This is a genomic window from Anaerohalosphaeraceae bacterium (genome assembly GCA_035378985.1).
GTDB lineage: Bacteria > Planctomycetota > Phycisphaerae > Sedimentisphaerales > Anaerohalosphaeraceae > JAHDQI01.
In genome coordinates, this window is record DAOSUR010000008.1 from 57,672 (window position 1) to 115,193 (window position 57,522).

Here is a 57,522-nt window from a genome sequence, read left to right on the forward strand (position 1 = left end):
ATTAAACCCTGGCCGATTCGCAAATTCGAAACCCTCCCGGCCGGCTGGGGCATCCTGACCGATGACCTGGCCGCAGGCCTGTATGCCGCCGCTCTTGCCTTCCTTGCCATCCGCCTCCTTCCCGCCCTCTTCGGATAAGAAATAAAACACACCCTTCCGGTTGTATTCCTGTATTCTTTTATTGCACCCCCAAAAAGTCGAAAATTCGGGCAATTTATGCCCCTTTTAAAGAAAAAAAAATGACTTGGCAAAAATTTCCGTTTCCTTTTGTAATTTGCCGATATATTTAGTCGATAGTTTGTAGATTGAGAGAGGACTTATTCCAAGAAAGTACTAAATTCGGATATGGAAAGTGCACATTCTTTGGAAATAATACAACGGCTTCAGGAGGCCTTTCGTCAACTGGGGCTGCACCGCCCGATGAAGGTCAGCCGGTATGAGCCGGGCACACAGCTGCAATACACAATCACCCCTTTGCCGGCGCGCGGCACGGTCCAGGTGCGGGTTCAGATTGAGCGGTTTGTCGGCGGCGGCTTCGCCGGACAGGTCTATCAGATCCGTCTGCTGGAAATTGTCGAGAACGGACAGCCCGTCCAGGAGTTTGCGGGTCTGAATACAAACAATCTTTACGCAATGAAAATCTTAATTCCCCCTTCCGGGGCGGGCCGACTCTTTCGCGACCTTTTGTATGCGGTCGGGTTTCAGGGACCGTTTCAGCCGCAGGTCAATCCGGCGGCGGCCCGGGCCGGGGCCCTCTGGCAGACATTCATCCGTCAGGCGGCCGCCGAACGATTTGGGGATACCGAATGCGTCAACGAGATTTACGCCACGTTCACGGACCCCGTGCTGGGCAGCTGCGGCGAAATCAGCCGCTGGATTGACGGACGGACCTGGCGTCTGGAGGTGGACGACCGGCTGGACCTGCTGCGGCTGTGGCGCAAAGGACGACTGCTTTCCAGCGAACAGCTCGGCTCGCCGGAGTATCGGGCCAAGTATGTTTTTATGCACGAATTTGTCCGGCTGCTTTATGAGATGGGCGCATACGAATTCGCCCGTCAATATGAGTGGAGCACCTGCAAAAGCCAGCCGAACTGCCTGAAGCGTCTGGAAACCAACAACGACCCGCAGGCCGGTCTGGTCGCAGTGGATTTCCGGGCGGGCTTGACCCTTTTGCCCTTCCTGCCGATGAGCCCGGGAGATTTCAAACTCATCGCCAAAGGCATTGCCCGCGGCTCGCTGGTTCAATTTGACCGGGGAGATTTGGCCAAACTGGAACGGTATATCCGCGAACATCCGCAAGCGTTTGCCTCCATGCCCTATAAAGACCAGATGCTGCGGGAACTGAAGGAATGCGAGGAGATTTACCGCAATTCGATTCCGGATCTTACACACAATCATATCCGGCTTCTGACGGACGGGCGGCTGTGGAGCACCATTTTATCCAGCGCCGTGACGGGCTGGCGGGTTCGCGGCCAGATGGATGCGCAGCACGAAACGGTCCTGCGGGGCTGTGCGGGCAAGACGCTTTTGTTCTGGATGCTCGGCCTTCTGCCGCTGCTGGGACGCGTCTTGCGGAAGGCCTGGGGACGGCCTGACTGGCGCTCGCATTATCTTGCAATCCTGAGCAGTCCGGCGTATCTGGGCCGAGCCGTCATCGGCAAAATCTACGAGATGCTGATCGGCTGGCACCGCAAAGGACGCCTGAGCGAAAAACAAGTCGAGGCGATTCTGAGAAGCCCCTGGCGGTTTTGGCTGCATCTGCCGCCGGCGATTCTTCCGGCCGGGCTCCACCGCTTTTTAACGGACAAACAAGTCTTTCTCGCCCGGCTTCATTCTCTGTTTGTCCGGCCGTTCCAATTGTACTTTAAGCGCGAGCTGCGGGAACAGTGGCTGCGGGATATGATACAGGAAGGGCAGAAAAAACAAATCCTCAGCGATGAAGATGCCGCCCTCATCCTTTCCCAGCTCAAAGAGCCGTTTATTCAGCGGTATCTGATATGCCTGGTCCTGCATCTGCTGACTCTGCCGCTGACACAACTGGTATCATTGACCGTAGGGGCCGTTTATTATTTTACCCATCCGGAAGTCCCCGCTGAGCAGCGGGCGGTCGTGGTGGGAGGAATTCTGTTATTCTTTCAGGTATTCCCGATTTCACCGGGTTCATTCGCCCGGGGGCTGATTACAACCATTATGGCCATTCACGACCGAAGCTTCAAAGATTACAATATCGCCCTGTTCCTGAGTTATTTTAAGTATGTAGGATATCTGGCCTTCCCGATTCAGATGACATATCGCTATCCGGCCCTGGCACGCTTTATGGCGGCCCACTGGGCGACGGATGCCGTACATATTGTACCGGTGTTCGGGGAGCGCGGGGCCCTGCTGGAACACGGCATCTTTCGGCTTTTTTACAACTGGCCGCTGACGATTCGGCGCCGAATGTCCCAAATCGCTCAGATGCGTCTCGGACTTCGACCCCGCCTTTGGCCCGCCGCAGCCGTTTTTCTCGTCGCCGCCGCGGCCATGACGGTTTGCCACATCCTGTACTACAAATCGACGCAGACTCTCCCCGCCAAAGAAAACATTTGGTACCTGAAACCCCTGCTGTGTCTGGCTGTTCTGATACCGGCGGCCGCCGGATGGATTGCCTCCCGTTTTGCCGGCGGTCTGGTCCGAAGCAAACGAATCGCCGCCGCCGCATTCGGCGGGCTGGCCGCCGCGGCACTCTATTCGCTCGGAACCTTTGTGCTTGAACAGAGCTGGGAACTGCCGGAAAAATCGGCTCTGCTGATTCCGCTGCTGTGGCGGGAATTTGTCTTTACGCTCACGGCTGTATTGGGAGCCGCCGCCGCGGAAATTACCGAGCCGTCTCCCGATATAACATCTTTTGTAAAAAAAGATTAAACCCCACCCAGGAAAACCGCTCGGTTTTATCGGCTTTGCATCTATTTTTCATCTGGATTTATTGGACAAGCACTTGTAAAATACCTGCGTTTGTGTGAAAATCTCTTTGGTTTGAAATGCCAAATTGCGATTTTGGAGTTGAAAAAGAATGAAGAATCCTTTTGGGTCGTTTTGCGACGGCCTGTTTTTGGACATGTGCGTTACCACGCAGATGAAGCTGCCGCGCCAGCGGGAAACCGTGCTGGCGTTTTTTGAGCGGATTCAGAAGCGATTTCCCACCCTGCATCAGTTTTCCCGCCGGGAGCAGGGAGAATTGATTCTCGAAGAAGAAATTGAAGGACGACGATTCCGCTGGGTAGCGATGGAAACTCAGCGTCTGTCCGCCGGCTGCGCAGACCCGGACGATTTCGAGCAGGCCTACGAACTCCAGCGGGAAGTCATCGAGATTATGCCCTATATGCTGGGCATCAGCCCGCTGGACATCGAGTCCCTCGATGTGACCTTTACAATGGATTTCGACTATCAGGGCAACCACGATGAGGTGATTGCGGAGGCCCTGCTGGGCAATTCGAGTTTGAGCAGTTTCTTTGAAATCCCGGGGGCCAAGGTTGTCAGCTGCTGTCCAAATCTGATTGCAGCCCTGACACCGGACGGCTCTCTGCAGGCACGGATTGCAATGGAATCCCGCAGCGGACTCTTTGAACGCAATGACAAAGGGAAACTGGAAGAGCCGATCAGTCTCTACTTTACCGTTCGCCGCTATCCTTCTGGACAGGCGGAATGGACGACTGCGGAAGCGTTTACGCAGCAATGCCGCATCGCCGAACACCTGATGTTTGAGCGGATTATTCCCCATTTTGCCCGGCCGCTGAGCAATGCCATATCCCAGAGACGATAACAGTTCCTTCATCTGAAAGCGAGGTGTCATCGATGGCGGTGATTGAGGCCCCCTTCAGCCGGTATAAAGTGAAAAATTACCTGATTGTGATGTGGATTCTGCTCGGGGCGGCGGCCATGTTCGCCTACGACGGCTATCTGAGCCGCTATGAATGGTCGGGCCGCTATTCCTTTTACAAAAAACACGTCGTGGACAACGGCGGCGTGCCGGATTCGGATATGAAGTTCAATATGTACAGCCCGCCGTTTCTTCTGGCGGGCGCCGCTGCGGCTGCCTTTTTCTATGTCCGCTCCAAAAACAGAAAACTGACGGCGGACGAAACCGCCCTCCGGACAGAAACGGCCTCCATCCCCTATGAAGCCATTGAAAGCATCGACAAAACCCATTTCGACAAGAAGGGGTTTTTCACAATCATCTATCAGGAAAACGGTCAGAAGCGGCAGTTGACGCTCTCGGACCGCAATTATGACAATCTGGGGGCCCTGCTGGACCTTCTGGTCAGCAAACTCATGTAAAGGAAATCTGGAAAGGAAGACTGGGCGGATGAATTGCTGTATTGCAGGTTTGCAGTGGGGCGATGAGGGCAAAGGAAAGGTTGTCGATATTCTTGCTGAACAGAGCGACTTGGTGGTCCGCTACAACGGGGGAGCCAATGCAGGCCACACGGTGATTATCGGCGACCAGCGGTTCGCCCTGCATTTGCTGCCCAGTGGTGCGGTTCGCCCGGGCTGCCGCTGTGTGATCGCTAACGGCGTCGTCGTGGACCCGGCGGTGCTGATGGAGGAAATCCGCGGTCTGCAGGAACGGGGAATTTCTCTGCAGGGGCGGCTGTTTATCAGCGAAAACGCCCACGTTGTTTTGGACTATCACAAACTCGAAGACCGGCTCCGGGAGGAGGCTCTCGGCAAAAACAAAATCGGCACGACCGCCCGCGGCATCGGCCCCTGCTATGCCGACAAAGTCGGACGCAGTTATGCCGTCCGGATGGCGGATTTTCGCAGACCGGAGGAACTGAAGGAAAAACTGCGGAAAATCATCTCCTACAAAAATAAACTGTTCAGCACACTCTACAATGCCCCGCCGCTGGATGCAGACGCCGTCTTTGAAAAATGCATGAGCTGGCGGACCGCCGTTCTGCCCTGCATTACCAACACCACCCAGCTGCTCTTTGAAGCCATCGACAAACGGCAATCCATCCTGTTCGAAGGGGCGCAGGGCTCTCTGCTGGATTTGGACCACGGGACCTTTCCCTACGTCACCAGTTCCAATGCCAGTCCGCTGGGACTGGGACCGGGCTGCGGGATACCGGCCCGCTATGTGGACCGATTCATCGGAGTCGCCAAGGCCTACTCCACCCGCGTAGGAGGCGGGCCGTTTCCGACCGAACAGAATAATGAAATCGGCCAGTATATTCGGGAAAAAGGGCACGAATACGGCACAACGACCGGTCGTCCCCGCCGGTGCGGCTGGTTTGATGCCGTGGCGGTCTCCTACACAGTCCGACTGGGAGGCATTACCGAAGCGGCAATGATGCATCTGGACACACTGGCGGGTCTGGAAGAGGTCAAAATCTGCCGTGCTTATCGAATCGGCGGTCAGGAAACCACATTCTTCCCCGGCGACAGTCGGGACCTGGAGGCCGCCGAATGCGTTTACGAAACCCTCGAGGGCTGGAAGGAGGATTTATCCGGAATTGAACACTATTCAGACCTGCCGGCCTCGGCACGACGATACGTGGAAACGGTCGAAAAACGAATTGGGATTCCGATTACGATGCTCGGTGTCGGGCCCCAGCGAAGCCAGGTCATTTACCGCAAACCTTTATGACGACGGATTTTGAAAACAAACGCCGTCAAACGGCCCTTCGGCTGGGTCTGAAGCCGGAGGCCTTGCCGCGACATATCGCCATCATTATGGACGGAAACGGTCGATGGGCCACGCAGCGGGGTCTGCCTCGTTTCCGCGGACATGAACAAGGCGGCAAGACCGTCGAAACCATCGCCAAATACTGCGTCGATATCGGTCTGGAGGTTCTGACGATTTACTCCTTCAGCATGCAGAACTGGAAGCGGCCGAAAGAGGAAATCGACTTCCTGATGTATCTCTATGCGGCGTATCTGGAGGGAATCCGGCCGATGCTGATGGAAAACAACGTACGGCTGGTTCATCTGGGCACCACACGCCAGCTGCCGCAGAAAGTCGTGGAGGCTCTGGAAGAAACCAAGCGGCTGACCGCCGGCAATACAGGGATGGTCTTGTGCCTGGCCCTCAATTACGGCGGTCGGGAGGAAATCGTTCAGGCCGTTCAGCGGATTGCCGAAAAATGCCGCCAAAATCTTTTGGAACCCGAAACAATAGACGAAGCGTGCATCTCCAACCACCTTTACACAGCGGGCTGCCCGGACCCGGACTTAGTCATCCGAACCTCCGGGGAACTTCGCATCAGCAATTTTCTGCTCTGGCAGATTTCATACGCGGAATTTTACGTCACGGAGACCTTCTGGCCGGATTTCACACCGGCGGATTTGGACAAAGCCCTGACGGCCTTTGCAGGACGTTCCAGGCGATTTGGAGATATTCGCCCCTCAGGAGCATGATTTGAGGCACGAAGGATGCTCAAGCAACGATTGATTTTTGGAACGCTGATGACGGCGGCTTTCGTCGGGCTGATTCTGCTGGACGGCCGGCTGGATGGGTCCTTATCGGGCACTCCTGTTCAGGAAAAACCCCAAGGCACCCTTTTTCTGATTCTGCTGTGTATTCTTGCCGTCCCCGCCCAAATGGAACTGGCTGCTCTGGCCCGCAGCGGCGGTCAAAAGATTTTCCTGCCGGAAGCCGTTATCGGCTCTATCCTCGTCGCAGTCGGTTTTTACTGGGCAAACTTATCTGAAATTCCAGAGCGTTTTTTGCTCTATTATTTCCTTTTTTCCCTGTTTTTCATCTTTGCTGGTCTCTTTTTGGCTCAGCTTCTGCGGGAAGGTGTTATCGGAACCCTGAAAAACTGCTCTGCCACGCTCTTTTCGATACTTTATCTGGGCTTTTTGTCGAGTTTTGTGGTCGGGATACGGGTCAGCAGCGGCCCTTGGGCCCTTCTGGCCTTTATTTTTACGATAAAATCTTCTGATACAGGAGCTTACGCCATTGGGAAGCTGTTCGGCACCCACAAATTAGCCCCGATGGTCAGCCCGAAGAAAACCTGGGAGGGACTGGCGGGTGCTGTTTTCGGCGGGGTGTTATGCGCCTATCTTTTTTCCATGTTTTCGGGTATAATGTCCCCGCTTCAGTCGGTGTTCTTTGGAGCTGTATCGGCTGTACTTGGACAAATGAGCGATTTGTGTGAATCGATGCTCAAGCGGGATGCCAGTCAAAAAGATGCCTCCGCGTCCATTCCGGGGTTCGGGGGAATTCTGGATGTGATTGATTCGCTGCTGCTGCCGGCCCCGCTTGCCTATTTGTTCTTTTTGTGGGTATAGACAATTCTGACGAAGGAAAAAACGTTGGAACTGAAATTAATCATTCAATCCGACCAGCAGCGTCTGGAATTATTCGGCCCGACCGACGGGCATCTGCGGATGCTCCAGAATGAACTGCACGTGCGAATCACGGCCCGCGGAGAGATGGTTATCATCAGCGGCGGAGAACCGGAGGTGCGCCGCACGGCAGATGTGCTGGACCGGATGCAGAAACGGCTGCTCAAACGGGGAACACTCAACCCCAAAGATGTGCTGGAAATTCTCGATCAGTCCAAAAATCAGGTGCGCCCGGAACGGGATGAAGTCATTGAAGTCTTCTCCAGCAAAGGCATTATCGAACCCTTCACTAAAGGACAGCTGGAGTACATCAAGACGATGCACCGCAACGACCTGACTTTCTGCACCGGGCCGGCGGGCACGGGCAAAACCTATCTGGCTGTGGCCGTGGCCGTCTCGATGCTGCGGAAAAAACAAATCCGCAAAATCGTCCTGGCTCGACCGGCTGTCGAGGCAGGCGAACGGCTCGGCTTCCTCCCCGGAGACCTTCAGGCCAAGGTCAATCCGTATCTGCGTCCCCTGCTGGACAGTCTGGAAGACATGATGGAATTCGGCCAGATGCGGAAACTGATGGAGATGGACGTGATTGAGATTATTCCGCTGGCCTTTATGCGGGGCCGGACCCTCAATGAAGCCGTGATTATCTGCGATGAGGCCCAGAATACCTCCCCCTCGCAGATGCTGATGTTTCTGACGCGGCTGGGACGCGGCTCCAAAATGATTATCACCGGCGACATCACCCAGATTGACCTCGAACGCGGACAAACCAGCGGGATGGTAGATGCCATCCGCACCCTCTCCAACATCGAAAACATCGGGTTTGTGGAACTGACCGAAGCGGATATCGTCCGCCACAGTCTGGTCCAGCGAATCGTCCAGGCCTACGATCAGAAACGCCAGGGAATTCGGCCGAATCGAGACGGAACAAATGGGATGGTTTCGTAAAAAAATCAGCGGACGCCGCCAACCGGCATGGGCCAATCTTCCGGCGGATCGAAGCCGCCGCTGGCCGGAACCGATGAACGGTTCCCGGCTGCTGCTGATCGGCTTGTTTTTCGTCTATCTGGCCGCCCTGGTGTTTCTGCTCTCGCTGGATACGGAACACCCGGAGTTTCTGACCAGCGGGATGCGGCACTTTAAGCCCTGGCCTCAAATCGCCGCCCTGACCGTCGTGACCGTGCTGGTGCTGCTGGGGACCGTCTTTTATATTCATCATTGTCGGCCCCAGTTTTTCAACCGGGCCAATCGGGCCTTCACGATGGCAGTTTTGTTCTGGCTGCTGCTGGCTGTCAATCGATTTTTCTCGATTTGGCAGGGAGGCGTGATTTATCTGGCAACCGGAACAACCATCACCGCCGCTGTTATCCTTACCATGGTGTTCGACCAGCGCTTTGCCATCGGAATGACCGTGTTTTACTCCGTGCTGGCCTGCTTTTCCGTCAGTCGGCTGGCCACGCTGGAGCTGTTTTTGACCATGATGGCCGGCGGACTGACCTGCTGCGGGTTCCTGAAGGAAATCCGCACCCGAATGAAACTGATTGAAGTGTGCGCCTATGCCTCCGTCGCCGTGTTTCTCATGGCCTACTGTTTCGGAATGCTTCAGGGAAAAACACACGACCAGACGCTCCTGAACGCCGGGTTTGCCGCCGGAGCGGCTTTTTTGGTAGGAGTCTTTCTGCAGGCCTTTCTGCCGTTCATTGAAAAATTGTTCGGAATCGCCACCAGCATGACGCTGATGGACTACAGCGACGCCAACCAGCCCCTGCTGAAACGGCTGGCGATGGAGGCGCCGGGCACATTCAGCCACAGTCTGCTGATTGGTTCGATTGCGGAAACGGCGGCGGATGCCATCGGGGCCAACGGACTACTGTGCCGCGTGGGGGCTTATTACCACGACATCGGAAAAATCAACAAGCCCTCCTACTTCGTGGAAAATCAGATGGGTTCGGCCAGCCGGCACGAGCAGCTGTCGCCGGCCATGAGCAAACTGGTGATTGCCGGCCATGTCAACGACGGAATGGAAATTGCAAAAGAATACGGGCTTCCGGCAGTCCTGCGGCAGTTTATTGAAACCCATCACGGCACAACGCTGATGGAATATTTCTACAACGAGGCCCGCAAGAAAAAAGGAGAACACGAAAACGAAGTCTCTGAAATAGAATTTCGCTATCCGGGCCCCAAACCCCGCACACGGGAGGCGGCCATTGTTATGCTCGCAGACGCGGTCGAAAGTGCCGCCCGCTCCCTGACGGACCCCAGCCCCACCAAAATTGAAACCCTCGTGCATACCATCGCCATGAAGCGTCTTCAGGACGGTCAGTTTGACGACTGCGACCTGACGCTGCGGGAATTGAGTCAGATTGAAGCCAGCATGTCCAAGTTTTTGGCGGCGCATTATCACGGCCGGATTGCCTACCCGAAACTGGGGGACAAGAGTTCCGGGGAAGACAAACCGGAATCCGCCGCAGCGGAAAAACCCCAAAACGGTTCGAATTTATGAGAGCAGCACGCAAACAGCCGCTCCGGAGCGTACGCATCCGGCTTGAAGCTGAACCTTTTCCCATCGAGCAGACGAAAATTCGCTCCCTGGTGAAAGGGGTTCTGACTCGCTTCGGGGTATCGGAAGCAGAGATTGATATTCGAATTGTCAGTGATGCAGCAATGCAGGAAATGCACCGACAGTATTTTCAGGACCGCCGGACAACCGATGTCATCAGTTTTGACCTGACGGAGCCGAATAAACCGCGGCGGTGTTTTCAGATTTTGGTGAATGCGGCTCTGGCCCTTCGGGAGGCAGCCCGGCGAGGCCACAGCCCTCAGGCTGAATTAAGTCTGTACATTGTGCACGGACTGCTGCACAATCTGGGCTTTGACGACGGAACCCCTCGGCAGGCCGAACGGATGCACCGGGCCGAAGCGGACGTGCTGACGTCCTTCGGCTATCCGCCTGTTTACTATTCGTCTCCGCGAAAAAGGACGTTAAGGAGATTCCGCTGTGAGTGACACCGCTATTCTGCTTCTGCTGCTCGGAGGTCTGACCGGGCTGTCTTTGTTTCTTTCTCTGAACGCCCTGGCCCTTCAGAACTTTTCCGTCTTGAAACTTCAGGACCGATTCAAGGCCGCCGGACGGGAAGAGCGGTTTGATGAGTTTCTCAAAATTGCCGACCGGCTTACGCTTACCTGCTCCTTCCTGCGGATGCTCACCAATGCCTCCATCCTGCTGACGCTGGTTCATCTGATGCAGGGGCATCATTACCTGCTGACCTTTCTGGCGGCGCTGGTGATTCTGGAAATTTTCGCAGTCATCATCCCTCATTCGTGGGCCAAACACGCCGGAGAAATGATTCTGCCCAGAACTTTCGTGCTGCTGAAGGCCCTGATGCATTTAATCCGTCCTTTCCTGGCGGTGGCAGACCTGCACGACCGGCTGGTGCGCCGGCTGACAGGCAGTTCACCGGAGCCCACTGAAGAAGCCGAAGAGGAAATCCTCGGAGCCGTGGAGCAGGGCAAAATTGAAGGCGTTGTCGATGAAGAAGAGATGGAAATGATTGAAAACGTCCTCGAGCTGGACGAGACGACGGCGGCAGAGATTATGACGCCTCGAACGGCTTTGGTGGCGGTGCCGGTCAGTGCCGACCTGGAAACTGTACTCAAGGCCCTCGAGCGGGGACATTCGAGAATCCCTGTCTATGACGGCACAATCGACAACATCGTCGGGCTGCTGTATGCCAAAGACCTGCTTTCCCTCGCAGGCAAAGACCCGAAGGATTTCGACTTACGAGCCATAATGCGCCCGCCCTATTTTGTGCCGGAGAGCAAAACCCTGCGGGATTTGCTGCACGAGTTCCAAAGCCAAAAACTGCATATTGCTGTGATTCTGGACGAATACGGCGGAACAGCAGGATTAATTACCATTGAGGATATTCTGGAGGAACTCGTGGGAGAGATCGCAGACGAATATGAGGACACCCCGTCCGAAACCCTCCGGAAGATTGACGAAAACACCTATGAAGTCGATGCACGGATGAATATCGGAGACGTCAACAGCGAATTGGAAATCCGTCTGCCGGAGGAAGAGGACTACGACACCCTGGGCGGGTTTGTCTTTTCGCATCTGGGGTATATTCCCAAAGCGGGAGAGTCTTTTGAATATCAGGATTTAAAAGTGACGATTTTGCAGGCGGAGCCCCGGCGGGTGCGTCGGGTGCGAATTCAAAAACCCGCAAAAACAGCCCGCAGCGGCCAGTAATTATGCAAAAGAAGGACCAAGCCATTTGTCTGCGGACGGCTGCCTATTCAGACAGCTCGCAGATTGCCGTATTTCTCACAGAAACCGGCGGCAAGATTTCAGCAATCGCCAAAGGGGCCCGTCGTCCCAAAAATCCGTTTGACGGTCCCATCGAGGTCTTTTCCTATGGGACCCTTGTGTATGTCCCCGGCCGACAGGAAGAACTGGCGGTCCTGTCGGAATTTGCTCAGCAGCCGCTGTTTCTGGGACTTCGGCGGCGGCTGGAAACGCTGAATGCCGCCCTGCCGGCAGCCGAACTGACCGAAAAACTGACGCAGCCCCAAGACCCGCATCCGCAGCTTTTTGAAGGCCTGCGTCAGTTTCTGCTGGATGTCCAGGAGGCCGCAGATGCCCGGCAGATTCGGATTCGGCTGATTTTATATCAGATGCTGCTGCTGGCGGAAATCGGCTTGGCGCCGGTGCTGGACCGATGCGTAAACGGGCCGCATCCGTTCGGACGGCACTGGAAATGGATTTATTTTTCCAGTCATCAGAACGGCCTGCTTTGTCCGGATTGCGAGGGGGCCTTTGCCGAAAAGAAACGCATCAGTCCGGCCGCCGCCGCTGCACTGGCCGATTTAAAACGGCTGAAAGACGCCGATGAAAAAACCATTCAGGAAATTGAGAACCTTCTGCTTTACCACTTCCGGGAACTGACGGGCCGTCCGCTGAAATCCAAACCGGACTAAACGTCTTCTTCAAACAACTCCTTCTGAGGAAGCGGCCCTTTCGGGGAGGCGATTTTCAGCCCCAAATGCCTGCACGCCTCCGGAGTAATTTCCCGCCCGCGTTTGGTGCGGCGGACAAAACCGATTTGAAGCAGATAGGGCTCCACAACATCCTCGAGCGTATCGCGTTCCTCCCCGAGTGTAGCCGCCAGAGCCTCGATGCCGGCCGGCCCTCCTCCATAGACAGTCGCCAGCGCCCGCAGAAAGGCCCGGTCCAGCTCATCCAGCCCTAATTCGTCGATTTGCTCCATCCGCAGGGCATCCGAAACAATTTTGGCGGTCAGCCGTCCGGCGCCCTTGACCTGGGCATAATCCCGCACGCGTTTGAGAAGCCGGTTGGCGATGCGGGGGGTCCCGCGGCTCCGCTGGGCAATCAATTCGAGGGTGCCGTCATCGGCCTGAAGATTCAAAAGCACCGCCGAACGCCGGAGAATCTGCGTCAGCTCCTGCGGGCTGTAAAATTCGAGATGATGCAGAATCCCGAAACGCCCGCGCAGCGGCGCACTCAAAAGCCCGGCCCGCGTCGTAGCCCCAATCAGCGTAAAGCGTTTGAGGGGAAAATTGATGGTCTTTGCATGCAGACCGCTGTCCACCGTAAAATCGACCTTAAAATCCTCCATAGCCGGATACAGAAACTCCTCCACCGGCGTGCTGAGCCGATGAATTTCATCAATGAAGAGAATGTCGCCGGTGCCGATGTTGGACAGAAGCCCCATCACATCACCCTGCTTGGTCAGAGCCGGGCCGGACGTGACGCGGATCGCCGCCCCCATCTCGTTGGCAATCACATGAGCCAGCGTCGTTTTGCCCAGGCCCGGCGGGCCGTAAAAGAGGATATGCTCGAGAGGTTCCCCCCGCTTTCGGGCGGCCTGTATGGCGATAGCCAGTTTTTGGCGGACGCTGTCCTGACCGACGCATTTCTCCAGCCGCTTGGGGCGCAGGGCATAGTTGAACTGCTCCTCCCCTTCGCCCCGTGAATCCCCGCTTAAGACTCGGTCAATCACCATAAAAAACCTGTCCACAATGGCTGTTTATGCTTCAGCACCCTGCTTGATTTGATACACCAGCGGGACCAGCTCTTCGGCCGTCTGGATTTCCGGATGCTTCCGGCAGGCCAGTTCAATCAGCTCCATCGCCTCGGCGCGTTTCTCCCCCCAGGCAATCAGAATCTCGAGGGCTTCCATCTGGAATACCTTGAAAGACGGCTGCGGTTTCCCTTCACCGCCGGCGGATACGGCAAACCGTCCGAGTTTGCCCTTCAGTTCCGCAATAATCACCTGGGCCATCCGTTTGCCGATACCCGGCAGCGTCGCCAGAAACTTTTCGTCGCCGTTCTCGACGGCGTCGGCAATCCGCCCGACCGGCATAGCCAGCGATTTGAGCCCCTTCTTAATCCCCATTCCCTTGACGCTCGTGTAGCGTTCAAAAAACGCTTTTTCAGCATCTGATAAAAACCCGACCAGACGGGGAATGAGATTGCCGCCGCCCGGAGACCCTTCAAAATACTCGAAGGTGGAAAGCGTTACCGTGCTCCCGATGGAGCCGCTGAGGGCATTGACGGCATAGCCGGCCAGAAGGACTTCATAGCAGACCGCCCCAACCTGCACCAGTCCCTTGTCCTCTTCCAGAGCAACCAGTTTGCCTTCGATTCTGGCTATCATCTTTTCAAGAAAAAAGAGTTTTGTCTATCTTACTTTTTTTTGCTTCCCGTGCACTTTAATTCCGCCTGATGGTTTTCCGAAGCACAGCAAAGGGCCGCCGCAACGGCGTCGGCCACATCCGGCGGCTCCGGAATCTGCGCCAAACCGAGCATCGAACAAACGGCCCGCTGCATCTGGGCTTTGCCCGCCCGGCCGCTTCCGGTCAGCGATTTTTTGATTCGCGTCGCCGAATAACTTTTTACGGCGGCTCCGGCGGCGGCCGCCAGCTGAAGAATCACCCCGCGGGCATGCCCCATCAAAATGGCCGTCCGAGGATGCTGATAATGGGCGTACAGCTCCTCCACCGCAACAAAATCCGGCTCAAAGCGTTCGAGCAAAGACGAAAAATCGGCGGCAATCTGCACCAGCCGTTCCGCCAGGGAGCGCCGGGCCTCCGTGCGTATCACTCCGGCCTCCAGCAGACGCTCCCGGCCCCCCTCCGCCTGAATCACTGCATACCCGCACAGGTTCAATCCCGGGTCGATGCCGAGGATTCTCATTGCCGTCTCCACGTCGTGATGCCGCCCGGCTTGTCTTCCAGAAGAATGCCGAAGCGGGCTAACTGGTCGCGGATGCGGTCGCTCTCGGCGAAATCCTTTCGGGCACGCGCCTGCGCCCGCTGCGCAATCAGCTGACCAATCAGAAAATCGAGCAGCTCCTCATCCGCCCCGCCGCCGGAAACAGACTCCTCAAACCGAAGCCCGAGAATCTGTTCTCCCAGACGCACGAAAGCATCCCCAAGGACCTGCCAGCTTGCCGCGGACACATTCGTCTTATCCGCCAGAGCGTTGACCGTTCTGACCAGCTCGAACAAAACCGACAAGGCAATCGATGTATTCAGGTCATCATCCATCGCCTCAAAAAATTTCTTCTCCAGCCGGCGAATTTGCTCGAGCAGGTCCGCATCAGCAGGTCCCGCCGGCGCCTTGGACGATTGCTTTCGAACCGTCAATACCGCATCGGTAATCTTTTCATACCCGCTCAGGGCCGCCGAAAGTGCCGCATCCGAAAAATCAATCGGGCTGCGGTAGTGGCTTTGGAGAATCAAACAACGAACCGCCATCGGCGGATAGGTCCGGCTCAGACGCGGATGCCCCTCCTTGAAAATCTGCTTGAGCGTAATGAAGTTGTTCAGACTTTTGCCCATCTTCTGGCCGTCCACCGTAACCATATTGTGGTGGAGCCAGTAGCGGACAAACGGCTGACCGTTAGCGGCTTCAGACTGGGCGATTTCGCACTCATGGTGCGGAAACTGGTTTTCGATGCCGCCGCCGTGAATGTCAATCGTCGGCCCCAGATACTTCATACTCATCACGGAACATTCGAGGTGCCAGCCGGGATAGCCGCGGCCCCAGGGACTGTTCCACTGCATAATGTGACCCGGTTCGGCCCTTTTCCAGAGCGCAAAATCCGCCGGATGCCGCTTTTCCGGATTGACTTCGACGCGGGCGCCGGCCAGCATCTCCTCCACATTTCGCCCGGACAGCCGCCCGTAGGACGGCCAGCGGCTCACATCAAAGTACACCGAGCCGTTGACCTCATAGGCATATCCTTTTTCCAGCAGCGTCTGAACCAGCTCAATCTGTTCGGGGATATGTCCGGTGGCTCGCGGACTGATGTCGGGCCGCAGGCAGTTGAGGGCATCCATATCCTCAAAGAAACTGCGGGTATAGAATTCGGCAATCGCCATCGGATGTTTCCGCTCTCGCTGGGCCTGTCTGCCGATTTTGTCCTCACCGGCGTCCGCATCATCCGTCAGATGACCGACATCGGTGATATTCTGGACGTGGGTTACCGCATACCCCAAAAAACGCAGATACCGAATGAGCACATCGAAGCTCACATAACTTTTCGCATGGCCCAGGTGGGCATGTCCATAGACTGTCGGCCCGCAGACATAGATTCCGACCTGTCCTTCGCGCAGGGGTTTGAACTCTTCGATTTTCCGACCGAGTGTATTATACAGTCTCAACGCCATAAAGATTCCTCTGCCGTACGGCTCAAAGACTTCTGATGCGGCGGCGGAGCAGAACAGCGGCCGTGGCGGCAATCGCCTCTCCCCGCCCGATTTCGCCGAACCCCTCGTTGGTTTTGGCCTTGACATTCACACAGCCAAAATCAATATCCAGAAGGCCCGCGATGCACCGTCTCATCTGCCCTTTGAAAGGACCGAGTTTGGGTTCCTCCGCATGGACAATCAAATCAATATTCACCGGCTCCCAGCGGTCTTTTTCAAGCCGCTCCTTAACCCCCAGCAGCAGGGCGCGGCTGTCGGCATCCTTCCACTGCGGGGCGGTATCCGGATACATCATTCCGATATCGCCCAGACCGGCGGCCCCCAAGAGGGCATCCATCAGCGCATGGAGGGCGGCATCGCCGTCGCTGTGCCCCAACAATCCGCGGTCAAACGGAATCTCAATCCCGCCCAGCTTCAGCGGGCGCTCCGGCACGAGTCGATGAATGTCCGTTCCGATTCCCGTTCGATATTCGTACTGCAAATCCATCAAAGAGTCCCTTTGGTGCTGGGGATGCGCTTTCCGGTAATGCGGACGGCCTGGCCGAGGGCCTGACCGACCGCCTTGAATACGGCCTCCGCAATATGGTGGCTGTTGACGCCGTAAGGCACCTCAATATGCAGATTGAGTCGGCCTGCCGCAGAAAACGCCCGCCAGAACTCCTCGACGCACTGGACATCAAACTCGCCGATTTTCTCAGAGGTGTACTGAACCCGATACACCAGATACGCTCGGCCCGACAGGTCTACGCTCACCTCGGCCTTGGCATCCTCCATCGGAACCACCGCGTGGCCGAATCGGGCAATGCCCCGCTTTTCACCGAGGGCTTCTCCGAGGGCCTCTCCCAGACAGATTCCGACATCTTCAACGGTATGGTGAGCGTCCACCTGCAAATCTCCGCGTGCCTGAACCGTCAAATCAATCCCGCTGTGTTTGCTCAAGTGACAGAGCATATGGTCAAAAAAACCGACACCGGTGCTGATTTCATACGCGCCCTGGCCGTCCAGGTTCATCTGAACGGAAATATCCGTTTCATTTGTCTTTCGTTGGACGCAAGCTGTGCGTTTTTTCATACGGGTTTTCCTTTTTTGGAAAGAATCTCTCGCATAGCCGTCACGAGAATCTTATTCTGCTCCGGTGTCCCAACGGTAATCCGCAGCTTGTCATAAAGTCCGGGCAGGGAAAAATATCGCACATAAATGTTTTTTTCAGCCAGGGCCTTGTAAAGACCTTCAGCGGAGCCGTCCGGACAGCGGGCCAGAACAAAATTGGTCTGGCTGTCCGGAACCTCAAACCCCAGCAGACGAAGCGATTCGGTCAGCCGGCTGCGCTCCTGCACAATCCGTTCGACATTCGCCCGAAAATAGGGCTGGTCCGTAATCGCCGCTGCGGCCGCCGCCGCCGCTACCGCATCGACATTGTAGGAATCTTTGACCTTGATCAGTCCCTCAATCATCGCCGGCTGGGCGACGCCGAAACCGAAACGAAGTCCGGCCAGCGAATAGCCCTTGCTGAAGGAACGAAGCACAATCACATTGTCATGTTTGGCAACGAGCCGCAGTGCGTTATCGGGGGCAAAATCCGCATAGGCCTCGTCAATCAGCAGAACACCGGACAAGGCCGAGGCCAGACGGTCCAGCTGTTCGACAGGCACAAAATCACTGGTCGGGGCATTCGGATTGCAGACAATCGTCAGCGGGGCATTGATGCGGGCCAGCTCGCCCAGCCAGTCCCCCTCGCGAGGGATTTCCACAGCCGGGCAGCCCTGAATTCGCGCCAAGACCGGATAAAGTGAATAGGTCGGCTGAGGATACGCCATCGGCCGCCGGGCATCGCAGAAAGCACGGGTGCAGACGGCCAGCAGCTCATCGCCGCCGTTGGTGCAAAATATTTGGTCAGGGGATATGCCAAGGACGGAAGAGGCCGCCGCTCGAAATGTATCGCCCAGCGGTTCCGGATAGCGGCGAAGACGTTCCGGCGGAAACCGACGGAGCACTTCCAAAACCATCGGGGAAGGCGGATACGGATTCTCATTGGTGTTCAGCTTGACCACATCGGCGGCCTTCGGCTGAAACCCGGGCGTGTAGCCCTCCATCTGTTCAATACATTCCCGAAAATATCCCATCGCGGCACGATCCTTTCCGGCGGAAATTATAAATCCCCCTGCTTGAAAAAGAAAGCCGGAAATTGAAAATGCTCTGGGGACAGTAAGCGGGAAAGAAACCCTCCGGCGACGTTATGGAAACGGCATTGCCCGGCACTGTCTGCAAAGACGCAAGGCCGTCAGTCGGCCATTTGCCCCAGCCACTCGGCGGCCAACACGGACAGGTCCTCAAGGTTGACCCAGCCGTCGCAGGTCAGGTCGCATTCGCTCGTTTCCTTCAGCCAGTCAGCCGTCAGAACCGTCAAGTCGTCCAGATTAACCCTACGGTCATCCGTCAGGTCGGCAGAGAGGGCATGCTGCCGATACAGCCGAACAATCTGCTCCTCCGACAAAGCCCGGTCGTAAAGACGAATTTCATCGAGCAGACCCGCAAAAAAGCCTGCCCCTGTGCCCGCATTGCTGAAAGCGCCAAGAAAGACATCCTGCGAAGCGGATGTACTGATGTTCACCGAGGCGCTGGGCTGGGCGGCTTGTGGGACACCGTCCACATAAAAACGGATGTCGCCCAGATCGGCACTGCCGTCATTGAGCAGTACGGCGGCCAAATGGTGCCAGCGGCCGTCGTTGAGGGCAATGGACGGACGGGTATATCCGCCCCAGACGCCGACAGCCGGCACCCCGTCGGCATCGAGACGCACAAGCCATTTTTGGCCGGTCGATTCGCCGCCCCACGAAAGAAGGCAGAGCTGCCGGCCGGCGGCCGCCGTCTTGAACCAGGCCGTACAGGTGCGGCTGGCCGGACCGAGAACGCCCTTGAAACCGGAGACCTGCAGAAAATCATCCAGACCGTCCAGAAGCAGTCCGCCGCAGTGTCTGCCCCGCGTCCAGGCGGACAAATCCATATTGAACATCCGAGCCGTGCGGCTATAACCGGAGGCGTCGGCGGCCTCGGTACCGGAGGTTTCATTGAAACGCCAATACGCCGCAGGGCTGTCCGTATCGGCCTGTTCTGACAAGCCGCGGCCCGTGAGGGTGTGGGCGTAAAGACGGGCCACTTCCTCATTGCTCAAGGGCCGATTCCAGAGAGCAACGTCGTCCAGCCGGCCCTTGAAATAGGCATCGGCGGCCCAGTTGCTCCGGGCGATATAGTTGCTGGTGCGGGTGATAATCGGCGGTATGGCGGTCTGGCCGGCGGCGATTTCCACGCCGTTTTTGAATAATTTGACAAATCCGGAGGCGTCCAGCGTCGCCGTGAACATCTGCCACTGGTTCAGGGCAATGGCACCCGCAGCGCTCACTTTGCCGCCGGAGACGGAGCCGCTGTAGGCCTCAAAGGAGAGGGTGTTCGAGGTGCTGTCGCGGGCAAAGACAATGTTGTTGTTGGCCGGACCGCTGCCGATGTCCAGAAAACGCGCCCAAAAACCCGCTTCAACAGGATACGCCCAGAACGAAACGGTCAGCCCGCCGGTCAAATCCGCAAACCCGTTGGGCAGGCGGATATGGTCATTGATCCCGTCAAAGGACAGCGACTGAGCGGCCAAGCCGGAAGAATCAACAACCGGACCGTTCACCAAAACGGCGTGGGCCTGAGCGGGCGAGGCATCCAGCAGCGTCGTGCCGCTGACGGAAGCGGCATCCATTTTGTAATAGGCCAGGAGGCCCTGCACGGCCAGAGGGGCCGTGCGGAAAGACCAGACCTGCCCGGGCGAGACCGTTTGGTCGGCATTGATTTGGTCCACCCGCCAGAAATAAAGGGTGTCGGGCAGCAGCTGCGGCGTAAAAGAAGGATTGTTCCGGCGGGCTTTGTATTCCGGCGAATCCGGGCCGGCGGACTGTACAGCCGCCGCATCAGTCCCAATATAAATATCATGAGCGGCCGCCAGCGAGCCGGGCGTCCACTGAAGCGTCAAAAAGTCGTTTAAGCCGTCGGCTTTGTCGGGCGGGAAGGGGTTTTCGGCCTGGCCGGCGGTCTGATAGAGAATCTGAACCTGCTGAGCCGTCAGGGGATAATTGTAAACCCGCACCTCATCGAGGAAGCCCTCATAATACGCATCGGCCTCCCAGTTGCTCCGGCCGATGTAGGGATTCACCCGCGTGATATTGGAAGGCAGGGCGGTTTTGCCGGAGGCGATGGGGGTGCCGTTTTTGTAAAGGACAACATTGCCGGCGGCGTCGAGCGTCGCCGTAAACAGCTGCCACTGGTTCAGGGCAATCGCACCGCCGGCGACAACCTGACCGCCGGAAGCAGTGTAGTCATAGCACTCAAAGAACAGGTCATTCGTAGAACCGCGGCGGCCGAAGACGATGTTGCAATTGTACTCGCCGTTGCCGAAATCGAGAAAGCGGGCCCAGTTTTTGACGGCCGTCGGGTACGCCCAGACCGAAATGGTCATCCCTGCCCGGAAATTGGCAAAGCCGTCAGGCAGGTCAATATAGTCATTCACCCCGTCAAACCGCAAAGCCCTGTTCACAGGCCCTTGCGAACTGTTCGTTTCGAACGACAAGCCGCCCATTAGGGTGCCGTGATTCTGAAAACCGCTGCTGTCGGCGGCGCCGGTGCCGGCGGTTTCGTCGAGCTGCCAGCGTCCAACAAGCCGTTCGGCAAACCAGGTATGCGGCGTGGAAGCCCCCGGGGCGGAGGCCATTTTCCAAAAGGCGCGGGCTACAGAGGCACTGTCAATCAGGTCGGAGGAGCAGACGCGGCTGGTGTCATTCCAGACAGCCGGATACAGTCCTTTAGAGGGGTCGATGCCGTTGACGTAGAGGTATTCGAGATACGAACCGACCAGATTGAGCCAGCGGGGGTTGCCGTCCGTTTCATACAGTTCCACATAGGCGTTGGTCATATCATGCCCGCCCCATTTGCCGTGCTGGGTGAGGGCCCGGGTCGTGCGGTTGATAAAGACGTGCTCCATCGCCGCGGCCATCCGCTGGGCTTCTTTCAGATAGGCGGCCTGGCCGGTGATTTGATAGAGCCGCACGGCACACTGGGTCATTACGGCGGTCTGATAGCCCAAAGGTCCCTGATTGGTTTCGTGAAAGATGCCGGTGGCGTATCGAAGGTCAGAAGCCATAATCCAGTTGTACAGCCGCAGGGCGTCGGTTTTATAGGACTCGACGCCGGTTCGCTGATAGAGCAGCAGATTGGCCAGAATGGTGGGGGCGGTTGAGCAGACGCTGGCGCCGCCGGTGTCCAATTCGCGCCAGCGGATGCCGCCGTTGGGGGTGTTCGAGGGGCCGTTTTCGCCGGTCATACAGAAGGCGACGCTCTGCTGAGCCCAGGTGAGGTACTTGGAATCGCCGGTCAGGTCGTACAGTTCAATCAGACACAGGGCAATCCAGGCGTTGTCGTCATAGTATCGGTCGCCGCAGCCGCCGTAGGAGGAGTTGAAACCGCTGGTATTGTTGTAAGTGCACCAGTAGCGAAGCCGCAGGGTGTCGGCCAGATTGCGGGCCCGCGTCAGATACGAGGCATCCAGGCGGGCGGCCGCATTCAGAGCCCCAAAAATGACTCCTTGCCCCCAGGCATAATCCGGCCAGGTCTGATTCAGGACGCTGTTGTAAAGCCCGTCGGAGCGTCCGAAGCGGTTTTGGATTTGCGTAAGCACTTCCCGGCCCCACTGCTGAAAGGACGCAGGCGTCAGGACATCCGCAAACCCAACAGAAACAGCCGAACAGAACAGCAGACAACAAACCGCAAACCGAATGCTTTTGCTTTTCATAACACCCCTGCTCAAAGACGATTCAAACAATCCTCAAGGACAAATACAGAAACGTCGCAGGGCAAAAGCAGACAGACTTCTGCCCCGGCAGAGGCGGGGTTTCCAGTCGGCGAATAGATAACAGGCAGTCATCGAATTGGGCAAACAAATCCCCCTCGGTATAGGGCCATCCGCAACCGGACTGCTGCATAAAATTGTATAAAAAAACGGCCGAACAAGTCAAGAAAATAATCAGACTTTCCTGAATCCGGACTGTCTGCCGTCTGTTGTTCACCGAGTGCGGTTTGTCGTCCTGAGGTTTGAGCCCGGAAGTCGGGTCCGGAACAAATTCGATGACAGGAAAGAACAACGCTTCTCTTTTATTTTATTTTTCGCAGTAGTCAATCAGACGGCTGATTTCGCTGCGGAGGTCTTTTCGATGAACAATCATATCGATAAAACCGTGCTCGAGGAGAAACTCCGAGCGCTGGAACCCCTCAGGCAGTTCGATTTTGATGGTCTGCTGAATGACGCGGGGGCCGGTAAACCCAATCAGCGCCCCCGGTTCAGCAATAATCACATCGCCGAGCATGGAGAAACTGGCGGCCACACCGCCGGTGGTCGGGTCGGTCAGAAGGGAAATATAGAGACCGCCGGCTTCATCAAAGCGGGCCAGAGCGGCGCTGGTCTTGGCCATCTGCTGAAGGGCCACCACTCCTTCATGCATTCGGGCGCCGCCGGAGCAGCTGACCACCACCAGCGGCAGCTTCTCTTCAATGGCTCGGTCGACAGCCCGGCAGAATTTTTCTCCGACGACCATCCCCATTGAGCCGCCGAGAAAGCTGAAATTCATCGCCGCCAGCATCACCGGCCGGCCCTTGATGAAAGCTTTGCCGACCAGCATTGCTTCGTGAGCTCGGCTGTCCGTCGGATCCACCCGAAGGCGGTCCTGATATTTCTGCTGGCCCCAGGTAAACTTGAGCGGGTCGCTGCTGGAAAGGTCCGCCCCCAGTTCCTCAAAGCTTCCTTCGTCCGCCAGCTGAGCAATCCGGGTCGGCCCGTCAATCCGGAAGTGGTAATTGCACTCCGGACAGACATGGAGGTTTTCCTCCATCGTCTTTCGAAAGAGCATCTGGCTGCATCCGGGACAGGCCAGCCAGAGCCCCTCCGGCATTTCCTTTCGCGGACGAAGCGAAAAACCGTTCCATCCCTTTTTTTTCTTTTCTTTGGCCATAGCTTTCATCGTTTCCCGCATAGTGCAGCCTGCAGAATGCTTCGGACGGCCTCCGGACGGTTCGGCTCTCCGAAAACGGCCTGGCCGGCCACTAAGGTATCAGCTCCATAACGAACCACAATAGGGGCAGTCTGGGGATTGATGCCGCCGTCCACTTCTATCCGGACCGCATTCCCGAACTTTTCCCGCAGCGGGATGCATTTTCGGGCCGCCGCATCCATAAACTCCTGACCGCCGAAGCCCGGTTCTACCGTCATCACCAAAACCATATCACACAGAGGAACCGCATCCAGAATCGCATCAACCGGCGTGCCCGGGTTCAGCGTCACCCCGACCGTCACACCCATCCGCCGAAGGTCTTCAATCATCCGAACCGGCTCCCGGACCGTTTCAATATGAAACGTGATATGGTCGGCCCCCGCTTCCACAAAACGCGGGGCATACCGCTGCGGGTCGGTAATCATCAGATGAACATCCAAAACCGCCTGAGTGCAGCGGCGAATCCATTTGACTACCGGCGGACCGATGGTCAGATTCGGCACAAAATGGCCGTCCATCACATCGATATGCACAATGCGGACCCCGGCATCCGTAACCTGCCGAATTTCAGAGGCAAGATTGGCAAAATCGGCGCTCAAAATCGAGGGGACCACCTCGATGGTTCCGGGCTTTGGAAGTCGTCCTGCCACAGAAACACTCCAAAAAAACCGCCGGTTCCGCCGTTTGTCGGCGAAACCGGTCGGCTGAAAAAGACTCAAGCTTACTTCTCGTCCAGAATCTCCAGACACTTGAACTTCTTGCCCTCGAGAAACTCCAGACTGGCACCGCCGCCGGTGGAGATATGGCTGACTTGATTTTCCAGTCCCATATTGACAATGGCGCTGGCACTGTCGCCGCCGCCGATGATGCTGCGGGCACCCTGCTTGGTGGCCTTCGCCACGGCCTCCGCCACGGCCTTGGTGCCGGCGTCAAACGGAGGCATCTCAAAGACCCCCATCGGCCCGTTCCAGACAATCGTCTTAACCCCCTGGAGCTTGGAGGCAAACAGCGCGCGGGTCTTGGGGCCGATGTCCATCCCCTGCCAGCCGTCTTCAATGTCCCCTTCGACGACTTTATGCTCGGCGCCGGCCTTGAATTCTTTGGCCACAACCGTATCAACCGGCAGCACCAGTTCACAGCCGACTTTTTTTGCCTCCTTCATCAGAGCATCGGCTTTCTCCACAAAATCATCTTCACAAAGACTGTTGCCGACACGCTTGCCGAGTGCTTTAGCAAACGTATAAGCCATCGCCCCGCCGATCAGAATCCGGTCCACCTTTTTCATCAGATTCTCAATCACACCAATCTTGTCGGAGACCTTGGCACCGCCCAAAATCGCCGCAAAGGGCCGCTCCGGATTCTGAATGGTTTCGCCCAGATACTTCAGCTCTTTCTCAATCAGGAAACCAATCACCCGCGGCTTGCCTTCCATCATCATCGGAACCGTGTACATCGAGGCGTTGTCCCGATGCGCCGTCCCGAATGCATCATCCACGTACACATCGCCCAGTTCAGCCAATTGACGGGCAAAGTCATCCTTGGCCTTGCGAAGCTGCGGATCTTCTTTGGCGGCCTTGTCCTTGATGACTTCTTCTTTATGAAACCGGACATTCTCCAGCAGCATCACATCACCGGGTTTCAGTTTGGCGGCTTTCTCTTTGACTTCGGGGCCGACGCAGTCCTTCGTGAAAATCACCTCTTTGCCGAGCAGCTCACCGAGCCGTTTGGCCACAGGCGCCAGCGAGTAAGCGGGGTCGTATTCGCCTTCCGGCCGGCCCAGATGGCTCATCAGAATCACACTGCCGCCGTTTTTCAGAACGTGCTGAATCGTCGGCAGCGCCCCCTGAATCCGCGCATCGTTGGTAATCTTGCCTGTCTTTTTGTCCAGCGGGACATTGAAATCCACCCGCATCAGGACCTTTTTGCCTTTTACATTGATATCCGCCACTGTTTTTTTCGCCATGGTTTTCCCCTTTCCTGAGGATGCTGTCCATCCTGCCTTGCCTTATCAGACAGAAACCCGCGAACAAGCCGCGGGCTTCCGTCTGTTTTTTCCGTTCTTACGCCGAGCCGTTAAAGACTCTTGGCCATCTTGACCATCAAATCCACTGTGCGGCAGGAATAACCCCATTCGTTGTCGTACCAGCTGACCAGTTTGAAGAAGTTCTTGTTCAGTTCCACTGAAGCGCCGGCATCAAAAATCGACGAACGCGGGTCGTGGATAAAGTCGCTGGAAACCACTTCTTCTTCCGTGTAGCCGAGTATGCCCTTCAGATAGGTTTCGCTGGCCTTCTTCATCGCGGCCTTAATTTCATCCAGCGAGGTTTCCCGAACGGTTCGGAACGTCAGGTCCACAACGGACACCGTGGGCACAGGAATCCGGAACGCCATTCCGGTCAGTTTGCCCTTGACTTCCGGCAGCACCAGCCCGACGGCCTTGGCAGCACCGGTTGTGGAGGGGATGATGTTCTGAGCCGCCGCTCGTCCGCCCTTCCAGTCCTTCTTGGAGGGGCCGTCCACGGTTCTCTGCGTAGCTGTATAGGCATGAACCGTGGTCATCAGACCTTCCGCCAGCCCGATGCCTTCCTTGAGAATCACATACACCACCGGCGCCAGACAGTTGGTTGTGCAGGAGGCGTTCGAAACAATATGGTGCTTGGCAGGGTCATACTTATTATCATTGACTCCCATCACAATGGTAATGTCCTCACCCTTGGCCGGAGCGGTAATCAGCACTTTCTTGGCACCCGCCGTAATGTGGCCCTGCGCCTTTTCCGCGGCGGTGAATAAGCCGGTCGCCTCCACCACCAGCTGAACGCCCATCTGAGCCCAGGGCAGCTCGGCCGGCGTCTTGGCGCTGACGACTTTGATTTCCTTGCCGTTGACAATCAGAATGTCGTCGTCGGCCTTGTCCGGCGAGGACTTCTTCGAATCAATCTGGGCGTTGAACTTGCCCTGAATCGAATCAAACTTGAGCAGATACGCCAGATTGTCAGCCGGTACAATATCCCCGACAGCCACCACATCAAACGTTGACCCCAGCAGGTTCTGCTCCACCAAAGCCCGAAAAACAAGCCGGCCAATCCGGCCAAATCCGTTAATCGCTACCTTTATCGCCATCGAAAGTCTCCTATTTAAAGTTAGGATTTGTTTTTGACACCCTGTTTGGCGCAGGGAACAACCGACAAAGCCGGTACTGTAGGATTTGCCGGACCATTTGTCAAGAAACAAATTCCGGCAAAACATATAATAGATATACCCTATTTGGAAAGAGTTATTTTTAGAATTCGTGCCGTTTGCGGACCGATTTTGGCCTCTTCAGAGATTCGGATTGGGACAACCCAAAGGATTTTTCGAGAATCTTCCACAACAAAAACCCCTTTTCTCAGGGTGGAATCGACTTTGGAGAGTGTCAGGAATTTGCCGACCCTTTTGGATTGACTCATTCCCAAAGGCACAAAGCGGTCCCCCGGCTTCCGCAGCCGAACCCGAATAGGTCCCGTAATCCTGTCGGCATCAAAATATTCAATCCAGCTGCCTGGTCCTTTAAGAACGGTTCGCTCCCTCAACCCTCCTTCCAAAAGCTCCGCCGTAATCCGCCAGGGGCCGAATTGACAGCTCTGTCCGGGATGGAGAATCACCGGTTCACGGACATCCGCCTCGTCTGCCTGCGGCAGGCGTCGAAGAACTATCGCTGTTTCACTTGTGCAGCACTCAATCCCATCCGGCAGATGAAAACACCTCCGCACCGGCTGATATACACTCTCAAACAGCTGTTGATAATGTCGGCCGCTATAATCGCGAAGCCCTGCATTCAAACGCTCCAGACAGTCCCGGAAAATCTCTCCCAAAACAACCGGACTGATGTCCTGCAGGGCCGTGCGGTTCAGCTTCAGCAAACCATCCGGCTCAACCGATACGGCGCTGACAAAACCGGCTTGGACCTGCGGCTCGATTTTCTCAAACAGCCGCCGACAGCTTTCCGCCAGCCGCAGCAAATCTGCCTCAAGATTGCCCCCGGCGGTTTGACAAAGTCGAGGCAGCAGGATATGCCGAATCCGATTGCGGGCGAACCGAAGGTCGGCGTTGGTTGCATCCTCCCGCCAAACAATGTTTCTTTCTCGACAATACGCAAGAATCTGACAGCGGCTGACAGCCAGCATCGGACGGATAAAACGAACCCCCTCCAGAACCGACGAAGGCCGAATGCCGCACAACCCCCGGAAACCGGTCCCGCGAAGCAGGCGAAAAATGAGCGTTTCAATCAGGTCATCCTGCTGATGAGCCGCCGCCGCCGCATCCGCTTTCCAGTCGCGGGCCATTTGGGCCAGAGCCCGAAGCCGAAGCAATCGAGCGGCTGTCTCAATCGAAAGGCGGTTCTGCCGGGCATACGCAGCGGCATCAACAGAACAGGAAAAAAACGGCAGGCCTCGGGCAGACGCCTGTTCCTGAACAAATCGGCAGTCTGCCTCTGACTCCGCCCCGCGAAGCTGGTGATTGACATGGCCGACGGCTAATTCTGCATCGATGACCCCGCCTTGCTTCAGACGCACAAGCACCTCGAGCATCGCCATCGAGTCAATCCCGCCGGAGACAGCCAGCAGCAGCCGGCTCCCGGGCGAAAGCAAACCGCACCGACTCATCCATTCGGCAACCGCATTTTCCAGGTGTACCGCCGAAAAGTCCATAAAGTCAGTTCACTTCTGCAGACTTCGGGGGCCATTGTATCACCGCCCAAACCGGAAAATGGTCGGACGGATAGTGCCCCTCAAATGTCCGCTGGTCAATCTCGGCCTGAAGTACGGAAAGGCCCTGCGGAAGGAGAATGTGATCGATTTTGGCCGTATTCAACCGCCGCCCGAAATCGTGCCACGTCCCGACAGGCTGACGGTCCGGAAAGAGTGTCTGCCAGGCATCCCTCAGAGCCGGCCCCTGTTCAGAAAGAAGCGGCTCCAGGGCCGGATTCAGCAAGTCCATATTAAAATCACCCAGTACAATCACCGCAGAACCCGCCGGCAAAGACATTATCTTTTCTGCCAGCAGCTGAATACTTTTTTCGCGGGAACTCTGGGACTGATGGTCCAGATGAACATTATAAATCCACAGCGGCCGGCGGCTCGTCCGCTCCCGCAGACAAATCCAGGTGCAGATGCGGGGAATCTGATTGCCCCAGTGTTTGGAACCGGGGATGTCGGGAGTATCCGAAAACCAAAATGTGCCGGTATCCAGCCGTTCAAAACGGTCTTTGCGGTAAAAAATCGGACAGGATTCGCCCGCCCGTTTCCCATCATCCCGGCAGACGAATACATAGTCATAAGCAGGCAGGGCTCGCCCGATTTGCTCAACCTGAAAATCCAGAGCCTCCTGAAGAGCCAGCACATCCGCCCCATACTCCGCCAGCAGCGTAAAAACCGACTCCCTGCGGCGGTCCCAGCGGTTAGGGCCGTCCTCCGCCGTGCCGTAGCGGATATTGAACGTGACTGCCTTGAGCGTTTCGGACTGAATCGCTCCTGAAGCCGCCTTCTCCGTCTTCTGTGAACTTTTCTGGCAACCGAAAAAGGCCGCCGTAATGAGTCCGCACCACAGCAAAATTCGCATTATGTTCCCCTTCGCTGCCTGTCGATTCAATAAAAAAGGGCCTGCCCATCCCTGAACAGACCCGTAAGGTTCCGAAAAGATTTCGACGCAGCTAATCTCCCTGAATTTTCACGTCCGGCGCGGGAGCTGGTGTCGGAGTGGATAATTGCTGGATTCGTTCCATCGCATATTCGGTATTGTTCACATACATCGATTCCTTCTCCACGGCCAGTTTATACAGGGCCAGGGCGTCGGCCCGCATCCGAAGCCGGCGGTCCAGCACATAGGCCGCCCGGAATCGAGCCGGATAACGTGTATCCGGATTCCACTGGAATGTCCGCTGATAAAGCACGGCAGCCAGCTCATAATTCTTCAGATATTCGTAAATCCGGGCTGCCCGATAGGCCGCATCATCAATCTTGTCGCTGGTCGGATACTCTGTTATCAGCTGGTTAAACAGCTGCAGGGCCTGCCGCAGAATCGCCTCATTGGCGACAATAATCAGACCGCCGGAGCGATGATACAGACTCATTCCCTGTTCATACAGTTTATCCGCTTCAGGAATGGATTCGGAGGCCGACAGATTTTCCGGCAGCCATTCGCCCGGCATCAGATAACTGTAGCGGACCGCCTGGTCGAAGGTCTTCAGTTCCGTGCGTGCCCAGCGAAGCTTGGTGGCATTGCCGGTCGATTCATAGTAAGCAATCAAATCCAGCAGCGATTTTTTGTATCCTTCTCGAGCAGCCGCCAACTGTTCCACATAATCCACTTCCCGGGCATCCGGCACCAGAATCCCCTTCTGAATTCGTGCCAGTTCGCTGTCGGTCAGATGCGCATCTGTTACACGCGGGTTGCTGCAGCCGCCTATCAGAACAGCCGCTGCCATTGCAAGTGCCGCCCATCCCATCGTTTTCATAGTTGTTCCTTTCGAACCTATTTTCGCCGTTTTTATTTCTTTTCTTACCATACCATGTTCGAACCGATTGTCAAGAAAATCAGCCCCTTTCGCCTTTTACCACTGGGCTTCAATATAAGGCCCGATCGGCCCTTCGGGCTTCGGCTTGGGTCTGGAATTGATAATGGCCTCGGCAAGCGGCAAATCGCTTTTGCGGGTAATCTTCAAATTCGTAAAGTCCGTTTCGACGATGTGGACTTTGTGGCCGAGGGCCTCGACAAGTTGGGCATCGTCCGTAATCTTCATCTTGCCTAGATTGCCTATTTTTGCATAGGCATCTCGCAGCAGTTTGGCATCAAAGACCTGCGGTGTCTGGGCCTCATAGAGATTCTCCCGGTCAATCGTCTCCGAAACGGTCCCTTTTTGAACCCGTTTGAGGGTTCCATTGACCGGACAGGCGAGGATGGCCGCTCCTGTCTGGGCGGCTTTCTGAAAAACAGCATCCACCCAATCTGCCGTCAGACAGCATCGAACGGCATCATGAACAGCAATCAAGTCAATATCCAGACGAATTTTTTCCAGAGCTTTGGCAACCGTCTCAAAACGCTCCGCACCGCCGAAGCAAAGCTTCACCCCGTTAAAAGCCAGGGTAGAGCCCCATTTGACCGTCACCAGTTCTTCATCTTCCTTCGAAATGGCCATAAGAATCTGTTTGACTTCATCGCGATTGGCAAAAAATTCGATGCTGCGTAAAAACGCCGCCCGCCCCGCCACTTCTACAAAGGGTTTCTTACGGTCGCCTCCAAAACGGGCACTGGCTCCGGCCGCACAGATAATCACAGCAACTGTTTTCCCCAAAGGTTTCTTCTCCGCATCCATCGGGCTGCTTCCTCTTGCGTCTCTAATATTCAATTCCTCTTCGGGCACTGATGCCTCTTTCGAAAGGATGCTTGACGGATTTCATCTCCGTCACCAGGTCCGCCATATCCATCAGTTCCTGTGTGGCACCGCGTCCGGTCAAAACCAATTCGACACAGGGGTCTCGATAGGCAAACAGCTGACGGATATCATCCATCGAAGCCAGTCCTTTGGACAGACAAAAAACAATCTCATCCAAAATGATCAAATCATAATACCGCTCATGAGCGGCCGTCTGAATTTTCTTCAGGGCCTTGCCGACGGCCGTCCGGATTCGTTCAATGGCTTTCTGGTCCCCCATCGACTCAAACATATCCCAGGGTTCATCCAGCGACAGCAGCGTGATATTCCCGATATTTTGAAGACCGGTTCGTTCACCAAGATTCAGGGAAGAGGGCTTGAGGAATTGGTAAATCAGAACTCGTCCGCCGTGGCCCGCCGTCCGCAAGGCCAGACCGAGGGCGGCGGTCGTTTTGCCCTTCCCATCACCGGTGTAAATCTGCACAAGTCCTTTCTCGAGCATAGGGGTCAATCATAGGTCTGACAGGGCGAGAAGAAAAGAAAAAAAACGCCTGTCGGCTGCTGACAGGCGTTCGAAATCTCCGGAAAAATATGCTGGTATTGTTCAGCCGTTAAACAACCATATATTGTTCAACGGGCTGGCTTTCGGCAGGCTTAAACGGAAGGGGCTCCGAAAACTGGACAGCCACTCTCCGCAAATAAGGTCCCAATTGATCCACACGGCAGATTCTCCCGTCCCGTATAAAATTCGCCAATCCAAACGTTTCATCCTCCCCAAACTGGGGAATGCTGAAGCGGGCTGTGATGTGTTCGCCCGGACTGGGACAGCGGTCGGAATAGCAGGAAAATGCCGCTCCGCTGCTGGAAATGTCAATCATTTGGCCCTGGGTAAGAATGTCATCATAATCTTCTGCAAACCAAACCGGCCAGCTGTAGCGTAACCGTTTTTCAGCCCTTCGTTCCACCATTGATTCCATAAAAACCTCCAATCATTCTGCCGTTTCTTGTTGTCGTTTTTGTTAATGAGTGTTTCGGGGAAAACAAATGGGCTGGTTAATGGAAGAAATGTCCCTATAGAATTTGGGAAATATAGAAAAAGAAAAAATTTGCGGAGTTTTTAGAAAGTTTTCAGAATTACGTGGGTGATTTCCAAGTTTTTATCCGGAACTAAACTTTCCGGAAGTGTTTTGTTCAGATTCCAAAAAATTTTTCCAACTTCGTTTTTTGGTCTGATAACTGCTATTTTTGAAGGTTCAGGACCGCCTGACGGAAAACGTTCCCTCTCTCTTGATAATTTTTGAACATATCATAACTGGCACAGGCAGGGCTCATTAGAACCACATCACCTTTTTGTGCCGCTTTGTAACATAAACGCACTGCCTCTTCCATTGATGCGGCTTTTTGAACAATTGTCTTGGAAGGGCCTGCCGACTTGACCGCATCGAGGATTTTGTCGGCGGTCTGTCCGATAAGAACAACGGCCTTGCATCGATTGGCAATGCATCGGCCGAGCTCTTCGAAGCCGATATGCTTATCATAACCGCCCGCAATTAAAATCTTGGGGTCTTCGATGCCGTTCAGAGCGGCCATCGTGCTGACCGGTGTCGTCGCCTTCGAATCATTGTACCAGCGAACCCCGTCGATTTCGGCCACAAACTGCATCCGGTGTTCAAGACCCTCAAAAGACGAAACCGCCTCCCGCAGCATTTTCTTATCCGCCCCGAAAACACCTGCAATCGTCAAAGCCCCCGCGAGGTTTTGAAGGTTCACCCGCCCGGGCAGGCGGAAAACACGGCGGTATTCCCCACAAATATCCTCTGCCTTAAACAGCAAACAGCGGCGAAAATCCTGCTCCGAATACTCCGCAAACCACTGAAGGCCGGTTTGGTCTTCTGCATTAAAAACAGAAACAGGCGGAAAGTCCGGGTTGGGACGCTGGTTTTCAAACAGGATTTTTTTGGCCGCGGCGTATGCCTCAAAGGTTCCGTGACGGTCAAGGTGGTTGGGGCTCAAGTTTGTCAAAAGGGCTGTATCAGCCCCCCGACGACATCCGGACAACTGTTCGATTTGGAAACTGCTGATTTCCAGAACGACAATATCTTTTTCCGTCAGGTCTTTCAGAAGCCCCAAAAGCGGACGATTGCCAATATTGCCGCTCAAGTAAACATTTCCATAAGCCCATTTTTCAGAAGCAGATGCGGCCTCGAGCAGGTGGGCCGTCAAGGCGGTGGTTGTGCTTTTGCCGTTGGAGCCGGTGATGGCGGCAATCCGGGCGGGACAGCGTTCGAAAAACAACTCCACCTGCGAGGTGATGACGGCCCCGGCTTGGCGGGCAATCTGAAGGAAAGGATTCTCCGGCGGCACGGCGGGGTTGACAATCACCACGTCAGCCGTGCGGAAATCCTCTTCCAAATGGCCGCCCAGATGCCAGGCAACCGGCAGCGAACGCAGGGAATCGATGGTTTCGCGAAGTTTGCCCTCATCGGCCAAATCGGTGACCGTAACGCGCCCCCCCTGCTCACAGGCAAAACGAACACTGTCCTGTCCGCCGCCGAACGAACCTAACCCCATTACAACAATCCGTTTATCCCTCAATTCAATCACAAAAAACTTCCTTTCTTTCAAAAACGGGCCTTAAAGATACCATCGGACAAGGCGGGTTGAAAATGAAAAAATGGGGCTTGAAGAAAAGCCGCCTTCAAGAGACAATGCCGCAAGATGTTTTGCCAGCAAGAGTAAGAGGAAACCAGAAATGCGAGTGAAACCGAGAAGCGATGACTTTCCGGCGCCGGAGGTGAAAACCTTTCCGGACTGCACCAAAATCCAAACCCATACCATCACCATCATTCCGCGCTACAGCGAGACGGACCAGTCGGGGGTTATTCATCATACGGTCTATCCGGTGTGGTTTGAGATGGGGCGGACGGAACTGCTGCGGGCAAACGGGCTGGCCTACAGTGATTTGGAGAAGAACGGGATTTATTTCGTCGTGGCGGAATTGAACGTAAAGTACCGCCGGCCTGCATTTTATGACGAGAAACTGGACTTGATTACCACCTGCACACGGATTACCAGCGCCCGGGTGGAGCACAGCTATCGGCTGGTTCGGCAAAGCACAGGGGTTCTGCTGGCCGAGGGCAGCAGCATCCTGGCGTGTGTGGACAAAGACGGCAGGCCGCGCCGGATGCCGGCATTTATGTATCCGGAAGAAGAGCCCGAAGAAAAATCTTAAAAAATTTTTTAAGAAAACAAGCGAAACGTCTTATAAAAAGCCCGATATTGACACACAGGCCCATATTTTAAACAAATAAGCCGATTGTCTTAATTTATTCTTAAACATTTCTTGAAATCCAACCCGCATTCTGCTATACTCACGCTTGTATAACAAGTCAGGAACTGGGGGAAACAGATGACCATGTGCGAAAGAAAAGTTGAGCTGGTTTTAGCGGTTGAAGGGGGACGCGGGCCGCCGGAAACACAACTGGAACGTTCGTTTGGGCTTAGGCGGCAGAATTCCTTCACCCTTTTTCCGATGATTCTTATGACAAAAACTTGCACTCATTCAGGTCCGTTTTCGATTCGAGCACCTCTTCCGCTGCCTGCCCTTTCCGGCCGCGATCCGCCGCTTCCAAAACCAGCACGTCGGTTTTCCGGGGTTTGATTTGGAGGCGGCGGACTTATTTTGTATGCTTTTTATAGACGAGGAAACGAGGCAAACAGCAGGAACTTCAATTAAGGATGGGATAGTATGCCGACGAGGGAAGAAGACATCATTGACCCGAACCCGCACACGGGAGAAGCGAAGGCGAAGGGACGAGGCCCGCCGGAAGAGAAATGAGAAAAGGGATTTGAAGAAACGCGAAGAACTTTCCTAAAAAACCCCACCGAAAATCCCACAAAAAAAGTCGCGATAAAAAACAGAAAGCAGACATCAAAAGGTGTTCTGCTTTTTTTGTTTTTTAAAGAATTTTGCGGATGAAAAAACGGGAAAACAACGAAAACAATCTGCAGCAGACAGCAGGAGATATTGAGCTGAAAAAACAGCTCCATCGGGTCCGTCCGTTAGGAAATCACTGCGGATTGTTCGACACATCAGAGGGTCAGCCGACTGCCGGCCGGAAGAATCAGACAGGCGTGCGGGAAAGCATCCCGGAGAAGCCGGACAGCTTCTGGGCCGGTGCAATGGAGGGGAATGATTTGCCGAACGCGGTGTCGGTGAAGGGCTTCGATGGTTTTTTCGATTCGGTTTGGGGAGGCATTCAGCAGATGCATGCCTCCGAGGAGGGTATGGATGGGCCTGCCGGCTGTAAGGCGGCTGATATAATCGAGAATATTCACCAGGCCGGAATGGGCACACCCGACGATGACGATAAGCCCCCGGTCTGATTCAAGCCAGAGGGCCTGATCGTCTTGAAGAAGGTCAGGGGTTCGACAGTCGGCATCCAGAAAAAAATCTCCGCCGACATCTTCGAAAGAATTGATTCGGGGGACGGGTCCGGTCAAAAAGATTTGCGGGACCGGACCGGCAGGCCGGTCGGTCCAAATGATGCGTCGGTTCTGCAGGGCACCTTTGGCGGCCTGAGGAATCCCGATGGATTTCACATGGTCGGGTTTGCGGCTGAATTTGGGCTTCAACGCCTCCGGATGCAGAAAAACACTTGCCTTTTCGGCTGCCGAAAGAACAGCCGACAAACCGCCGGTATGGTCATAGTGGCCGTGGCTGAGAATGACTGCATCCGCCGAGGCAATATCAATCCCCATTTTGCAGGCATTTCGGAGAAGGGCATCCGTCTGGCCGGTATCAAAGAGAATGCGATGCCCTGCATGAGAAATCCAGACAGACAAACCATGTTCGGCAAGAAAACCTTCCGCAGCCGTGTCATTCATCAAAACAGCTATTTGTGTATTCGGCCGCATCTGTTTTTCATGAACAGTCCGGTTCAGACCCGGTGCATCATTTTGAAGATATTCTCGTGCTGGAGAGTGATGGTCAGGTCCATCTGACGGGCGATTTTGTTCAGCTGGGCCTGGAGTTTTTCCAGCTCGATGGTGGCCTCCGTGATATCGATGGCCATCGTCATTACAAAGTAATCTTCCATAATCCGCTGGCTGACATCAATGATGTTGATATTGGCTTTGGCCATCGTATTGGCAATCCGGGCAATAATCCCGACTTTGTCCTTGCCGGTGACGGTGACGATGCAGATTTGTGAAACCTTCTTTTTTTCACTCTTTCGAGAGACCATATCTTAAACCCTTATCAATTCCTGCTTTGTTCGGTCTATTATAGTCAGTTTTGCCCGGACCGCCAGAAAAATGCCTTTTCGCAACCGCCGGAAGCGGGCTCTTGCCCTTTTTGCAGATTTGTGTTATACTCTTTTCTTTTAAGAGAAACAATCGGACCTATGGAATATACAGATAATCTCAATATACGGTGTTTTAAGCCGCTGATTACCCCCGGTCAGCTCAAAGAGGAAATCCCTCAGACAGAAGCCCAGGCGCATGTGGTAGCGGCATCCCGTCGGACCGTCGAAGCGATTTTAACACAACGAGACGGACGCCGGATTGTGATTACGGGGCCGTGCAGTCTGCACGATGTGGAGGCCTCTTTGGAGTATGCCCGCCGTCTTCGCCGGCTTCAGGATGAGGTAGCCGACAAACTGCTGCTGATTATGCGAACTTACTTCGAAAAACCCCGCACCACGCTCGGCTGGAAGGGGATGCTCTACGATCCGCACCTGGACGGCTCGTATGATATTGAAAACGGCATCCGCCAATCGCGACGGATTTTGTCGGAAATAACCTCGATGGGGCTGCCGGCGGCGACGGAATTTCTGGACCCGATTGTTCCGCAATATCTAGCCGAGTTCATCAGCTGGGCGGCCATCGGAGCCCGCACATCCGAATCGCAGATTCACCGGCAGATGGCCAGCGGTCTGTCGATGCCGATCGGCTTTAAGAACGCTACAGACGGCAACCTGGAAATCGCCCTGGATGCGATTCGTGCGGCGATGAGCGCCCATTCGTTCCTCGGAATTGACCGCAACGGGCAGGTGATTATCGCGGAAACCCGCGGGAACAAATACGGACACCTCGTGATGCGGGGCGGCTCGAGCGGGCCGAATTACACGAGTGAATATGTCGCCTTTGCGGAGGTACTGCTCAGAAAAGCCCAGATTCCCAACGGCATCATTATCGACTGCAGCCATGCCAACTCGCACAAAAACCACAAACGCCAGCGGGAAGCCCTCTTTGATATTGCCGACCAGATTCGCACGGGCAATAAGAGCATTGCAGGTATCATGCTCGAAAGCTTCCTCAAGGAGGGAAAACAGAGCATCGGCGCCTCCGGCGGACTGAAATTCGGCGTTTCGCTTACGGACAGCTGCATCAGCTGGGAGGAAACCGAAGAATTAATTAAATATTTCGCCGAAGCAATCTAATGGTTATCTAACCAATCTCCTATAAAGGACTTACAAAGCGAGAAATTTCTTGTTTTTTTCGAAAACTTTCGAAAAAGACTTGACTTTTTCGTTAATTTTCGATAGATTGCCTATTATGACACAGAAACGGGTCAATCAGAAAGATATCGCGGAGAAATTAAACATTTCTGTAGCGACCGTTTCGAAAGCCCTTCGCGGTGACTACTCCGACATCAACGAAGAAACCCGCCAGCGTGTCCTGAATATGGCCACCAAGCTGGGCTACGATACAGGCACTCACATCCGCCAGGCCATCGAAGAAGAAAGCAAACCCTGCATGGTTGGGGTGCTGATTCTGCGAAAACACCACGAGTGGCAGCATACGCACTATTTTGCCGGAATGAGCGAAAAGTGCGCCAAGATGAATGTGTCCCTCGTTGTGCACTATATTGAAGAGGAAGACAGCCGACAGATTCTCTATCCGGAAAATCAGCCGCCGGCGATGCGGGACGGACAGATTCAGGGGCTGATTTTGGCCAATCACTGGCCGATGGATGTAGTTCGCACGCTGTCAGAAACCTTCCCGTGTGTGTCCATTCTTTACGATTACTCCCCCCTGCCGATTGACGTCATCAGCGTGGATGAGAATCAGGGGATTTCGATGCTGATGGACCATCTGATTATGCACGGCCATACGCAAATCGGCTTTTTCGGCAACTGCGGTCAGGTGGTCTTTGCCAGAAATCGTTTTGCGATGTATGTCAACTCCCTATGCCGGCTGGGTCTGCCTTTTGTCCCCGAGAACGTCTGTCAACTGGGCCCCGGGACGCTCGAGGATAAAGAGCTGGACCTGAACGGACAATTGGACCGAGTGCTCGAACGTGTGAAAAAGGGAGTTCGTGCGTGGGTTTGTGCCAATGACTGGGTGGGTTATTTGCTTTGCCGAGGACTGTTTGATCGGGGGCTTCGTGTTCCGGGGGATGTTTCGGTAGCGGGTTTCGACAACAGTGAAGACAACACGCTCGGATGCCCGCGATTGACCAGCATATCCGTCCCGGCGCTTCGGTTGGGGGCCGAATCGCTGCGGCGGCTGCTGAATCGCATCCGCTATCCGAAAAGTCCGCCCCTGAAGGTACTGCTGCCGGTGCAGTTTTTTGAGGCCCAGACCACCGGCCCGGTACCAAACCTGTAAGGGTTCCTGCGGGTGGGTGTGTGCGGGCCGGATGAACACGGCCTGCAAACGAAAACAAAAAAACGCTCTGTTCCGGGGGGAGCGTTTTTTTGTTTTTTGTGTATCGATTATCCCTTCAATGCTTTCCCAATAAAATCTCTCCACGAACTGTTTCTGCAAAAATCTTGACAGACCGATGTGAAGTGTTATCATAAATAGATACATCCGGAGGCAATCATTTGTTTTTATTCGAAGTCATCTTTTTTGAGGAGGAATCAATATGAGCAAAACTTTTCTTTACTGCTTCATGGCAGCCGTATTATGGGCAGGAATCTGTTCCGAATCTGCAAAAGCGGCGGTTACAGCCGTTGTGGCACCTGGTGAAGATATTGTCCTTTATTCCTATGACCACATGGAAGAGGTCACCGGTGTACGGATTCATAACCCCGTCACCACTGCGTTCGGTTTCCGGGTGGAGATTGAAGGGGTAACCGCCGGCGCTGCACCGGTTGAGCCGGGTTTTCAGCTGATAGACGAAACCCTTGCTCTGCGGCTTTCCGTTCAGAACGAGATGACCGGCGAGCGGCTTCGGGAATTGCCGGCAAGAGCCAAGGCGAGGATTCGGCTCGGCTATGACCGCAGCCGGATTCGAGCCAAGGGACTGCGCCCGCAAAATCTGACCCTGATGCGGCTGGTTCGCAAAGACCAAGCCCGGCGAATGTGGAGGTCCTGCGGCAGGGTCCTGAGCCGAAAAGCAATTACAGCCATTCGCCGGATGGGTTCCCCCGTCTTTGAACTGGGTTATTACGGCAACGATGCGGCCAATGAATACGTTTGGGCGGTCATGGACGTGCCGGGGACGTATGCACTGGGGATTCCGGAGCCGGCATCGCTGCTGCTGGCGGCGGGCGGAGCCGGACTGCTTGCGATTCGACGGCGGTAACAGGTTGAAACTTTACCTCCAATAATTGAATGAACAAACGCCTGCGCAGGATGCAAAAGAGCGCGGCGTATGGATTGATTGTATGCGCTGCGCTGCTTTGGCTTCGGCCCAGAGAAAGAAACTATACACTTCTGGCCGATACCGGCGGCTCAATTCAAAAAGCAGTTTGCAGCGTCAACAGCGCGCGGCGCGCTCTGCTGGCTAATGCACAGCTGACTAATCATATCATCAATCACCTTCCGGCATACACGGAGGTGATTTTGGCGGTGAATGACCCGTCGGCTTTTCGGGTGGCGTATGACCCGTTCCCGGGGCGCGTGAAGTTTTTCACAGTTCCCGCCGACACAGAAATGACGATATGGCCGCAGGACCCCTTTTTGGTACTTTGTCATCCGTCCGGACGAAAAAGACTGCTCCTGTCGGCGATGTTCGAACGAGCAGACGACCTTCGGGTTGCACAATTGCTGGAGGAATATCTCGGCTGGCCCGTCCGCCGGAGCCGCTTTATCTTTGAAGGGGGAAACATCGTTTCGGATGAAGAGTTCGTCTATATCGGCAGCGATACAATTGTGCTGAACGCCGCACAACGCAATCAAAGTGCCGCTCGGACGGTTCGGCAATTTGAGAACGAGCTCGGTCGGCGGATTTGGGTGGTCGGTCCCAGCCCGCAGCCGATTGGACATCTGGATATGATGCTGGCTCCGCTGGGAGCAAAACGGATCATCCTGGCGGACCCCAACTGGGGAGCAAAACTGGCGCAGCAGCAGCTGGAGCAATCTGCTCAGGAAGTATCGGACTTCGAAGAACGGTGCAGACATATGTTTTTGGGGGATGAACGTACCACAGTTTTGTATGAGCGGCAGGAACGGAAGACAGAGCCGCCTGACACCCAAGGGCTCACTCAGGAAGCTATTCAGCACTGTAGGGCAATTGCCCCTGTGCTGGACCGAATTGCCGAGGAGTTTGTCCGCAAGGGGTTTGAAGTCATCCGAATCCCTTACTTGTCTGTTCCCCGCAACACCCCCTCTACCGAGTCAGCATCAGAAGCAAATGAAACAGCCCCCTGTATTCGCTATCCGGAAATCACCTACACCAATGTCCTTCAGGAAACAGGGCCGGAAGGCCGCCGGGTTTACCTGCCTTTGTACGGGTGGGCTGGTTTCGACCAAACCGCCGCCGGCGTTTGGGAAAAGGCGGGCTTCCAAGTCATTGGAATTGACGGCTTTGCCCTCAGTGCCATGTACGGCGGTTCCCTTCGGTGCTGCACAAAAGTGCTCGAACGTTCGTATTGACGGTATTCGTCTTTCTCCTTTCCCAAAAGGCACTTGATTTTCAGGCCCGACTGGCCGATATAGATATGGAGTTTTTTTGATTCTGGAGATTTTGGATGACAGAATACAGTAAATTGCCTGCCGAAGAGCCGTGGCGAATCTTTCGGATTATGGCCGAGTTCGTCGAAGGATTCGAGGAGCTGGCCAATATCGGACCTGCGGTATCTATTTTTGGTTCCGCCCGTGAGGAACGGGGAAGCCGCTTCTACAACATGGCTGAAGAAACCGCTTATTTAATCGGCAAGGCGGGATTTGCCGTCATTACGGGCGGAGGCGGCGGGATTATGGAGGCGGCCAACAAAGGAGCCCGGCGGGCGGGGGTAAAAAGCATCGGGCTGAATATCGAACTGCCGCACGAGCAGATTCCCAACCAATATCAGAATCTGTCGCTGCACTTCCGCTATTTCTTCTGCCGCAAAGTGATGTTCCTCAAATATGCACACGGATTTGTGGTGATGCCGGGCGGATTCGGCACAATGGATGAATATTTTGAGGCCCTCGTGCTGATTCAGACGCTCAAACAGGCCTATTTTCCGGTGATTTGCATGGGCAGTGAGTTCTGGGGCGGTCTGGTGGAGTGGCTGACGGAAGTCATGCAGAAAAAGCACCACTTTATTGACCCGGAAGACCTGAAGGTTTTTACGATCTGCGACGACCCGCAGAAAGCAGCGGATATTATTCGCGACTTTCACTTGTCCAACGGCCGCGGAGGCATTAAACAGCCGCCGGGAATCCGCAAATGGACAGACGGGCAGTAAATAGCACACGTCTCACAGATTTTTACTTCGTTCCTTTTCAAACCTGAAGGGCCTGGCGGTAGTGTTTGAGCAGGTAGGATTCTTCCGGGCCGCCCAGATGGGCCCAGGGCAGCAGCTGTCCGGGCTGAAAAGAACGCTGGGCCTCCTGATGAACATCCAGACCGTGTGCAGCGAAGGCATTCTGCCAGCGCTGGAAATCAAACGTTTCATCCCACAGGTCAAACTTGGCCCCCTGCCGCCAGGCGGTCTCGATAACATCGGCCAATCGCCGGCCGCCGCGCCCCATCGCCGCCTCGAGGATGCTTCGTTCGATGGTGTGATATTTGATTTGAACAGTGCCGGCCCGCAGCTGCTGTTTGCGCTCCAGCAGCAGACGGCGGGCCTGCTGAAAATAGTCAATCGGCTTCTGCCCGAGCCACTGAAACGGCGTGTGAGGTTTGGGAACCAGCCAGCTGACCGAGGCGGTCACGGAGGCAGGCCGGCCGGCAACCTGTCGGCGGAGCTGAGCCACGGCATTGCATAAATCCACAATTTGAAGGATATCGGCCTCGGTTTCGCCGGGAAAACCGACCATAAAGTAAAGTTTGACACTCTGGAAGCCCGCCTCATAAGCGGCCTGAACACCGGCAAAAAGGTCGGCATCCGAAATGGGCTTGTTGATGACCTGCCGCAAGTGCTCAGAGGCGGCTTCGACGGCAATGGTCAGGCCGCTTTTGCGAACGGACGTCATCAGTTTGGGCAGAAGCCGCAGCTGCTGCTGAACCCGCAGACTGGGAATCGAAATGCCCACGCGAAGCGGGCCAAAATACGCCGTCAGCCGCTCGACAAGCTCCTCGAGCCAGGGGTACTCACCGGTGGACAAACTCAAAAGCCCGATGGTGTCGTGGCCGGTGTTCCAGTACTGCTTTCGGGCCAGTTCGACAATCCGTCCGACGGAACGATACCGCACAGGACGCCGGCAGAAACTCGCCTGACAAAACCGGCACCGGCCCGGACAGCCCCGCATAATCTCCAGCGTGATTCGGTCATGAACGGTCTGCACAAACGGCACAATGGGGGCTTCCGGTACCGGGGCGTTTTCAAAATCATCGAGGGCGGCATCGTGAATGCGCAGGGGAATGTCCGGATGTGCAGCCCGCAGCACAGAAAGACGCCTATCATCGTACTCCCACTCATACAGAGAAGGGACATAGACAAACGGCAGGATGCGGGCCGCCTGCAGGAGAAACTCGCTTTTGGAAACCCCCTGCTGTCTGCTTTTCCGATACAATTCCAGCAATTGAACCACGGCCTCTTCGCCCTGGCCGAGCACAAACAAATCGACGAAGGGAGCGATCGGCTCAGCGCAGTTAGCGGCCTGACCGCCCGCAATGACGAGCGGATCTTGTGGGCGGCGGTGTTCCGAACGAACCGCCAGCCCCGCCAAATCCAGCAGATTGAGCAGATTGGTATAACACAGCTCGTTGGTCAGACTGAACCCGATTATATCGAAACTGTCGGCAGTCAGTCGGGATTCGAGAGAAAACAGCGGGATATGCTCGTTTCGCATCCGCTCTTCGGCATCCAGCCAGGGGGCAAAAATGCGCTCCGCCGAAGCCCACGGCAGCCGATTGATGACCTCGTACAAAATCGCCAAACCGGTGTGGCTCATGGCAATTTCATAAATATCGGGAAAACACAGGCCCACTCGGACCTCGACGGAAGCCGGGTCTTTGCAGATTTGATTGATTTCACCGCCGATGTATCGGGCGGGTTTGCGCACAAAGGGCAGGAGCCGTCGGCTGACTTGTTCCTTTACAGATTGTATGGGCCGTTCTATCATAGCGGGCGGCTATTATACACAATTTCGACCTTTTTTGAATCGATTTGCCGCTAATGAAAGAAAAATTAGACGTTCTTTTTGGGCTCGTGCTGGGCGGCCTCATGGCCGCGGCGGCGGTGTGGGTGCACCGGCAATACAAGCCGCCTGCGGTCGAAAACAGCGGATTTCATCTGATGATGGGGACAGTGGTGCAGGTGACGGCTGTGGCCGACGACCCGGCAGCCGCACGCAGGGCCATTCAGGCCGCCTTTGACGTCCTCGAAAACGTCCAGCGGACAATGAATGACCGCGACCCGAATTCTGAACTGTCCCAGATAAACCAAACAGCATTCGAACAGGAAGTGCAGGTCAGTCCGGACCTGTTTGCCGTGCTGTGTGCGGCCCGGCAATACAGTCAGCTGACCAACGGGGCTTTTGACAGTACGGTCGGACCGCTCGTGGCCCTGTGGCGGCGGATGGAAAAAACAGGAATCGAACCGACGCCGGAAGAGATTCAAGAGGCTCGAAAGCGGGTGGGGTATGAAAAAGTGATTTTGAATCCGGCGCAGCAGACCGTGCGGTTTGAGGCGGAGGGAATGCGGCTGGATTTGGGCGGAATTGCCAAGGGCTATGCCGTTGATGCGGCCATCGGGGCGATGAAAGAACTGGGGATTCGAGGCGGGATGGTCGATGTCGGAGGAAATATCCGCTGTTTTGGAACGCCTCCGCCGCCCGCCAAACACTGGACTATCGGCCTTCAGAACCCCCGAGCCGAGGCCCTCAGCGCCAAGATTCGGCTGGACGAGCTGGCCGTCGCCACCAGCGGAGATTATCGCCGGTTCGTCGAGAAAGGCGGGAAACGATTCAGCCATATCCTCAATCCGGCTACCGGCGAGTCGGCCGCCGAGTTAATCAGTGTGACGATTCTGGCCCCCAGCGCGATGGAGGCCGACGCCTTATCAACCGCTGTGAGTGTGCTGGGCCGGGAAAAAGGGCTGGCATTAATTGAATCGCTGCCGGAAGCGGAGGCGATTGTGATTGCTGCCGACGAACCCGAGGAGCTGATTTTCACCTCCGGCGCCGCCGCTTATCTCCTGAAATAAATGCGAATGTCCTGAATTTAAAAAATTTCTATTTTTCCTATCAATGACGGCCGGGGGTTGGGCGGACTATTTATAAAAGGACACCAAAATCAGTGCCTGCCGCTTCTATACGCAGGCCTATAAAATCAGGGGCTGATGGGGTCGGAGCCCCTGATTTTTTTGTTTTTAGGGGATGCTTCAAACAGAAAAAACGCCGGGGGGCGGTGGTCTTTCCCCGGCGTTTTCGAATTAAGTCCTTTCAAAGATTGGTTTTACGGTTCAGCACAACGCAATGTACGCGGCGACAGCCAGAATCAGGATGCGCTTCTTGCCGGCAAAGAACGGGTGCCAAATCTTCTCATAAAACCGTGTCATTTTTGAACCCCTTCACAAGAGTCTTCATTCCCCCATGACCGAAGCCATGACTGTTTTCTACTATGCTTAGTATATCCAAAAAGGGGGCGGAATACAACAAAAACGACGGCTATGTTTTGTATCTTCTTGACTACAATATATTTACAAAAAAACAGGGCCGTGTTTTTTTGGAGATTTTCCTCCGAGACGCTTCGGGCATTTATTGACTCCACCGCCGATAGGCCTCATTGGCACAAAACTCAGCAAATCGCTCTAACTCGACAAAATCGGCCCTTTTAATCACCTTCTCAACTAACTCATTGTATTTGCGATTCTTATGCTGAAACTGAAGCTGGGATTCGAGGATATTCTGGACTTCATCGAACGATTTGGAGACCGGGGGCGTTAGAGAGACCAATTTTACAAGAAAGAGCCGGCCTTCTTCTTCAAACGGCCCCTTTACCTCATTCACAGTCAGAGTTTCCGCAATTTTCTCTATTTTGTCATACGGACGGGCCAGAGAATCCGTCCCCATCGTCACAGGGGCCCACAGCCCGCCTGCAGAGGCCAAGGGGTCGTGGGAAAACTGTTTGGCCAGCTCCCCGAAATCAGCGCCCTGCTGAAGTTTGCTGAGAATCTCCTGGGCGATGCGGCGGGCGGCCTGTTCGGGGGTTTCGCCTTCCTGAATCTGTTCGGAGGTCAGTTTCGAAGGCACCAGCTCGATCAGCTGAAACTGCAGCCGCCCGGGGCGGGAAAACTGCTCGTTTTTGACCTGTTCATAATAATCCAGCAGTTCCCGGCGGGTGAATTTCTTTTCTTCCATCACTGTGGCGGAGATAAACGAATGGGTCATGATGAGTTTCTTGTTGTACTCCTGAAAGGAGCGCCAGTCCATTCCCATCCGTTTGAGTTCCTGTTCGGCCAGTGCGACGTTATTGTCGTAATCGGCAATGAAGCGTTCGATTTCCTTCTTGACGGCGGCCTCCAGCTGCTCGTCGATGTTTTCGGGGGCGTTTTTGCGGGCCTCTTCATAGAGAAGCAGGTCGGCGACTTTGGAGCGGATGACGCTTCGAAGCAGGGGCATAGCCTGGGCTTCATAGGCGGCCAGATTGCCGCGTTTGGCCAGCGGAGTCAGGGTCTCCTGAAGCTGAGGCACGGAGAGAATCTCTTCCGATGTGAGCGTATTGGAGCCGACCTTTAACACCATCCCGCCGGTAGGGGCAGGCAGATTGTAGCGATTGGCCAGCGGGATATTGAGCATTTGCTCCTGCGTAAACTTTCCCTGCGGGATTTTGGAGCCGCAGCCGAGCGCAAACAGAAACAGTCCTGCCGCATACAGCCCCATCAGTCCCCTGCCTGTTCGAACGGTTTGCTCCATAAAACATCTCCTGAAACAATCCTTTTTCCGCCGGAGATTATAGCGGACGTACCGCTGGGGCAAAAGAAAAAACCCTATCCTGCTCGACGATTGACCCGCCAGAGGGCGTCGAGTATCATCGGACAAAAACGAGAACCTGAAACGAGCTTGCTGGAGGTCTCTATGAAGCGCCCGGGTCCGAATCGGAATGTCTGCGCTGTTCTTTGTTCTGTGCTGTTTTGTTTGTCAAATCCGCTGCTTTGGGCCGGGGCGGATTATCCGTATCAGCCGGTGCCGTTTACGCAGGTGCGGTTTACGGACCGATTCTGGCAGCCGCGGATCGAAACTAATCGGACGGTGACGATTCCGTTTGCCTTCGAGATGTGTGAAAAGACGCACCGCATCGACAATTTTAAGATTGCCGGCAAACTGATGGAAGGCCGCTGGGAAGGAGAATTCGGGTTTAACGACACCGACCCCTACAAAATCATTGAAGGGGCCTCGTACGGGCTGATGGTCAAGCCGGACCCGAAGATGGAGGCATATCTGGATCAGTTAATCGGGTATATCGCCGCCGCCCAGGAGCCGGACGGCTATCTGTACACGGCCTATACGGCCAATGCCCGCGAAGGCGGCAAACGCCAAATCACCTGCTGCTACGACAAGGAGCGCTGGGACAATCTGCCCGCCAGCCACGAGCTGTACAATGCCGGGCATATGTACGAAGCGGCCGTAGCGCATTATCTGGCCACCGGCAAGCGGACCTTTCTGGATATCGCCGTCAAAAACGCCGATCTGATTTGTGAAACGTTCGGGCCGGGCAAACACGAGGGCGTCCCCGGCCATCAGGAGATTGAAATCGGACTGGTGAAACTGTATCGGGTCACCGGCGATGAAAAATACCTCCGCCAGGCCCGGTGGTTCCTCAATCAGCGGGGACGAACCGGACACAAAGACGCCTATATGCAGTCGCATATCCCGGTGGTGGAGCAGACCGAGGCGGTCGGACATGCCGTGCGGGCCGGCTATATGTACAGCGGGATGGCGGACGCGGCGGCCCTGACCGGCGATGCGGACTTTATCCGGGCGATTCATACCCTCTGGGACAACGTGGCCAACCGAAAACTGTATGTGACCGGCGGCATCGGAGCGCGCCATCAGGGAGAGGCCTTCGGAAACGATTATGAACTGCCCAACGCCAGCGCCTACTGCGAGACCTGCGCCAACATCGCCAATGTCTATTGGAACCATCGAATGTTTCTGCTGGACGGCGAATCCAAATATATCGATGTGATGGAGCGGGCCCTGTACAACAGCGTCATTTCAGGCGTATCGCTGGACGGCAAGCGGTTCTTTTATCCCAATCCGCTGGAGTCGGCGGGCAATTACGAGCGAAGCGAATGGTTCGGCTGCGCCTGCTGTCCGGGCAATATCACGCGGTTTCTGGCCTCCGTTTCGGGGTATGCGTATGCCGTGCGAGGCAAAGCAGTGTATGTGAACCTGTTCGGCCAGTCGGAGGCCCGGCTCAAACCCGACGGCGGAACTGTGCGAATCCTGCAGGAGACGGATTTTCCGTGGGACGGCAAGGTACTCCTGCAGATTCTGCCGGAATCGGACAATCTGCCGATGGTGCTGAAGATACGAATACCTGACTGGGCGACGGATGTTTTTTCTTCTTCAGCGCTGTACGCGTTTACAAAACCGCTGGAACGGCCGGCGGCGATTGCCGTCAATGGACAGCCCATCGAGCCGGAAATCCAGAAAGGATATGCCGTTATCGACCGGCTCTGGAAGGCGGGCGATACGGTGATGCTGGATTTGCCGATGCCCGTGCGGCGAATTACCTGTGATGAGCGGGTCAAGGACAACATCGGCAAGACGGCCTTTCAGCGCGGACCGCTGGTGTACTGTCTGGAGTGGCCGGATGTGGAAGGCGGGCAGGTGCTGAGTGTGATGGTTGAAAAGGATGCGCCGCTGGAGGCGGTGTATCGGGCGGACCTGCTGGGCGGGCTGGTGGTCCTGCGGGGCACGGCGGCGGAAATCGGCCGAGGCGAGGACGGCCAAATCCGCCGAACGCCGCGGAAGTTCGAGGCGATTCCATACTATGCCTGGGCATATCGCGGCAAAGGGCCGATGGCGGTGTGGATTCCGTATACGGAAACCGCTGTGGGACAGAAATAATGGAGACAAACAAATCAGCCGGCTCCGAACCCTGGGAAGAAGTTTTTATGCCGCTGTTCGAAGAGCGGCAGCGGTTTGGACTCCTGCTGCAGGTGCCTCTGTGGGCAGGAATTGCCGTTTTTGGAGGGGTCATTCTCTTCCTGCAGTTCAAGGGGGCCCTGTCAGGAGCTTTAAGAGGGCTCCTGTGGCTTTGCTGGGCATTGACGGCCGCGGTGGATGGGCTCCTTGCTTCGGGGGGAATGCTCACCCGCGTAAGAAAGGAGGGCATAGAGGTTGTATGCCTGCCGCTGACGTTTTTGCGAAAGCGAATCGCCTGGAAGGAGATTGAGCGGCTGTATGCCCGCAGCTATTCGCCGATTCTCGAATACGGCGGCTGGGGGATTCGATATGGGCAAGCCGGCACGGCGTATAACATCCGCGGCAATCAGGGAATCCAGCTGGAACTGAAAAACGGCAAAAGGATACTCATCGGCACGCAGCAGCCGCAGGAATTTCTGGATGCCGTCCGCTCTGCCGCCCCGGAGAAAATCTGACGTCTCTCTAACGACAGTTATCTGTTAACAGTTATCAGTTGTAGTTGTCCGTGATTGGTCGGGAAGCGGAAAGAGCCGGCTGCCGGAGCCCGGCCACGGGCTGCTTTTCGAAAGGATGGATTCCCGCCTGCGCGGGAATGACAGAAATCTGCGAGAGAATGACAAAGCAGGAATGGACGTTTCAGGAAAAAACGGCTCTGTCGGAGGTATAGAAGGAGAAATTTGATTTTCACTCAATTTTTGTGCAGGCGGATTTTCACGGGTTATTTTGTTGAGGGGGGCGGCAGGGGCGGGTAGAATGAGAGGCAAACTCTTCAGAAAGGAGTGTGAGCCGATGGAAAAGAAATACAAACTGGCAGCCTCGGAGATTCAGTCCTTAGTGCCCGATTTGGGGTTCGGCTTTGTTTCGGACAAGATTGCCGTGGACGGCCACCGCGTTCAGTGCATGGTGCGGGAAGAACCTGATGAGGAGGCCGACAGCGGCTGGCGGTTTCTGGGAGGCGGAGAGACCGAGGAATATCTGGACGAACCGGAGCACATTTCGCTGCTGGATATCAATACAATAGCCAATTATGACCCGGAGATTATCCCCTTTTTGATGTATCCGCCGGGGACGCAGATTGAGCGAAACGCTGCCGGCCGGCTGGAAGTGACCAGTCCGGATACGGAAGAGCCGGAAATCATCCTGCTGCCGCCGGTGGTCGCCGGAACGGTGCTGGTGCCGCAGTGCTGGCGGTTTGACATCAGCGGACGGATGTTTCGGCGGATTGACGGCGGCAGTCTGGTGCTCTGGCGGCCGGGGCTGACCATCTGGATGGATGTCTATACCGCCAACAATCAGTCGATTGAAGAGCGGGTCAACGGAATCCTTTCCATCAAGAGTGAAAAAGCGGCCGACCTGCAGCGGCGCGACGAAGAGGGCATGGTCAAACTGCGGTATTCGCTGACGGAAACCGTGGCCGACAAGGAACTGCACGGCGTCTATCTGTTCGGCTTTACCCCCGAGGAGGAACTGCATCTGGCGGTGTACTATACCTCAGAGGCGGACCGACGGGAAATCGAGAAAATCTGGGAGACCCTGGGGGTTGTGAAAACGTAAAAAAGAAATTTCCCCGCAAAGAGTCAAACGAAGAGGACGGGAAAAAGAGACGAAATCCGTAAAGACAATACTTTGGTGTTTCTTTGTCCTTCCTGCGGGAAATTGGAAGAAGATAAAAGGGTTTTTAGGAACGGATGCCTTCGAAATCGATTCTTTCAAGCGGAGTTTTTACCGGGATTTTGCTGGGTTCGGCGGTAATTGGAGGACTGCTGGGCTGGTTCGGCGGACATCGCGCGGAGGTGCTCAAGCCGCTGGGGGATATTTTTCTGAATCTGCTGTACTGTGCGGCGGTGCCGCTGGTGTTTTTTTCGCTCAGTTCGGCGGCGGCGGGCGCCGGCGAAACAAAACGGCTGGGGCGGATGGCCGTTCTGATGCTGGTTGTGTTTGCCGGAACGGGGATAATTGCATCCTGCCTGATGATTGGGGCGGTTAAACTGTTCAATCCGGTGGGGGGCCTGACCCTGTCGGCTGCGCCATCGAATGCGGGCGAATCGGTCCGGCTGGGGCAGACGCTGGCCGAGACGCTGACGGTTCCCAACTTTTCGAATCTGTTTGACCGGGAACATATGGCGGCCCTGATTGTGTTTTCGATTCTGACGGGGCTGGCGGCGCAGGCAGCGGGCAGCAAGGGCCGGGCCTTTCGGGCGTTCCTGAACTCCGGAGCCGCCGTGATGGGTCGGCTGATTCGGCTGATTATGGGCTATGCACCAATCGGGCTGGCGGCGTATTTTGCCTATCTGGTCGGGGTGTTCGGTCCGCAGCTGGCGGGCACCTACGGACGGGCGGTGCTGGTCTATTATCCGCTGGCGTTTTTGTATTTTGTTGCCGGTTTTTCGGTATACGCCTATTGGGCGGGCGGAAGAGAGGGGCTCGGGCGGTTCTGGAAGCACATCTGGCCCGCCTCGCTGACGGCGCTGGGCACCGGCAGCAGTCTGGCAGCCCTGCCGGCCAATCTGGAGGCAGCCGGACGCATTGGAATCCCGGACGATATCCGCCGTTTTGTGCTGCCGCTGGGGGCGACGATTCATATGGACGGCACATGTTTGGCGGCGATTCTGAAGATTGCAATTTTGTTTGCCCTGTTCGGGCGGGAGTTTTCCGGGCCGGAGGTGCTGGCCGGAGCGGTGGGTGCGGCCCTGCTGGCGGGGATGGTGATGAGCGGCATCCCGGGCGGCGGCTTTCTGGGGGAAATGATTCTTGTATCGCTGTATGGGTTCGGGCCGGAGGCCCTGCCGGTAATTGCCCTGCTGGGCACGCTGGTGGACCCGCCGGCGACGATGGTCAATTCGAGCGGCGATACGGCGGCGGCGATGCTCATCGCCCGGCTGCTGGAAGGCAGAAACTGGCTGGACAGCGGCGCCGCCCGCCAAGCCCCGGACGCCAGAAACGGCTACGGCTGATGCCAATGCCGACCTCGGCGTCCGCAGGGACGATGCGGTTCCGGATGAACCGATTCGTCCGGACCCTGAACAGCACGAGGCGGAGCAGACGGACCCGCCGGAGGAAAAGTCGGTGCCGTAAACTCCACGCATCCCCCCTGGATCAGCAGGGCCTTGCCGCTGACAAGGGCATCCGCAATTTTGCGGCGGGCGGATTCGAGAATGCGTCCAAAGGTCTGCCGCGAAACATTCATCCGCTCAGCGGCCTGTTCGTGATAGAGCCCTTCTTTGTCGGCCAGACGAACGGCCTCCCATTCGTCTTCGGTCAGGATAACCTGTTCGAGCATCGAGGCGGGAATGCCCTGCGGTTTATAAAACCGACAAACCGGCAGGCCGCTGATGCGTCTGCAAAACGGCGGGCGAGGCATAAAGACTCCTAATGCTCACAGACATTTTGACCGAGTTTGAGGCTTCCGTCCAGATAACTCTGAACAAGTTCCTCCGGAGTTCCGCAAGGAGCCCCGACCAGAACCCGAATGTTCTTTTCCTGGAACAAAGACTGGGCCCGCTGCCCCATTCCGCCCGCAATCACCGTGCCGACCTGCAGATGAGACAGCCATTGGGGCAGAACACCGGGTTCGTGTGCAGGCGGTGTGTGTAGCTGTATATGGAGAATGGTTTTTCTTTGCGGGTCAACCTCGACAACGGCAAATTGAGAGCAGTGGCCGAAATGAGCGGACAGACGTCCTTCATGAAGAGGAACAGCAATTTTCATAGACATACTCCTTTCTGATTCATTTGCATCAGGCATATCATTTCCGAGAGCGGATTGAAAGCAGGCAGCCAGAGCCTGTGCAGCCGGATGAAGCGGATTGTTCTGAACAATAGGACGCCCGATGTCGCCGGTTCGGGCCAGTTCCGGTGCGAAGGGAATCCCCCCGAGAACAGGAACTCCGAACTGCTCTGCCGCATCCTGACAGGCCCCGTATCCGAAAAGATCCACTTTTTTTCCGCAATGCGGACAGAGCAGGCCGTTCATATTCTCGATCAAACCCAGCACCGGAATCTTTAACTGTTGACAGAATGAAATGCATTTCCGAACATCCAGAAGAGCGATTTCCTGCGGGGTTGTCACAAGGATCGCCCCGTCGATTTTTCCCAGCAGATGAACAACAGAGAGGACTTCATCCCCTGTTCCGGGGGGACAATCGACAACCAGAACATCCAGTTGGTCCCACCAGACGTTTTGAATACACTGCTGAAGGAAACTATGTTTGGCCGGCCCCCGCCAGATAATCGGGGTATCGGGGTTTTCCAGTAAAAATCCGATGCTCATGACTTTGAGATTCGGCCGGTATTGAGCCGGATGCATCTGTCCTTCGATCTGAAAAATTTTTTGCTCTTCCATCCCCAGCATTTTCGGAATACTGGGGCCGTGCAGATCAATATCAAGCAGGCCGGTTTTCCGGTTTTGAATCGCCATCCAAACAGCCAGATTGACGGCAACACTGCTTTTGCCGACCCCCCCTTTGCCGCTCATTACAAGAATGGTTTTCCCGATCCGGTTCCCATGATTCTGCTGTTCCATAAGCAATCTCTTTCCAACACCTTTTTTGTTAGGAGAAAATCAGTTTCTGAATGGTTTCCCATAAAGAGCTGACGGCCCGAGCCGCCGGACTGTTTTTATCATATTCAATCACACTCTGCGCCTGAATCTGGGCGGCGGTTATTGAAGGGTCATAGGGAATCGTCACGGGTTTGGGCAGATTTTTCCCGACCGCAAGCCGCTCGATTTGTCGTGTCATTTCCGGATTGATGTCCGCCTTATTGATGCACACCGCCGCTGAAATTCCGAAATGCTCGGTCAGTTCCAGCACCCGCATCAGATCATGACAGCCGGATTGAGTCGGTTCCGTCACCGCCAGTACAAAATCCGCACCGGTCAAAGACGCAATAACCGGACATCCGATCCCGGGCGAGCCGTCAGTAAACACCCAGTCCGTTTTTTTTTCATCAGCGATTCGCCGGGCCTCCTTGCGGAGCAGCGTCACCAACTTTCCGCTGTTTTCCTGGGCGATGCCCAGTTGGGCATGCACCATCGGACCGAAACGGGTCTGGGAAAGAAACCAGCGGCCGCTGACAACCTCGACCCAATCGATCGCCCCCGCCGGACAGAACTCCACGCACACCCGGCATCCCTCGCAGAAAGATTCTTGAACACGAAACACATTCTTGGATACGACCGGCTCAATTGCGCCGAATCGGCACAGAGAATAACAGCGGCCGCATCCCCGGCACTTGGCAGACCGGATTGCCGCCCGTTTCCCGCCGACAAATTCGTACTCCTGTAAAACAATCGGCGATGTCAGCAGGTGCAGATCGGCTGCGTCCACATCACAATCGGCCAGCACACCGGTGCCCGCCAGTGCCGCCAGTGCCGCCGTGATGCTGGTTTTGCCGGTGCCGCCCTTGCCGCTGATGACTACGATTTCCTTCACAGCAGAACCCTTTCGGCCAAGCAAGCAAACGGCTTCCGATATTCCGGCAGGACCTCGGCAATGATTCGGCCTTCGGAATATGCCTCAGCGATGCGGCGGTCCTCCGGCAGACGCAGCAGAATGTCGATGTTTTCATCGGCGCAGTATTCTTCTATTCGTTTATCGCCGCTGTCGGCCCGATTGATCGCTACACCAAAAAGCAACCTCAGTTCCCTGACCATGGCGACTGCCAGTTTCAGGTCATGCAGGCCGAACGGAGTCGGCTCGGTTACCAACAGAACAAAATCCGTATCCCGGACCGCGGCAAGGACCGGGCAGGATGTGCCCGGCGGGGCATCGAGGATTTTGACCGCATCAGCTCTCGCCCGCCTGCGGACCTGACGGATGACAGCAGGTATGCGTACGCTGCCGATTTTCAGCAGGCCCTGCACACAGTCCATTCCGCCCGCCTTGCCCCCTTCTATGCCCCCGACCTCGAGGGATTTGGCCGCAATAGCTCCCTCCGGACATATCTGCATACATCCGCCGCAGGAATGACAGAGCGTCTCGAAGGTCAGCACATGGGCTCCCGCCGCAACAATTGCTCCGTACTGGCACAGCCGCCCGCACTTGCCGCAACCGCTGCATCGCGACAGGTCTACCTGAGGAACCTCAACAAAAACGCTTTCCTTCCAATCGATAATCGGCCGAAGGAAAATTGCTCCGTTGGGTTCTTCCGCATCGCAATCGAGATACTGGACCGGCTGTCCGGCCTGAGACAACGTCCAGGCCAGATTAACCGCAACGGTGGTTTTGCCTGTGCCGCCTTTTCCGCTGGCGACTGCAATGGACGGATACGGTCTCACCTCGGCGGCTCCATCCGGTCAGGCGGAAGGGGTTCGGGCGGCGTATCGGGTTTCAGCCGTCCGGCTTTGAAGGCCTCAATTGCCTGCTTGACTGAACCGGAAACACCGCTATAGACGGCTACTTTGCCCGCCTGAAGAATGCGAATCGCATTCGGACCGCAGTTTCCGGTCAGCACCGCCCGAGCGCCGACATCAAGAACCTTTTTGGCCGCCTGAACTCCGACTCCGCCGCCTGCTTCAGCAGTCTGATTCGAGAGCACCTGACAGTCCATTGTGTCGGAATCCACCAGCAAAAAATAAGCAGCACGACCGAATCGGGAGTCCACTCTATCCTCGAGCGTCGGCCCCTCTGATGTAATGCAGATTTTCATAGAAGCATCCTTAACCCGCTACTTCTGCTCGGACTGCAGTTGTTCGATACGCTGACGGATTTGTTCGAGCATCTGCTCCATTTGAGCGGCCTGATTCTTCAGCACATCCAATTCTTTCTGTTCGGATAAAATCCAAGGGCCAGAGGGCATTCCGGCTCCGCGCTGCACTCGGGCCCAGCCGGGCAGTCCGGTCGCCCAAAACCAATTCCGCCAACCGCGGCCTGCGCCGTTCCATCCAAAGCATGACGGAAACGAACGATTAGCGGTTCCGGGCATTCCAAATCCTGCACAAAAACCTGCTCCCCGTCCTGTGCGGGGGCCCATTCCAAACGGTCCTGTTCCGTCTCCAAATGGCATACGCTGCTCCTTTCCAAAAAGGGTTATTGTTTTTTCCTGACCAAACAGGCAGACATCTCTGTCCGCCTGAGAACAAATGTTCCAATCGCCTCTCCCAGATGTGCCGCCACGACGGGGCATTTGACCTGAAAGAGAAAGAACAGATTGGCGGGTGTCTCGTTGAGCGTTTCAAAATTGCCCTGCCCTTTGGCGACAATCAAATCGGCCTGCTCAAACAGGCGGCGAAATTCGCGGCTGCAATCCTCCAGAACCGTCCCGGGAGCGTCGGCGCCGCTGTCGACGACCCGAACCATTTCGGTCAGACCCGCCTGAGCAGCCTCTTCTTTTGTTGCGTCATTGAGAATCGGTGAGCCCTTGACGACAAAGGTAATCTTCTCGAGCGGCATCTGTTCAAGCAGAAGGCGGTCGAAAACAATCTCTCCGGCATTGTCGCCCAGATAGAGGATGGAACGGGCGGCGGCAATGGACTGACGAAAACGCTCGAGTACCTGCTCATCGAGCGGCTGGTGAAGGGCCCGGTCGATGGTTTCCTTGACCGTGTGCATCTGCAGGGAGCCGTGGACACCGTAGTCGATAATATTGCCCGCAATCGCCAGCAGGACCGCAGCCCGAAACGGGTCTTCGGAGGTTCGCACCCGCTCCCGCAGGCCGGGCAGCCATTGTAGGGCCAGCTGATTGCATCGGTGTTTGACCTCTTTGTACGGGTCGGGATTGCCGCTGATTTGGCGAATCTGATGATGAATTCGCCGGCTGATAATTGGCGGAGGTGCATTCAGGTCGATGCCGGACAAAAGAGAATGAACCTGATGGAGTATCTTCTGATGGACGGCCGGATCGCCGGAAACCATCCGAGCCGCTTCATTTGCCTGTCGAATAAAGCAAGGGATACAGTCTAATGCACATTTCATACCGTTCTTTCAGCCGTAAAAGAGCTTTGAATAATTATTGGCATATGCTCATAAAAATTCAAGCAAAAAATCTAAAAAAACGCAAAAATATACTTTTCCTGTCGAATTACTGCTTATTGCTTCTGAAAAGCAGGAATTAATTGCCGAAGGGTTTTTTGAGAATGAGGAAAAGGACAATCAGCCCCGCCAGGACACCCCCTGCGATATACCAATAAGAGCGGGGCCATTCCTGCCAGTTCAGGGTAAACCCTTTGGAGCGAGATTGGTCCCGTTGGGCCGGCATCTGCTGACGGAGTTCCTCCTGCCGGCGCAGTTCTTCCTGTCGGCGGAGCTCCTCCTGAAGGCGTTTTTCCTCCTCGAGCCGCTTTTGTTCGGCCAGCTGCTGTTGGCGAAGCTGTTCCAGCCGCTTCTGCTGGAACTCAAACTGCTCAGCGCTGTAAGCGGGCAGCTGATTCCAGTCCGGCTGGCGCCAGGTCTTCAGGAGCATCTGTTCCTGCCCGTTGAGAGCGGTTTTTTTGAAATTGAGAAACCCGAATCGCGGCCGCTGGATTTGTCCGCTGGGAAGCCGCCGGGGGGTCTGGTGATAATACCACACACAGGCCGTTTCACTGCTTTCTTTTTCGAGGGGCTCACCGAGCAGTTCCGTTACCTTTTCAGCGGTCATTCCAACCTGAAGCATCTGCCAGAAATGCCACACCTGGCGGCGTTCGATGAGCGGTTCATTCGGAAGCAATTCCGTCTTAAACGTCGGAGCGGGCTGATTGGGCTCCGAAGCATAAGAAACAGCCCCTTGGCAAAACAGAACAAGCCCCCACAGAATAAAAGCCCCCTTCTCATTCACAGAGAGCTCTCCTTTCTCCCCCCTTCTGCTTACTGATTCTGTTTGGTCCAGTCTTCCTGCCTTACGCCGTGATAGGTGGTCAGGACATATTCAATAGTCCGAGCCGACTGAGGCGGCATAGAAAGTATGTATTTTACCGTATCCAAATCGACTTTTTCAAAAATTTTTTCGCTGTCTCCCCGGTTCTCCAGCGTCCAGTACGCAGTGGCGAAGTTCCGCTTGATTTCCAGCCGAATCGGCAGCGGCCGGCTGTTTTTGACCTCGACAGCAAAGGTTTGGATTTCATCCCAGCCGCTGATATTGCCCCGGTCGTCAAAGCGGTAATTGTCGGTCTTGAAATCCATCAACTTGGGTTTGACCAAAACATCTTCCGCAGGCCCCAGATTCAGCTCCACCTCCTGGCCGACCGGGATGTACTTAATCTCACAGCCGCCTTCATAGGTCAGATGTCCCTGTTTGCTGACAGTCCGATAGACCTTGATTGACCCGCCAGGAATGGGGGTTTGGCCCAAATGATGCTCGGCATCGTTGAAAAAGTACAGATACCGGATGACAGACGGGCCGTACATTTCTTCTTCGAATTTGTAGAGATTGACGACCGGCACAGCTTCGGCCTGGAAACTGGGCAGCCGCTTGGACCAGCCGTTCGGGATGGATTCCGTGCCCTCGATGGTATAAAGAAAATACTCGCTGAGCCCTTCCTTTTGGATTTCTTTGGGCTTGGCGGCCATGGCAATCT

General features: G+C 55.5%; 55 protein-coding genes (2 of these 55 running past the window's edge). 23 read left to right on the forward strand and 32 right to left on the reverse strand.

The annotated features are described in order from the left end of the window. From PKY88_07395 to recO, 12 genes are all read left to right on the forward strand, one after another. Window positions 1-138: the 3' portion of a phosphatidylglycerophosphatase A gene (locus PKY88_07395; GenBank protein HOQ05018.1), read on the forward strand. It extends 342 nt beyond the left edge of the window; the window shows 138 of its 480 coding nt (coding positions 343-480); its start codon lies off the left edge, out of view; the stop codon is at window positions 136-138. A 225-nt stretch (window positions 139-363) separates the two neighbouring features. Next, a complete protein-coding gene (locus PKY88_07400; protein ID HOQ05019.1) occupies window positions 364-2,904 on the forward strand; it encodes a hypothetical protein in 2,541 nt (846 codons plus the stop codon). A 148-nt stretch (window positions 2,905-3,052) separates the two neighbouring features. Next, a complete protein-coding gene (locus PKY88_07405; protein HOQ05020.1) occupies window positions 3,053-3,802 on the forward strand; it encodes a hypothetical protein in 750 nt (249 codons plus the stop codon). Window positions 3,803-3,834: 32 nt separating this feature from the next. Further along, a complete protein-coding gene (locus PKY88_07410) occupies window positions 3,835-4,317 on the forward strand; it encodes a hypothetical protein (GenBank protein ID HOQ05021.1) in 483 nt (160 codons plus the stop codon). A gap of 28 nt (window positions 4,318-4,345) precedes the next feature. Further along, complete coding sequence (locus PKY88_07415) at window positions 4,346-5,629, forward strand: adenylosuccinate synthase (GenBank protein ID HOQ05022.1); 1,284 nt, start codon at window positions 4,346-4,348, stop codon at window positions 5,627-5,629. Next, window positions 5,626-6,399 (forward strand): isoprenyl transferase, encoded by a 774-nt coding sequence (locus tag PKY88_07420; GenBank protein ID HOQ05023.1) that lies wholly within the window; start codon window positions 5,626-5,628, stop codon window positions 6,397-6,399. The genes PKY88_07415 and PKY88_07420 overlap by 4 nt, the downstream gene beginning before the upstream one ends. Window positions 6,400-6,414: 15 nt before the next feature. Further along, the gene (locus PKY88_07425; protein ID HOQ05024.1) at window positions 6,415-7,275 is read left to right on the forward strand and encodes a phosphatidate cytidylyltransferase; all 861 of its coding nucleotides are present in this window, start codon (window positions 6,415-6,417) and stop codon (window positions 7,273-7,275) included. A 24-nt stretch (window positions 7,276-7,299) separates the two neighbouring features. Beyond that, on the forward strand, window positions 7,300-8,277 hold the full coding sequence (locus PKY88_07430; GenBank protein ID HOQ05025.1) for a PhoH family protein: 978 nt from the start codon (window positions 7,300-7,302) through the stop codon (window positions 8,275-8,277). Continuing rightward, window positions 8,261-9,832 (forward strand): HDIG domain-containing protein, encoded by a 1,572-nt coding sequence (locus PKY88_07435; GenBank protein ID HOQ05026.1) that lies wholly within the window; start codon window positions 8,261-8,263, stop codon window positions 9,830-9,832. Before PKY88_07430 ends, PKY88_07435 begins: the two co-directional genes overlap by 17 nt. Beyond that, window positions 9,829-10,335 (forward strand): rRNA maturation RNase YbeY, encoded by a 507-nt coding sequence (gene ybeY, locus PKY88_07440; GenBank protein ID HOQ05027.1) that lies wholly within the window; start codon window positions 9,829-9,831, stop codon window positions 10,333-10,335. Before PKY88_07435 ends, ybeY begins: the two co-directional genes overlap by 4 nt. Beyond that, on the forward strand, window positions 10,328-11,581 hold the full coding sequence (locus tag PKY88_07445; protein HOQ05028.1) for a hemolysin family protein: 1,254 nt from the start codon (window positions 10,328-10,330) through the stop codon (window positions 11,579-11,581). The genes ybeY and PKY88_07445 overlap by 8 nt, the downstream gene beginning before the upstream one ends. Window positions 11,582-11,583: 2 nt before the next feature. Beyond that, window positions 11,584-12,309, forward strand: coding sequence for a DNA repair protein RecO (recO, locus tag PKY88_07450; protein ID HOQ05029.1), 726 nt, complete (start codon window positions 11,584-11,586; stop codon window positions 12,307-12,309). Here the strand turns inward: recO and ruvB are convergent. The 19 genes from ruvB to murD all read right to left on the reverse strand — a co-directional run bounded on the left by ruvB (window position 12,306) and on the right by murD (window position 33,156). Next, the gene (gene ruvB, locus PKY88_07455) at window positions 12,306-13,355 is read right to left on the reverse strand and encodes a Holliday junction branch migration DNA helicase RuvB (protein ID HOQ05030.1); all 1,050 of its coding nucleotides are present in this window, start codon (window positions 13,353-13,355) and stop codon (window positions 12,306-12,308) included. The genes recO and ruvB overlap by 4 nt on opposite strands. Window positions 13,356-13,379: 24 nt before the next feature. Then, complete coding sequence (locus PKY88_07460; protein ID HOQ05031.1) at window positions 13,380-14,009, reverse strand: helix-hairpin-helix domain-containing protein; 630 nt, start codon at window positions 14,007-14,009, stop codon at window positions 13,380-13,382. Window positions 14,010-14,038: 29 nt separating this feature from the next. Continuing rightward, window positions 14,039-14,548 (reverse strand): crossover junction endodeoxyribonuclease RuvC, encoded by a 510-nt coding sequence (gene ruvC, locus PKY88_07465; protein HOQ05032.1) that lies wholly within the window; start codon window positions 14,546-14,548, stop codon window positions 14,039-14,041. Next, window positions 14,545-16,026, reverse strand: coding sequence for a cysteine--tRNA ligase (gene cysS / locus PKY88_07470; GenBank protein ID HOQ05033.1), 1,482 nt, complete (start codon window positions 16,024-16,026; stop codon window positions 14,545-14,547). Before cysS ends, ruvC begins: the two co-directional genes overlap by 4 nt. A 22-nt stretch (window positions 16,027-16,048) precedes the next feature. After that, window positions 16,049-16,552, reverse strand: coding sequence for a 2-C-methyl-D-erythritol 2,4-cyclodiphosphate synthase (gene ispF, locus PKY88_07475; protein ID HOQ05034.1), 504 nt, complete (start codon window positions 16,550-16,552; stop codon window positions 16,049-16,051). Continuing rightward, on the reverse strand, window positions 16,552-17,136 hold the full coding sequence (hisB, locus tag PKY88_07480; GenBank protein HOQ05035.1) for an imidazoleglycerol-phosphate dehydratase HisB: 585 nt from the start codon (window positions 17,134-17,136) through the stop codon (window positions 16,552-16,554). Before hisB ends, ispF begins: the two co-directional genes overlap by 1 nt. After that, window positions 17,133-18,188, reverse strand: a complete 1,056-nt coding sequence (gene hisC, locus PKY88_07485; protein HOQ05036.1) for a histidinol-phosphate transaminase — start codon at window positions 18,186-18,188, stop codon at window positions 17,133-17,135. The genes hisB and hisC overlap by 4 nt, the downstream gene beginning before the upstream one ends. Before the next feature lie 158 nt (window positions 18,189-18,346). Further along, a complete protein-coding gene (locus PKY88_07490; GenBank protein HOQ05037.1) occupies window positions 18,347-21,889 on the reverse strand; it encodes a glycoside hydrolase family 76 protein in 3,543 nt (1,180 codons plus the stop codon). Between the two features lie 364 nt (window positions 21,890-22,253). Continuing rightward, entirely contained in the window at window positions 22,254-23,123 is an 870-nt protein-coding gene (gene accD, locus PKY88_07495; GenBank protein HOQ05038.1) for an acetyl-CoA carboxylase, carboxyltransferase subunit beta, read from the reverse strand. Next, entirely contained in the window at window positions 23,108-23,791 is a 684-nt protein-coding gene (rpe, locus tag PKY88_07500) for a ribulose-phosphate 3-epimerase (protein ID HOQ05039.1), read from the reverse strand. Before rpe ends, accD begins: the two co-directional genes overlap by 16 nt. Before the next feature lie 71 nt (window positions 23,792-23,862). Continuing rightward, window positions 23,863-25,104: a phosphoglycerate kinase gene (locus PKY88_07505; GenBank protein HOQ05040.1), complete on the reverse strand. Its 1,242-nt coding sequence runs from the start codon at window positions 25,102-25,104 to the stop codon at window positions 23,863-23,865. A 110-nt stretch (window positions 25,105-25,214) separates the two neighbouring features. Next, window positions 25,215-26,261 (reverse strand): type I glyceraldehyde-3-phosphate dehydrogenase, encoded by a 1,047-nt coding sequence (gap, locus tag PKY88_07510; GenBank protein ID HOQ05041.1) that lies wholly within the window; start codon window positions 26,259-26,261, stop codon window positions 25,215-25,217. A 140-nt stretch (window positions 26,262-26,401) separates the two neighbouring features. Next, window positions 26,402-27,829: a tRNA lysidine(34) synthetase TilS gene (tilS, locus tag PKY88_07515; protein HOQ05042.1), complete on the reverse strand. Its 1,428-nt coding sequence runs from the start codon at window positions 27,827-27,829 to the stop codon at window positions 26,402-26,404. Between the two features lie 4 nt (window positions 27,830-27,833). After that, entirely contained in the window at window positions 27,834-28,739 is a 906-nt protein-coding gene (locus PKY88_07520; protein ID HOQ05043.1) for an endonuclease/exonuclease/phosphatase family protein, read from the reverse strand. A 91-nt stretch (window positions 28,740-28,830) separates the two neighbouring features. Beyond that, a complete protein-coding gene (locus tag PKY88_07525) occupies window positions 28,831-29,634 on the reverse strand; it encodes a hypothetical protein (GenBank protein HOQ05044.1) in 804 nt (267 codons plus the stop codon). Between the two features lie 96 nt (window positions 29,635-29,730). Beyond that, window positions 29,731-30,492, reverse strand: a complete 762-nt coding sequence (gene ispD / locus PKY88_07530) for a 2-C-methyl-D-erythritol 4-phosphate cytidylyltransferase (GenBank protein HOQ05045.1) — start codon at window positions 30,490-30,492, stop codon at window positions 29,731-29,733. 22 nt (window positions 30,493-30,514) lie between these two features. Next, window positions 30,515-31,054 carry a cob(I)yrinic acid a,c-diamide adenosyltransferase gene (locus PKY88_07535; protein HOQ05046.1) on the reverse strand — a complete coding sequence of 180 codons (540 nt, stop codon included), beginning with the start codon at window positions 31,052-31,054 and terminating at the stop codon, window positions 30,515-30,517. A gap of 109 nt (window positions 31,055-31,163) precedes the next feature. After that, complete coding sequence (locus tag PKY88_07540; protein HOQ05047.1) at window positions 31,164-31,529, reverse strand: PilZ domain-containing protein; 366 nt, start codon at window positions 31,527-31,529, stop codon at window positions 31,164-31,166. A gap of 262 nt (window positions 31,530-31,791) precedes the next feature. Next, a complete protein-coding gene (gene murD, locus PKY88_07545) occupies window positions 31,792-33,156 on the reverse strand; it encodes a UDP-N-acetylmuramoyl-L-alanine--D-glutamate ligase (GenBank protein HOQ05048.1) in 1,365 nt (454 codons plus the stop codon). Between the two features lie 148 nt (window positions 33,157-33,304). Here murD and PKY88_07550 point away from each other — a divergent pair, with 148 nt between their 5' ends. Continuing rightward, window positions 33,305-33,784, forward strand: coding sequence for a thioesterase family protein (locus PKY88_07550; protein ID HOQ05049.1), 480 nt, complete (start codon window positions 33,305-33,307; stop codon window positions 33,782-33,784). 860 nt (window positions 33,785-34,644) lie between these two features. On the opposite strand, the gene PKY88_07555 is transcribed toward PKY88_07550, so the two are convergent. Both PKY88_07555 and PKY88_07560 read right to left on the reverse strand, forming a co-directional pair. Continuing rightward, window positions 34,645-35,469 (reverse strand): MBL fold metallo-hydrolase, encoded by an 825-nt coding sequence (locus PKY88_07555; GenBank protein HOQ05050.1) that lies wholly within the window; start codon window positions 35,467-35,469, stop codon window positions 34,645-34,647. Window positions 35,470-35,492: 23 nt separating this feature from the next. Continuing rightward, window positions 35,493-35,798, reverse strand: coding sequence for an ACT domain-containing protein (locus tag PKY88_07560; GenBank protein HOQ05051.1), 306 nt, complete (start codon window positions 35,796-35,798; stop codon window positions 35,493-35,495). A gap of 159 nt (window positions 35,799-35,957) precedes the next feature. Between PKY88_07560 and PKY88_07565 the strand changes: the two genes are divergently transcribed. The 5 genes from PKY88_07565 to PKY88_07585 all read left to right on the forward strand — a co-directional run bounded on the left by PKY88_07565 (window position 35,958) and on the right by PKY88_07585 (window position 41,177). Continuing rightward, on the forward strand, window positions 35,958-36,995 hold the full coding sequence (locus PKY88_07565; protein ID HOQ05052.1) for a 3-deoxy-7-phosphoheptulonate synthase: 1,038 nt from the start codon (window positions 35,958-35,960) through the stop codon (window positions 36,993-36,995). 115 nt (window positions 36,996-37,110) lie between these two features. Then, entirely contained in the window at window positions 37,111-38,166 is a 1,056-nt protein-coding gene (locus PKY88_07570; protein HOQ05053.1) for a LacI family DNA-binding transcriptional regulator, read from the forward strand. Window positions 38,167-38,425: 259 nt separating this feature from the next. After that, window positions 38,426-39,088 carry a hypothetical protein gene (locus PKY88_07575; protein ID HOQ05054.1) on the forward strand — a complete coding sequence of 221 codons (663 nt, stop codon included), beginning with the start codon at window positions 38,426-38,428 and terminating at the stop codon, window positions 39,086-39,088. A gap of 50 nt (window positions 39,089-39,138) precedes the next feature. Next, window positions 39,139-40,380, forward strand: a complete 1,242-nt coding sequence (locus PKY88_07580; GenBank protein ID HOQ05055.1) for an agmatine deiminase family protein — start codon at window positions 39,139-39,141, stop codon at window positions 40,378-40,380. Between the two features lie 95 nt (window positions 40,381-40,475). After that, window positions 40,476-41,177, forward strand: a complete 702-nt coding sequence (locus PKY88_07585; protein HOQ05056.1) for a TIGR00730 family Rossman fold protein — start codon at window positions 40,476-40,478, stop codon at window positions 41,175-41,177. Between the two features lie 37 nt (window positions 41,178-41,214). Here the strand turns inward: PKY88_07585 and PKY88_07590 are convergent, their stop codons facing one another. Further along, a complete protein-coding gene (locus PKY88_07590) occupies window positions 41,215-42,999 on the reverse strand; it encodes a TIGR03960 family B12-binding radical SAM protein (GenBank protein ID HOQ05057.1) in 1,785 nt (594 codons plus the stop codon). 53 nt (window positions 43,000-43,052) lie between these two features. On the opposite strand from PKY88_07590, the gene PKY88_07595 reads away from it, so the two are divergent. Beyond that, window positions 43,053-44,081, forward strand: a complete 1,029-nt coding sequence (locus tag PKY88_07595; GenBank protein HOQ05058.1) for an FAD:protein FMN transferase — start codon at window positions 43,053-43,055, stop codon at window positions 44,079-44,081. Window positions 44,082-44,634: 553 nt separating this feature from the next. On the opposite strand, the gene PKY88_07600 is transcribed toward PKY88_07595, so the two are convergent. Further along, window positions 44,635-45,792: a peptidylprolyl isomerase gene (locus PKY88_07600; protein HOQ05059.1), complete on the reverse strand. Its 1,158-nt coding sequence runs from the start codon at window positions 45,790-45,792 to the stop codon at window positions 44,635-44,637. A gap of 162 nt (window positions 45,793-45,954) precedes the next feature. On the opposite strand from PKY88_07600, the gene PKY88_07605 reads away from it, so the two are divergent. The 4 genes from PKY88_07605 (at window position 45,955) to PKY88_07620 (ending at window position 50,984) form a co-directional block, all read left to right on the forward strand. Next, window positions 45,955-47,952, forward strand: coding sequence for a glycoside hydrolase family 127 protein (locus tag PKY88_07605; GenBank protein ID HOQ05060.1), 1,998 nt, complete (start codon window positions 45,955-45,957; stop codon window positions 47,950-47,952). Further along, window positions 47,952-48,485: a hypothetical protein gene (locus tag PKY88_07610; protein ID HOQ05061.1), complete on the forward strand. Its 534-nt coding sequence runs from the start codon at window positions 47,952-47,954 to the stop codon at window positions 48,483-48,485. Before PKY88_07605 ends, PKY88_07610 begins: the two co-directional genes overlap by 1 nt. A 334-nt stretch (window positions 48,486-48,819) precedes the next feature. Then, window positions 48,820-49,584, forward strand: a complete 765-nt coding sequence (locus PKY88_07615; protein ID HOQ05062.1) for a DUF2185 domain-containing protein — start codon at window positions 48,820-48,822, stop codon at window positions 49,582-49,584. 134 nt (window positions 49,585-49,718) lie between these two features. Then, entirely contained in the window at window positions 49,719-50,984 is a 1,266-nt protein-coding gene (locus PKY88_07620) for a dicarboxylate/amino acid:cation symporter (protein HOQ05063.1), read from the forward strand. On the opposite strand, the gene PKY88_07625 is transcribed toward PKY88_07620, so the two are convergent. The 9 genes from PKY88_07625 to PKY88_07665 form a co-directional block, all read right to left on the reverse strand. After that, window positions 50,975-51,391 (reverse strand): DUF134 domain-containing protein, encoded by a 417-nt coding sequence (locus PKY88_07625; protein ID HOQ05064.1) that lies wholly within the window; start codon window positions 51,389-51,391, stop codon window positions 50,975-50,977. The two genes, PKY88_07620 and PKY88_07625, sit on opposite strands and share 10 nt — an antisense overlap. A gap of 8 nt (window positions 51,392-51,399) precedes the next feature. Next, window positions 51,400-52,551: an iron-sulfur cluster carrier protein MrpORP gene (locus PKY88_07630; protein ID HOQ05065.1), complete on the reverse strand. Its 1,152-nt coding sequence runs from the start codon at window positions 52,549-52,551 to the stop codon at window positions 51,400-51,402. A 28-nt stretch (window positions 52,552-52,579) separates the two neighbouring features. Next, the gene (locus PKY88_07635) at window positions 52,580-53,461 is read right to left on the reverse strand and encodes an ATP-binding protein (GenBank protein HOQ05066.1); all 882 of its coding nucleotides are present in this window, start codon (window positions 53,459-53,461) and stop codon (window positions 52,580-52,582) included. Next, window positions 53,458-54,306 carry an ATP-binding protein gene (locus PKY88_07640; protein HOQ05067.1) on the reverse strand — a complete coding sequence of 283 codons (849 nt, stop codon included), beginning with the start codon at window positions 54,304-54,306 and terminating at the stop codon, window positions 53,458-53,460. Before PKY88_07640 ends, PKY88_07635 begins: the two co-directional genes overlap by 4 nt. After that, complete coding sequence (locus tag PKY88_07645) at window positions 54,303-54,677, reverse strand: NifB/NifX family molybdenum-iron cluster-binding protein (GenBank protein HOQ05068.1); 375 nt, start codon at window positions 54,675-54,677, stop codon at window positions 54,303-54,305. The genes PKY88_07640 and PKY88_07645 overlap by 4 nt, the downstream gene beginning before the upstream one ends. Window positions 54,678-54,695: 18 nt before the next feature. Continuing rightward, window positions 54,696-55,034, reverse strand: coding sequence for a DUF5320 domain-containing protein (locus PKY88_07650; GenBank protein HOQ05069.1), 339 nt, complete (start codon window positions 55,032-55,034; stop codon window positions 54,696-54,698). Between the two features lie 23 nt (window positions 55,035-55,057). Next, window positions 55,058-55,942: an ARMT1-like domain-containing protein gene (locus PKY88_07655; protein ID HOQ05070.1), complete on the reverse strand. Its 885-nt coding sequence runs from the start codon at window positions 55,940-55,942 to the stop codon at window positions 55,058-55,060. 136 nt (window positions 55,943-56,078) lie between these two features. Further along, the gene (gene bamE, locus PKY88_07660) at window positions 56,079-56,783 is read right to left on the reverse strand and encodes an outer membrane protein assembly factor BamE (protein ID HOQ05071.1); all 705 of its coding nucleotides are present in this window, start codon (window positions 56,781-56,783) and stop codon (window positions 56,079-56,081) included. Between the two features lie 29 nt (window positions 56,784-56,812). Further along, on the reverse strand, window positions 56,813-57,522 hold the 3' portion of the coding sequence (locus PKY88_07665) for a DUF4139 domain-containing protein (GenBank protein ID HOQ05072.1). Its footprint extends 643 nt past the window's final position; 710 of the gene's 1,353 nt are visible here — the last part of the coding sequence; its start codon lies off the right edge, out of view; the stop codon is at window positions 56,813-56,815.

Bases quoted from the DNA above. Each gene is read 5' to 3' on its own strand.
- ybeY (HOQ05027.1), top strand. From the start codon at position 9,829: ATGAGAGCAGCACGCAAACAGCCGCTCCGGAGCGTACGCATCCGGCTT.
- ispD (HOQ05045.1), bottom strand. From the start codon at position 30,492: ATGGATGCGGAGAAGAAACCTTTGGGGAAAACAGTTGCTGTGATTATC.
- PKY88_07505 (HOQ05040.1), bottom strand. From the start codon at position 25,104: ATGGCGAAAAAAACAGTGGCGGATATCAATGTAAAAGGCAAAAAGGTC.
- PKY88_07600 (HOQ05059.1), bottom strand. From the start codon at position 45,792: ATGGAGCAAACCGTTCGAACAGGCAGGGGACTGATGGGGCTGTATGCG.
- ruvC (HOQ05032.1), bottom strand. From the start codon at position 14,548: ATGAGAATCCTCGGCATCGACCCGGGATTGAACCTGTGCGGGTATGCA.
- PKY88_07655 (HOQ05070.1), bottom strand. From the start codon at position 55,942: ATGAAATGTGCATTAGACTGTATCCCTTGCTTTATTCGACAGGCAAAT.
- PKY88_07550 (HOQ05049.1), top strand. From the start codon at position 33,305: ATGCGAGTGAAACCGAGAAGCGATGACTTTCCGGCGCCGGAGGTGAAA.
- tilS (HOQ05042.1), bottom strand. From the start codon at position 27,829: ATGGACTTTTCGGCGGTACACCTGGAAAATGCGGTTGCCGAATGGATG.
- PKY88_07425 (HOQ05024.1), top strand. From the start codon at position 6,415: ATGCTCAAGCAACGATTGATTTTTGGAACGCTGATGACGGCGGCTTTC.
- PKY88_07585 (HOQ05056.1), top strand. From the start codon at position 40,476: ATGACAGAATACAGTAAATTGCCTGCCGAAGAGCCGTGGCGAATCTTT.
- PKY88_07565 (HOQ05052.1), top strand. From the start codon at position 35,958: ATGGAATATACAGATAATCTCAATATACGGTGTTTTAAGCCGCTGATT.
- PKY88_07460 (HOQ05031.1), bottom strand. From the start codon at position 14,009: ATGATAGCCAGAATCGAAGGCAAACTGGTTGCTCTGGAAGAGGACAAG.
- recO (HOQ05029.1), top strand. From the start codon at position 11,584: ATGCAAAAGAAGGACCAAGCCATTTGTCTGCGGACGGCTGCCTATTCA.
- PKY88_07610 (HOQ05061.1), top strand. From the start codon at position 47,952: ATGGAGACAAACAAATCAGCCGGCTCCGAACCCTGGGAAGAAGTTTTT.
- PKY88_07535 (HOQ05046.1), bottom strand. From the start codon at position 31,054: ATGCTCGAGAAAGGACTTGTGCAGATTTACACCGGTGATGGGAAGGGC.
- PKY88_07540 (HOQ05047.1), bottom strand. From the start codon at position 31,529: ATGGAATCAATGGTGGAACGAAGGGCTGAAAAACGGTTACGCTACAGC.
- PKY88_07630 (HOQ05065.1), bottom strand. From the start codon at position 52,551: ATGGAACAGCAGAATCATGGGAACCGGATCGGGAAAACCATTCTTGTA.
- PKY88_07490 (HOQ05037.1), bottom strand. From the start codon at position 21,889: ATGAAAAGCAAAAGCATTCGGTTTGCGGTTTGTTGTCTGCTGTTCTGT.
- PKY88_07520 (HOQ05043.1), bottom strand. From the start codon at position 28,739: ATGCGAATTTTGCTGTGGTGCGGACTCATTACGGCGGCCTTTTTCGGT.
- PKY88_07625 (HOQ05064.1), bottom strand. From the start codon at position 51,391: ATGCCTCGCCCGCCGTTTTGCAGACGCATCAGCGGCCTGCCGGTTTGT.
- gap (HOQ05041.1), bottom strand. From the start codon at position 26,261: ATGGCGATAAAGGTAGCGATTAACGGATTTGGCCGGATTGGCCGGCTT.
- ruvB (HOQ05030.1), bottom strand. From the start codon at position 13,355: ATGGTGATTGACCGAGTCTTAAGCGGGGATTCACGGGGCGAAGGGGAG.
- PKY88_07435 (HOQ05026.1), top strand. From the start codon at position 8,261: ATGGGATGGTTTCGTAAAAAAATCAGCGGACGCCGCCAACCGGCATGG.
- PKY88_07620 (HOQ05063.1), top strand. From the start codon at position 49,719: ATGCCTTCGAAATCGATTCTTTCAAGCGGAGTTTTTACCGGGATTTTG.
- PKY88_07525 (HOQ05044.1), bottom strand. From the start codon at position 29,634: ATGAAAACGATGGGATGGGCGGCACTTGCAATGGCAGCGGCTGTTCTG.
- PKY88_07570 (HOQ05053.1), top strand. From the start codon at position 37,111: ATGACACAGAAACGGGTCAATCAGAAAGATATCGCGGAGAAATTAAAC.
- PKY88_07555 (HOQ05050.1), bottom strand. From the start codon at position 35,469: ATGCGGCCGAATACACAAATAGCTGTTTTGATGAATGACACGGCTGCG.
- PKY88_07560 (HOQ05051.1), bottom strand. From the start codon at position 35,798: ATGGTCTCTCGAAAGAGTGAAAAAAAGAAGGTTTCACAAATCTGCATC.
- PKY88_07615 (HOQ05062.1), top strand. From the start codon at position 48,820: ATGGAAAAGAAATACAAACTGGCAGCCTCGGAGATTCAGTCCTTAGTG.
- PKY88_07590 (HOQ05057.1), bottom strand. From the start codon at position 42,999: ATGATAGAACGGCCCATACAATCTGTAAAGGAACAAGTCAGCCGACGG.
- hisC (HOQ05036.1), bottom strand. From the start codon at position 18,188: ATGGGATATTTTCGGGAATGTATTGAACAGATGGAGGGCTACACGCCC.
- PKY88_07605 (HOQ05060.1), top strand. From the start codon at position 45,955: ATGAAGCGCCCGGGTCCGAATCGGAATGTCTGCGCTGTTCTTTGTTCT.
- PKY88_07645 (HOQ05068.1), bottom strand. From the start codon at position 54,677: ATGAAAATCTGCATTACATCAGAGGGGCCGACGCTCGAGGATAGAGTG.
- PKY88_07410 (HOQ05021.1), top strand. From the start codon at position 3,835: ATGGCGGTGATTGAGGCCCCCTTCAGCCGGTATAAAGTGAAAAATTAC.
- PKY88_07580 (HOQ05055.1), top strand. From the start codon at position 39,139: ATGCAAAAGAGCGCGGCGTATGGATTGATTGTATGCGCTGCGCTGCTT.
- PKY88_07420 (HOQ05023.1), top strand. From the start codon at position 5,626: ATGACGACGGATTTTGAAAACAAACGCCGTCAAACGGCCCTTCGGCTG.
- ispF (HOQ05034.1), bottom strand. From the start codon at position 16,552: ATGGATTTGCAGTACGAATATCGAACGGGAATCGGAACGGACATTCAT.
- PKY88_07405 (HOQ05020.1), top strand. From the start codon at position 3,053: ATGAAGAATCCTTTTGGGTCGTTTTGCGACGGCCTGTTTTTGGACATG.
- PKY88_07650 (HOQ05069.1), bottom strand. From the start codon at position 55,034: ATGCCATTTGGAGACGGAACAGGACCGTTTGGAATGGGCCCCCGCACA.
- PKY88_07595 (HOQ05058.1), top strand. From the start codon at position 43,053: ATGAAAGAAAAATTAGACGTTCTTTTTGGGCTCGTGCTGGGCGGCCTC.
- PKY88_07415 (HOQ05022.1), top strand. From the start codon at position 4,346: ATGAATTGCTGTATTGCAGGTTTGCAGTGGGGCGATGAGGGCAAAGGA.
- hisB (HOQ05035.1), bottom strand. From the start codon at position 17,136: ATGAAAAAACGCACAGCTTGCGTCCAACGAAAGACAAATGAAACGGAT.
- cysS (HOQ05033.1), bottom strand. From the start codon at position 16,026: ATGGCGTTGAGACTGTATAATACACTCGGTCGGAAAATCGAAGAGTTC.
- accD (HOQ05038.1), bottom strand. From the start codon at position 23,123: ATGCGGGAAACGATGAAAGCTATGGCCAAAGAAAAGAAAAAAAAGGGA.
- PKY88_07575 (HOQ05054.1), top strand. From the start codon at position 38,426: ATGAGCAAAACTTTTCTTTACTGCTTCATGGCAGCCGTATTATGGGCA.